The sequence below is a fragment of the Hydrogenophaga intermedia genome, assembly GCF_023715105.1.
GTDB classification, from domain to species: Bacteria; Pseudomonadota; Gammaproteobacteria; order Burkholderiales; family Burkholderiaceae_C; genus Hydrogenophaga; species Hydrogenophaga intermedia_A.
Map to the genome: position 1 here is coordinate 110,919 of NZ_JAMBNO010000009.1, position 54,825 is coordinate 165,743.

The following is a 54,825-nucleotide window of genomic DNA, read 5'->3' on the forward strand; positions in this document are numbered from 1 at the left end:
CGGCATCGGCCATGGGCGGGGATGCCTCGAGCACCCCGACGTGACTGCCAACGCGGTCAGCACCGCGCCGGTGCCGTGCGGCCGCGGACCTGGGTGGCCGTAAGGGCATACCCCCCGTCGGAAATGGGGGCGGTGATAGCATCCCCCATGCTCATGAAGACCGACCCCGATCAGACTCCCGGCGCTGCGCCCCAAGGCGGCGACGAAGGCGTGCCCGTCTCCGTGAAGATCCGCGAGCGGCTCAAGGCCGCCCGGCAGCGCTTTCATTCGAACGACAACATCGCCGAGTTCATCCAGCCTGGTGAGCTCGACAAGTTGCTCGACGAGGTGACCCGCAAGATGCAAGGCGTGCTCGAGTCGATGGTGATCGACACCGAGAGCGACCACAACACCGGCGATACCGCGCGCCGCGTGGCCAAGATGTACCTCAAGGAGGTCTTCGCGGGCCGCTACGTCAAGGGCCCCTCGGTCACCGAGTTCCCCAACGCGGAGCACCTCAACGAGCTCATGATCGTGGGCCCGATCACCGTGCGCAGTGCCTGCAGCCACCACTTCTGCCCCGTCATCGGCAAGCTGTGGATCGGCATCATGCCCAACGAACACACCAACGTGATCGGCCTGTCCAAGTACGCGCGCATGGCCGAATGGATCATGGGCCGTCCGCAGATCCAGGAAGAGGCGGTGATCCAGCTGGCCGACCTGATCCAGGACAAGACACAGCCCGACGGCCTGGCCATCGTGATGGAGGCCAGCCACTATTGCATGGCCTGGCGCGGCGTGAAGGACATGGACAGCAAGATGATCAACTCCGTGATGCGTGGTGTCTTCCTCAAGGACGCCAACCTGCGCCGCGAATTCCTCTCGCTCATCCCCCGCTGAACCCATCTCGCAAGATCACCATGCTCGTTCGCTTGCTCTACGTCAGCCGCGCTGTCGACAAGGACCCCAAGGCCATCGAGGCGATCCTCGACGCGTCGCGCCAGCACAATGTCAGCAACGGCATCACGGGCGTGCTCTGCTATGGCGGCGGCATCTTCCTGCAGGCCATCGAAGGCGGGCGCGCCGCAGTCAACAAGCTGTACAACCACATCGTCGCCGACAAGCGCCATCAGGATGTGGTGCTCCTGCACTACCAGGAAATCAGCGAGCGCCGCTTCGGCGGCTGGACCATGGGGCAGGTCAATCTCGCCAAGCTCAACACGTCCATCGTGCTCAAGTACTCCGAGCGCCCCGAGCTCGACCCGTACGCCGTCTCGGGTGCGGTCTCGCTGGCCCTGCTTGAAGAACTCATGGCCACGGCCAGCATCATCGGCCGGGCCTGACGCCGCTGCGGCGGTGTCGCCATGCCGCTCGATGCCTTCCTGCTCATCCTGCTCGCCGGCCTGATCCACGCCGGCTGGAACATCGCCGCCAAGCACGCGGGGGGCGATGCGCGCTTTGCCTTCTTCTCGTCGGCGCTGGTGGCCATCGTCTGGGCACCGGTGGGCTGGTGGTTTGCTCGCGGTGCACTGGGGCAGTGGGGCGCCGCCGAGTGGGCTTTCGTGCTGGCCAGTGGCGTCATTCACGTCTTCTATTTCGTCACTTTGCTGCGTGGTTACCGCCGGGCCGACCTCACGGTGGTCTACCCGCTGGCGCGCGGCAGCGGCCCGCTGATCACCGCGCTGGTGGCGGTGCTCTTCCTCGGCGAGCAACTCAGCGCGTTGGGCGGCCTTGGCATCGCCGCGGTGGTGGGGGGTGTGTTCCTCATTGCGGGCGGCCCGGGCCTGTGGCGCACCGCGCACGACCCGGCCGCGCGAGAGCGGCTGCACCGCGGACTCGCCTACGGCGCGCTCACCGGTGTGTTCATCGCTGGTTATTCGGTGGTCGATGGTTACGCGGTCAAGGTGCTTCTGATGTCGCCCATCCTGGTGGACTACATGGGCAACCTCGTGCGCCTGGTGCTGTTTGCGCCCACGGTGCTGCGCGACCGCGCGCAAGCGCTGCGCCTGTGGCGCTTGCAGTGGAAACACGCGCTGGGCGTGGCGGTGTTCAGCCCCATCGCCTATGTCCTGGTGTTGTTCGCCATGCAGCGCGCGCCGCTGTCGCATGTGGCGCCGGCGCGAGAGGTTTCCATGCTGTTTGCCGCGCTCATCGGCGGCCACCTGCTGCGCGAGGGCGATCGCGCATTGCGCCTGCTGGGCGCGGTGTTCATTGCGTCGGGCGTGGCCGCGCTCGCCTTGGCATGAGCGCCGCGATGCATCACGCGCCAGTCGACCCATGAACACCGCGGACTTCACCCTGCTCGGTTGCGATTTCACGAGCGCCCCCTCGAAGCGCAAGCCCGTCACGCTGGCTGTGGGCCGCAGCCAGCGCGGCCGCGTTTTGCTCGACGCCATCGAGACCTACGAATCGCTCGACGCCTGGGGCGAGCGCCTGTGCGCCCCAGGCCCCTGGGTGGGCGGCTTCGATCTGCCCTTCGGTCTGCCACGCGAACTGGTGGAAACGCTGGGCTGGCCCACCGACTGGCGAGCCTGCATGGCGCATTACGGTGCCTTGTCGCGCGATGCCATTCGCGACACGTTTGCTGCCTTCTGCGCCGCACGGCCCGTGGGGTCCAAGTTCGCGCACCGCGCCGCCGACGCTCCCGCAGGCTCCAGCCCCAGCATGAAATGGGTCAACCCGCCGGTGGCGTTCATGCTGCACGCGGGCGTGCCGCGCCTGATTGCAGCCGGCGTGCGGTTGCCAGGCCTGAGCGAAGGCGATGCGCAGCGCGTCGCGCTCGAGGCCTACCCGGGCCTGCTCGCGCGCAGCGTGCTCGGCAGCACCTCGTACAAGAGCGACGACAAGGCCAGGCAGACGCCCGAGCGCCTGATTGCGCGCAAGACGTTGATCAACGCGCTGGAGAACGGTCAGGCGCCCGCGCTGCAGGCGGCCGGCTTGCGCCTCAAACTCAGCCACGCGCAGCGCGACGCGTTGGCCGACGATGCCAGCGGCGACCGGCTCGATGCTGTGCTGTGCCTGCTGCAGGCCGCCTGGGCGTTGCAGCAGCACCAGGCGGGTCACCCGCGCTGGGGCCTGCCGGCCTTCGATCCGCTCGAAGGCTGGATCGTGAGCGCCTGATTCCTACAATGCCTTCCATGCCCCAAGAAGCCCCCCAACCCACTGAACTGCCCCAACTGCCGCGCGATCTGCGCTTTGCCTTCGTCGAAGCGTCCTGGCACGCCGACATCGTGCAGCGTTCCCGCGATGCCTTCTTCGCCGAGATGGCCCGCGCCGGCTTTGGCTCCGAGGCCATCGACGTGTTCGATGTCGCGGGGGCGTTCGAGATTCCGCTGCACGTGCAGCGGCTGGCGCAATCGGGTCGCTACGCGGCGGTGGTGGGCAGCGCGCTGGTGGTTGACGGCGGCGTGTACCGCCATGATTTCGTGGCCAGCACCGTGGTGCAGGCGCTCATGGACGTGCAGTTGCAGACGGGCGTGCCCGTGATCTGTGCCGTGCAGGCGCCACACCACTTCCACGAACACGTGGAGCACCGCAAGTTCCTGCAGCAGCATTTCGGTGCCAAGGGCACCGAGGCGGCGCAGGCGGTGCTGCTCACCGTGGCCGGCCTGCGCGCCCTCGACGCACGCGTGTAAGGCCTTGGCCATGGCTGGCGACGCACGGTGACGCCCCTGAACGGAGATCACCATGCGACGTACCGTCATCCTGCTCTTCACCCATGGCCTGTTCCTGGCCATCGGCTTCGCGGCCGGCATCTACACGCTGCCGCTGCTGATCGCTCCGCCCGCGCCCAGCGCGCAGGCCGTGGCTGGCGCCGCCCAGGGCGCCAGCTTCACCGGTACCTTCCGCCGCGACCTGAAAGACAGCGACGCCCTGCACTGGGGCGAAGGCACGGTGAGCGTGGGGCCGCAGCGCATCGTGCTGCAGGGACGCCTGGCCCCGGGGCCGGACTACAAGCTCTACCTCGCGCCTGAATTCGTCGAAACCGAGGCCGACTTCGCGCGCTTGAAACCGCAGATGCAGCGCGTGGGCGATGTGAAGACCTTCGAGAACTTCATCGTCGACCTGCCGCCGGGCGTGGACCTGCAGCGCTACACCACGGTCATCGTGTGGTGCGAGACCTTCAACGAGTTCATCACCGCTGCGCAGTACCGCTGAATACGCTGGTGCATCATCGGGGTTCTTCAACGCGCCAGAGGAACATCGTATGAATTTCGCCAAAGTGGTCGGTGTCGTGCTCATCGCGGCCGGGGCCATCGGCCTCGTGATGGGCAGCTTCAGCTACACCAAGGAGTCCGAGGCCGTGAAGCTGGGCCCGCTGGAGCTCTCGGTCAAGCAGGAAGAGACCGTCAACGTGCCGGTGTGGGCCGGCATCGGCGCCATTGCCGTTGGGGTGGTGCTGCTCATCATGGGTGGCCGCAAGGGCTGATGCGCACCGCGTGAATCCTGGTTTGCGCGCGCTGGCCTGGTTGCTCTGGGCGCTGGCCGCCAGCGCCTGGGCTGACCAGCCCGAACCCTACGACGCGCGCGTGGTGCGTGTGTTCGACGGCGACACGGTCTGGGTGCAGCCCGCCGCGGGCGGGCGTTGGCGCAAGTTGCGCCTGGACGGTATCGACGCCCCCGAGATCTGCCAGACCGGTGGCCTGGCGGCGCGCGATGCACTCGCTGAACGCGTGCTGGGCGAGATGGTTCAGGTGACAGAGCGAGCGAGCGATGACTACGGCCGCGGCATCGTGCGTTTGACGTCGCGTGGCGATGACATCAACCGCTGGCTGGTGCAATCGGGGTACGCCTGGGCCCATCGCTGGCGCGGCCGTGGACCGTACACGGGTGCGGAAGACGCGGCGCGGCGTGATCGGCGCGGGCTGTTCGCCGACGAGACGCCGCAGCCGCCACGCGACTTTCGCCGCCAGCACGGGCCGTGCGCAAACCCGCCGCGGGCGCTCTCAGCCGTGCGTTGAGCCGCAGACCGGGCAGTGCGGCCGGCGCGGCAGCGCGATCTCGTTGAACGAGAGATCGCGGCCTTCGATCATGAGCAGCCGCCCCACCAGCCGCGAACCCATGCCACCGAGCAGTTTGAGCGCCTCGGCCGCCTGCAGCGTACCCACGATGCCCACCAGCGGCGCGAACACGCCCATGGTGGCGCACAGCACCTCCTCCACGCCACTGTCCTCCGGGAAGACGCAGGCGTAGCAGGGCGCTTCGGGCTGGCGCGCGTCGTACACGCTCAGCTGACCGTCCAGACGGATGGCGGCGCCCGAGACCAGCGGCTTGCGGTGCCTCACGCAGGCGCGGTTGAGCAAGTGCCGGGTGGCAAAGTTGTCGCTGCAGTCGATCACCACATCGGCTGTGGGCACCAGCGTGTCGAGCAGTGCTGCATCGGCGCGCTGCACCAGCGGGGTGAGCTGGACGTCGGGGTTGATCGCGGCCACGGCCTCGCGCACCGATTCGGCCTTGGGCCGGCCCACGCGGGCCAGGTTGTGCGCGATCTGGCGCTGCAGGTTGGTTTCGTCGACCGTGTCGTGGTCGACCACGGTGATGCGGCCAACGCCGGCGCTGCCGAGATACAGCGCCACCGGTGAGCCCAGGCCACCGGCGCCGATCACCAGCGCGTGCGAGGCCAGGAGCTTCTCCTGGCCCTCGACACCGATCTCTTCGAGCAGGATGTGGCGCGAATAGCGCAGCAGCTGGGCGTCGTTCACCGCGCCACTCAGTTCTCTTTCTTCTCTTCGGTGCGCACGCTCAGCGACTTGCTCACCAGCACCGGGCGGCCCTTGAGCTGGTTGAGTGCCTGCTGCAGCTGGAAATCCTTCTCGCTGCCGAACTCGGGCACCAAGCGCTGGCCCGGGGCCTTGCGTGCTTCCTCTTCGAGCTTCTTGCGCGCCGCCTCGCGGGCTTCCTCACGCTTTTGCTCGGCGTCGCGCTGAGCATCCGTCATGCCGCCGTGCGGCGCGCCGCCCAGGCTGTTGTTCAGGTCTGCCTCGCGCGTGCGCAGCGCAGCGAACAGGTTGCCGTCCGGGGTTTCGTCCACCAGCACGTCGGGCACGATGCCCTTGCCCTGGATCGAGGTGCCCGACGGTGTGTAGTAGCGCGCCGTGGTGAGCTTGAGGCCGGTGTCGGGCCCGAGCGGGCGCACCGTCTGCACCGAGCCCTTGCCGAAGGTCTGGCTGCCCATGATGGTGGCGCGTTTGTGGTCCTGCAGGGCGCCGGCCACGATCTCGCTGGCCGATGCCGAGCCTTCGTTGACCAGCACCACGAGCGGGATGCGCTTGTAGATGCCGTTGGTGGCTTCGGTCAGTCGGCGCACCGGGTCGCTGCCGCCGCGGCGCAGGTAGTGCTGCGGAATCGCTTTGTAGGTGAACTTGCTGTCGGCCAACTGGCCATTGGTGGACACCACGGTCACGTTCTCGGGCAGGAACACGGCCGAGAGCGCCACGGCCGCGTCGAGCAGGCCGCCCGGGTCGTTGCGAAGGTCGAGCACCAGGCCCTTCATGTTCGGGTCGGCGCGGTAGAGTTCTTCCAGCTTGCGCGCAAAGTCCTCGGTGGTGCGTTCCTGGAACTGCGACACGCGCACCCAGGCGTAGCCGGGTTCGACGGTGCGCGACTTCACGCTCACGGTCTTGATCTCTTCGCGCGTGATGTTGACGGTGAAGCTGCGGTTCTCGTCGCGGCGCAGCACGGTCAGCAAGACCTTGGTGCGCGGCTCGCCGCGCATGAGCTTGACGGCCTCGTTGATGTTCAGGCCCTTGACGGCGGTGTCGTCGATCTTGGTGATCAGGTCGCCGCTCTTGAGGCCGGCACGAAAGGCGGGCGAGTCCTCGATCGGCGAGACGACCTTGACCAGACCGTCCTCCATCGTGATCTCGATGCCCACGCCGACGAAGCGGCCGCTGGTGCCCTCGCGGAATTCCTTGAAGGACTTCTTGTCGAAGTATTGCGAGTGCGGATCGAGACTGGCCACCATGCCCGAGATGGCGTCGGAGATCAGCTTTTTCTCGTCGACCGGTTCGACATAGTCGGTCTTGACCATGCCAAAGACGGCGGCGAGCTGTTGCAGCTCTTCCAGCGGCAGCGGGGCGAGGGTGTTGCGGGCCACGGCCTGCAACTGCACGGTGGTCAGGGCACCGGCCACGGCACCGATGGCCACCCAGCCAGCGATCTTGAGCTTGGAAGCCGCCTGTTTCGTCATGGAAAACACCTTTGGGAGAACGCGCAAGGGCCTGTCAAACCCCTGCTGGGCCAATATACACCTTGGAGGGTGGCATGCCCCGGGGGTTCCCGCCCTTGGGGGCTGGTTTTCCCGACGGGTGTGCGGTTCGTCCGGTGCCCGGTTCTCAGGCCTTGCCCTGTGCGGCCACCGCCGCGGCGGCGCGGGCTGCCGCTTCGGCGTCGCCCAGGTAGTAATGGCGGATCGGCTTGAGGTCGGCATCCAGTTCATAGACGAGCGGGATGCCGTTGGGGATGTTCAGGCCCACGATGTCGGCGTCGGAGATGCCGTCCAGGTACTTCACCAGCGCGCGGATGCTGTTGCCGTGCGCTGCCACCACCACGCGCTTGCCCGACTGGATGGCCGGCGCCAGCGCCTCGCTCCAGAACGGGATGACGCGCGCCACGGTGTCCTTGAGGCACTCGGTCAGCGGCACTTCCTCGGGCTTGAGCCGGGCGTAGCGGCGATCGCCGCGTTCGCAGCGCGGGTCGGTGGGCTCCAGGGCCGGCGGGGGGGTGTCGTAGCTGCGGCGCCAGACCAGCACCTGCTGATCGCCGTATTTCGCGGCCATGTCTGCCTTGTTCAGGCCCTGCAGCGCGCCGTAGTGGCGCTCGTTCAGGCGCCAGTTCTTCACCACCGGCAGCCAGGTGCGGTCCATGGCGTCCAGCACGTACCAGAGCGTGTGGATGGCCCGCTTGAGCACGCTGGTGTAGGCGATGTCGAAGTCGTAGCCCTCGGCCTTGAGCAACTGACCGGCCGACATCGCCTGGCTCACGCCGGTGGGCGTGAGGTCCACGTCGGTCCAGCCGGTGAAGCGGTTCTCGAGGTTCCAGGTGGATTCGCCGTGGCGGATCAGGACGAGCTTGTACATGGCGCGAAGGGCAAGGAGGTTGGGGGAGCGGACCGGCAAAGCCCGTCATTCTAAAATCCCGGGCTTTGCAGATTCGCCAAGGTGCCACCGTGAGCTTTTTCATCGACAACTGGGTCCTCATCGCCGTCGCGTTCGCCTCCGGCGCCATGCTGGTCTGGCCCGCGGTCAAGGCCGGCGGCCGCGCGGGTACCCTCAACGCCAACGACGTGGTGATGCTCATCAACCGCGAGAAGGCGGTGGTGGTCGATGTGTCCGATGCCAAGGAGTTCGAGGCCGGTCACATCATCGGCGCGAAGAACCTGCCGCTGGACGAGCTGGAGGCCAAGCTGCCCGGCGCGGTGAAGAACAAGGGGTTGCCGCTGGTGCTGGTGTGCCCGAACGGCGCGCGTGCCAACCGTGGCGTGGCGGTGGCGAAGAAGCTGGGCTACGAGAAGGCGCAATCCCTGACCGGCGGCATGGGTGCCTGGCGCGCCGCCAGCCTGCCCGTGGAAAAAACCTGATCATCGGGCGTTCGGGTTCCACGGGTTTGCGCATGTCCTCCAGCAAAGTCACCATCTACTCCAGCGACTACTGCCCCTACTGCCACCGTGCCAAGGCGCTGTTGCAGGCGCGCGGCGTGACCGACTACGAAGAGATCGTGGTCGACGGCAGGCCCGAGTTGCGCTCGCGCATGACCGAGCTCACCGGTCGCACCAGCGTGCCGCAGATCTTCATCGGCGACACCCATGTGGGTGGCTGCGATGACCTGCATGCGCTGGACGCGCGTGGCGGCCTGGCACCCCTGCTGCAGGCGGCCTGACGCCCGACATGGCCGCGCCAGCCGCGGCTGACATAATCGAAGGCTGTGCCCGCTGAGGGAACATCCCCGGCGGGCTTTCGCATTCCCGACACCCGAGAGACACCATGGCCGACAACGACACCCCCGTCTTCCAGATCCAGCGCATCTACCTCAAGGAGGCCTCGCTGGAGCAGCCCAACTCGCCGGCCATCCTGCTCGAGCAGGAGCAGCCCACGGTGGACATCCAGCTCGGCGTCGATGCCCAGCCCGTGGCCGATGGTGTGTACGAGGTGCGCGTGGCGGCCACCGTGACGACCAAGATCAAGGACCGCACGGTGTTCCTGGTCGAGTGCAAGCAGGCTGGCATCTTCGAGATCCGCAACCTCCCGCAGGACCAGATGGGCCCGATCATGGGCATCGCCTGCCCGCAGATCGTCTACCCCTACCTGCGCGGCAACGTGGCCGACATCATCCAGCGCGGTGGTTTCCCGCCCGTGCATCTGGCCGAGATCAACTTCCAGGCCATGTACGAGCAGCAGCAGGCGCAGGAAAGCGCTGACGCGCCGCGCATCATCACCTGAGCGAGCCCATGACAGCCGCGCCCCCGCCGCGCACCCTGGTGCTGGGCGCCGGCGCCTGGGGCACCGCGCTGGCCATCGGCGCGGCCCGCCACGGGGCGGCGCGCGTGACGCTCTGGGCCCGCGACGCCGGCCAGGCGCGCGACATCCAGGCGCGTCGCGAGAACACCCGCTACCTCCCCGGTCATGCCCTGCCGGACACGCTGGACGTGGCCGGCGGTGATGCCCGCGCGCTGACGGCCGATGCCGGTCTCGTCATCATCGCCACGCCCATGGCAGCGCTGCGCGAGTGGCTCACCGCATTGGCGGCCCTGCCGGTGCCGGTGGCCTGGCTGTGCAAGGGCTTCGAGCGCGCTCGCGCCGCCGACCAGCCCGGCCTGCTCGGTCATGAGATCGCGGCCGAGGTGGCGCCCACGCTGCACACCGGTGTGCTCAGTGGCCCCAGCTTCGCGCAGGAAGTGGCGCGCGGCCAGCCCACCGCGCTGGTGGCCGCCAGCGCCCATGCGGGCGTGCGCGACGCCCTCGTCGCGGCCTTTCACGGCCCCACGCTGCGGGTGTATGCCAACGACGACGTGGCCGGTGTCGAGGTGGGCGGTGCGGTGAAAAACGTGCTGGCCATTGCCACCGGCCTGTGCGACGGCCTTGGCCTGGGCCTGAACGCGCGCGCCGCGCTCATCACGCGCGGCCTGGCCGAGATCACCCGCCTGGGCGTGGCGCTCGGCGCACGGCCCGAGACCTTCATGGGCCTCTCTGGCCTGGGCGACCTGGTGCTCACCGCCACCGGCGACCTGTCGCGCAACCGCCAGATCGGCCTGTTGCTGGCGCGCGGACAGACGCTGGCACAGGCGGTGGCTTCCCTGGGCCACGTGGCCGAGGGCGTGTACAGCGCACAAACGGTGGCGCAGCGCGCCCGCTTGCTCGGCGTGGACATGCCCATCACCGAGGCGGTGGTGGCGCTGCTGGAAGGCAGGCTGCAACCCGCGCAGGCGGTGGTCGAACTCATGGGGCGCGACCCCAAGCGCGAAAGCGCCTGAACCAGGCACGGCTCGCACGAGCGCGGCCGGCGCTGGCGCCGCAGCGGACGGTCAGATCTCCAGGTTGTCGATGAGGCGGGTCTTGCCCAGCCAGGCGGCGCCCAGCACGACGAGCGCATCGCCGGGCTGTGGCGGCTGCAGGTCTTCGCGGCGGCGCACACACAGGTAGTCGGGCTTCCAGCCGCGCGCAGCCAGGCCCTGCATCGCGCGCGCTTCCAGCGCCGGCAAGTGGCGCTGCAGGTCATCGGCTGCGGCCAGGGCATCGCGCCCGAGCGCGCGCAGCGCCAGCGAGAGTTGCACCGCTTCAGCGCGTTCGGCCTCGCTCAGGTAGCCGTTGCGCGAACTCAGTGCCAGCCCGTCGGGCGCGCGCTCGGTGGGGCCGGCCACGATGTCGATCGGCAGCGCAAACTGCCTGACCATGCGCCGGATCACCATGAGCTGCTGGTAGTCCTTCTGCCCGAACACGGCCGTGCGCCGGCCCTTGGCCTCCGCGAAGGCGATCTGGAACAGCTTCATGACCACCGTGCACACGCCCGTGAAGAAGCCGGGGCGGAAGTGGCCTTCGAGAATGTCGGCCAGGTCGGGCGGGGGCAGCACCTTGAAGCCTTGCGGTTCGGGGTACATGTCGCGCTCGCTCGGCGCAAAGACCACGTCGCAGCCCGCGGCCGCGAGCTTTTCGCAGTCGGCCTGGAGCGTGCGCGGGTAGGTGTCGAAATCCTCGTGCGGCGCGAACTGCAGTCGGTTGACGAAGATGCTCGCCACCGTCACGTCGCCCAGCGGGCGCGCGGCCTTCACCAGGGCCAGGTGTCCGGCGTGCAGGTTGCCCATGGTGGGCACGAGGGCGGGCGCATTGAAGGGCCGCAGCGCCGCCCGCAGGTCGGCGATGGTGTGGACGACTTGCATGGTCACCAGGCGTGCAGGGAATCGTCGGGAAAGCTGCCGTTCTTCACGGCCGCCACGTAAGCGGCCATGGCCTCACGAACCGAGCTCGCGCCGTCCATGAAGTTGCGCACGAACTTCGGGTTCTTGCCGAGGTTGATGCCCAGCATGTCGTGCATCACCAGCACCTGGCCGGCCGTGCCCTTGCCGGCGCCGATGCCGATGGTGTGGCAGCGCGGCAGTTGTTGCGTGATCTCGGTCGCCAGTGCGGCGGGCACCATCTCCAGCACCAGCATGGTGGCGCCGGCGTCCTGCAGTTCGAGCGCGTGGCGCTTGAGCGTGAGGGCGGCCGTGTCGTCGCGGCCCTGCACGCGGTATCCGCCGAGCGCGTGCACCGTCTGGGGCGTGAGACCCAGGTGGGCGCAGACGGGAATGCCGCGTTCGACCAGGAAGCGCACCACCTCGGCCGTCCAGCCACCGCCTTCGAGCTTGATCATGTGCGCGCCCGCGTGCACCAGTTGCGCCGCGCTGCGCATCGCTTGTTCCTTCGACTCGTGGTAGCTGCCAAAGGGCAGGTCGCCCAGCAGCCAGGCCGTGCCCTGCACGCGGCGAAGGCCGCGCGCCACGCTCTCCACGTGGTAGGCCATGGTTTCCAGCGTGACGCCGGCGGTGCTGGCCAGGCCCTGGCACACCATGCCGAGCGAGTCGCCCACCAGAATGCACTCGACGCCCGCCGCGTCGGCCACCGCCGCGAAGGTGGCGTCGTACGCGGTGAGCATGGTGATCTTCTCGCCGCGCTCGCGCAGCTCGGCCAGACGCGGCAGGCTCACGGGTTTGCGCGCGGGCAGCGGCGATGCCGACGGCAGCGTGCCGTAGGGCGTGGCGGGGGTGGGGTTGCTCATGTCGGAGACCGGCAAATGCCGGGCGGTGAACGAGAATGGCGGACTATAGTGCATCGCACCATTCGGGCGCCTCTCAAGCGCCCTGTTCTCCACGATGAAACACCTCTCCGAATTCGACGCCAACGACCTCGCCGCCCTGGCCGCGCAGGAGGTGGCGCGCGCCCTGGCCGAAGACGTGGCCACCGGTGACCTGACGGCCGCGCTGATCGACCCGCAGCGCCCGGCGCGCGCGCGCATCCTCGCGCGCGAAAGCGCCGTGATCTGTGGCACTCCGTGGGTGAACGCTGCCGTGCACGCGCTCGATCCGCAGGCCACGCTCACCTGGCACGTGGCCGAGGGTGCGCGCTGCCAGCCCGGGCAGACCGTGCTCACCATCGAAGGTCGCGCGCAGCCGCTGCTGTCGGCTGAGCGCACGGCGCTCAACTTCCTGCAACTGCTCTCGGCCGTGGCGACGGTGACCGCCACCTACGTCGCCGCCGTGGCGGGCACGCGCGCAGCCATCGTGGACACGCGAAAGACGCTGCCCGGCCTGCGGCTGGCACAGAAGTACGCGGTCAAGACCGGGGGGGGCGTGAACCACCGCATCGGCCTGTTCGACGCCGTGCTGATCAAGGAGAACCACATCGCCGCCGCAGGCGGCGTGGCGCAGGTGCTGCAGCGCGTGCGCGAGACGGCGCCGGCGGCGCGTTTCGTGGAGATCGAGGTCGAAACGCTGGCGCAACTGGACGAAGCCCTGGCCAGCGGCGCCACCATGGTGCTGCTCGACAACATGGACCTGCCCACGCTGCGCGAGGCGGTGCGCCGCAACGCGGGCCGCGCCATCCTGGAGATCTCGGGTGGTGTGAATCTGTCCACCGTGCGGGCCCTTGCAGAAACCGGGGTGGACCGCATCTCCATCGGTGCCCTGACCAAGGACGTCAAGGCAATTGATTTTTCCATGCGCTTCGAAGCGCTGTGAGGTGACACCATGAGCCAGGCCGCAGACATCATCGACGTCGAATACGAACAGCCCGCCTGCCCCACGCAGCACGCCTGGGCACGGGTGCCGGTCGAGCCCGGGCCGAAGCAGCGCGCCGAGCTCATGGAGAAGATCAAGCGGCTGCTCAAGGAGCGCAATGCGGTCATGGTGTCGCACTACTACGTGCACCCGGACCTGCAGGACCTCGCCATCGAGACCGGCGGCATCGTGAGCGATTCGCTGGAGATGGCCCGCTTCGGCCGGGACCACCCGGCCACCACGCTGGTGGTCTCGGGCGTGCGCTTCATGGGCGAGACGGCCAAGATCCTGAGCCCCGAGAAGACCGTGCTCATGCCCGATCTCGATGCGACCTGCTCGCTTGACCTCGGCTGCCCGATCGAGCAGTTCAGCGCCTTCTGCGACGCCAACCCCGACCGCACGGTGGTGGTCTACGCGAACACCAGCGCGGCGGTGAAGGCGCGCAGCGACTGGCTCGTCACGAGCAGCTGTGCGCTGGACATCGTGCGTGCGCTCAAGGACAAGGGTCACAAGATCCTGTGGGCGCCCGACAAGCACCTGGGTGCCTACATCCAGCGCGAGACGGGCGCCGACATGCTGATGTGGAACGGCTCGTGCATCGTGCACGACGAGTTCAAGGCCTTCGAGCTGGCCGAGCTCAAGAAGCAGCACCCGCAGGCCAAGGTGCTGGTGCACCCCGAAAGCCCGGCTGACGTGATCGCGCTGGCCGATGCGGTGGGGTCCACCTCAGGCATCCTCAAGGCCGCGCGCGAGTTCGACGCGCCCGAGTACATCGTGGCCACCGACAAGGGCATGATGCACATGCTGCGCCAGCAGAACCCGGGCAAGCTCTTCATCGAGGCACCCACCGCGGGCAACAGCGCCACCTGCAAGAGCTGCGCGCACTGCCCCTGGATGGCCATGAACGGCCTGGCCGGCGTGGCCGCGGTGCTCGAAACCGGGCGCAACCAGATCCATGTCGACCCCGCGCTGATCCCGCGCGCGCGCCTGCCGATCGACCGCATGCTGGCCTTCACCGCCGCGCACAAGGCAGGGCACGACGCAGGCGCCCTGGTGCCCGACATCGGCGCCGCGTGATCAGCGCCCGGGCGGTACCAGGATGGTCGGCTTGGCTTGCGGCAGCATGTCCGGGTAGTCCAGGCTGAAGTGCAGGCCACGGCTTTCGTGGCGCAGCATGGCCGACATCACGATCAGGTCGGCCACTTGCACCAGGTTGCGAAGCTCCAGCAGGTCGCGCGTGACGTGGAATTGCGCGTAGAACTCCTGGATCTCGCGCTGCAGCAGGGTGATGCGGTGCGCCGCGCGCTCCAGCCGCTTGTTGGTGCGCACGATGCCCACGTAGTCCCACATGAAGCGGCGCAGCTCGTCCCAGTTGTGCGAGATCACCACCATCTCGTCGGCATCGGTCACGCGGCTGTCGTCCCACTCGGGCAGCGCGGGTGGGGCGCCCAGCGGTGCGCTGCGGATGGCACCCACGGCGGCCTGCGCAAACACCATGCATTCCACGAGTGAATTGCTCGCCAGCCGGTTGGCGCCGTGCAGGCCGGTGCAGGTGGTCTCACCCACCGCGTACAGGCCGCCGATCTCGGTGCGGCCATCGAGGTCGGTCACCACGCCGCCGCAGGTGTAGTGCGCGGCCGGCACCACGGGAATCGGCTCCTTCGTGATGTCGATGCCCAGCTCCGCGCAGCGCGCCAGGATGTTGGGGAAGTGCTCGCGCAGGAACTCGGGGCTCTGGTGCGAGATGTCCAGGTGCACGCAGTCCAGGCCGTGCTTCTTCATTTCGTAGTCGATCGCGCGCGCCACCACATCGCGCGGCGCGAGTTCGGCGCGCGGGTCGTGGTCGGGCATGAAGCGGTGGCCGCCCAGGTCACCCAGGTGCGGCGGCAGCTTGAGGATGCCGCCCTCACCGCGCACCGCCTCGGTGATGAGAAAGCTCTTGGCGTGCGGGTGGTAGAGGCAGGTGGGGTGGAACTGGATGAACTCCATGTTCGCCACCTGGCAGCCCGCGCGCCAGGCCGCGGCGATGCCATCGCCGGTGGCGGTGTCGGGGTTGGTGGTATAGAGGTAGACCTTGCCCGCGCCGCCCGTGGCCAGCACGGTGTGTCGCGCGGTGAAGGTGACCACCTCGTCGCGCACGGTGTCGAGCACGTAGGCGCCGAAACAGCGGTGCCCGCTGCCCGAGCCCGGCACACGGCGGTCGGTGATGAGGTCCACCAGCATGTGGTGCTCGAACACCGTGATGCCGGGCGTGTCTTTCACGCGCTGTACCAACGTGGCCTGCACGGCAGCGCCGGTGGCGTCGGCCGCGTGCACGATGCGACGGTGGCTGTGGCCGCCTTCGCGCGTGAGGTGCAGCTCGCCGGCTTCGGTGGAAAAGGGAACGCCCAGCTCTTGCAGCCAGGCGATCGCTGCGGGCGCGTTCTTGACGGTGAACTCGGTCGCCTCACGGTCGCTCAGGCCGGCACCGGCCACCAGCGTGTCCTCTACGTGTGACGCGTAACTGTCGCCTTCGGCCAGCACGGCCGCGATGCCGCCTTGCGCCCAGTTGCTGGAGCCGTCGAGCAGGGCGCGTTTGGTGATCACGGCCACGCGGTGCGTGGCCGACAGGTGCAGCGCGGTGGTCAGTCCGGCCAGGCCGCTGCCGATCACCAGCACGTCGAATTCTTGGGTCATGGGGCGGGTATGGGTTGGCGGCGCGGCCCCGGCGGCTCAGGCGGCCGTGGTGTACGCCAGGCGCACGTAGATCGGTGCGAAGGCCTCGGCCTGGGTCAGCTCGATCAGGGTTTCCTTGGCCAGCTCGAGCATGGCGATGAAGGTGACGACCAGCACCGGCTGGCCCTTGCTCACGTCGAACAGCTCACCGAATTCGACGAACTGGCGACCCTGCAGCTTGCGCAGCACGATACTCATGTGCTCGCGCACCGAGAGTTCCTCGCGGCTGATCTTGTGGTGCTGCACCAGCTTTGCGCGCTTGAGGATGTCGCGCCAGGCGCTTTGCAGGTCCAGTGCATTGACGTCAGGAAAGCGCGGCACCAGGGCCTGCTCCACATAGACCTGCGCGCGCAGGAAGTCGCGTCCATACTGTGGCACTTCAGAGAGGCGCTGCGCGGCGAGCTTCATCTGTTCGTACTCGAGCAGTCGGCGCACCAGCTCGGCGCGCGGGTCTTCGGCTTCTTCGCCCTCGGCCGTCTTCTTGGGCGGCAGCAGCATGCGCGACTTGATCTCGATCAGCATCGCGGCCATCAGCAGGTACTCGGCCGCGAGTTCGAGGTTGCTGGCGCGGATCTCCTCGACATAGGCGAGGTACTGGCGCGTCACGCCGGCCATCGGGATGTCGAGGATGTTGAAGTTCTGCTTGCGGATCAGGTAAAGCAGCAGGTCCAGCGGGCCCTCGAAGGCTTCGAGGAAGACGCGCAGCGCGTCGGGCGGGATGTACAGGTCCTGCGGGAGTTTGAACAGCGGCTCGCCATACAGCCGCGCGAGCGCGACGCCGTCCACCACGTTGGGCAGCACCTCGTCCAGGCCTTGCGGGGCCTCGTCGAGGATCGGCGCCGGCTCGTTGCTCACTTCAAGCCGGGCTCGGTCTGGTAGACGTAGGGCTTCTGCGCCACGCGGGCGGCCTCTGCCTGGGCAGCGAGTTCGCGGTCGATCTGCTTGTCCCACAGCAGCGCGCGGCCCTGGCGCTGCGCCTGCTCCAGCCCGGGGCGGCTGGCCTTGAGCTGGTCGATGAACTCGGTGGCTTCGGAGCGGTAGTCGGGGCGGCGAAAGAACGACATGGCGTGGCTTATCCGGGGCGGGAAACCGGCCATTTTACCGGCCAGCCCCGTTCGCGCCGGCCAGTCGGTCGGCAAAGCCAGAACGCTGCATCAGCGAGGCCGGCTGGGGTTGCAGGCCGGTGATCTGCATCCGCCCGCCGCGGCGCTGCACCGCCTTGTGCAATTGCTCCAGCGCGTCCAGCCCGGTGGTGTCGAGCGAAACCATCATGTGGGCATCCAGCACCAGGTGCACCGGGCCGGGCGCGCCTTGCACGGCGTCGATCATTGGGTCGATCTTCGTGACCGCACCGAAGAACAGCGAGCCGTAGAGGCGCCAGGTTTGCTGACCTTCGGCACTGCCCACCGGCTCGACGCGAAAGATGTCCTGCTGGCGGCGCACGAACAGCACCACCGCCAGCACCAGGCCCAGCTCCACCGCCACCGTGAGGTCGAACACGATGGTGACGGCGAAGGTGCTCAGCAGCATGAGCCGGTAGTGGTTGCTGAAATGCTTCAGGCGCGCGAACTCGCGCCACTCACCCATGTTCCAGGCCACGAACAGCAGCACCCCGGCCAGCACCGCGAGCGGGATGTGAAAGGCCAGCGGCGCCGCCGCCAGCACCACCAGGGCGAGCGTGGCCGAATGCACCAGGCCCGCGATGGGCGAGGTGGCCCCGGCGCGGATGTTGGTGACCGTGCGCGCGATGGTGCCGGTGACCGGCATGCCGCCAAAGAACGGCACCACCGCATTGGCCACGCCTTGCGCCATGAGTTCCTGGTTGGGGTCGTGCTTGGGCGTGTCGGAGAGCTGATCGGCCACCCGCGCGCACAGCAGCGACTCCACCGCGCCCAGCAGCGCGATGGTGAGCGTGGGCGTGACCAGCAGGCGCACGGTTTCCCACGAAAAGTCGGGCAGCACGAAGGCCGGCAGGCCCTGCGGAATGCCGCCGAAACGCGTGCCGATGGTCTCCACCGGCCATTGCATGGCCCAGGCCAGCAGCGAGAGCGTGACCAGGGCGATCACCGGGCCCGGGATACGCGAGGTGGCGCGCAGCGCGCCCGGTACCTCCAGCGCCTCGATGCGCCGGCGAAAGCGCGAATCGGCGGCCCACAACCGCGGCCAGATGAACAGGCCGAGCACACAAAGCAGGCCCAGCAGCAGCGCCCACGGATTCCAGCTCTGTGCGTGCGTGGCCAGGGTGTGCATCTGGCCGAAGAAGCTCGCCGGCATCTTCTCCACCTGCAGGCCCAGCAGATCGCGCAACTGCGACAGACCGATCAGCACCGCGATGCCGTTGGTGAAGCCGATCACCACGCTCACGGGCACGTAGCGCACCAGCGCGCCGAGCTTGAACAGGCCCAGCAAGAACAGCAGCACGCCCGCGCTGGCGGTGGCGATCAGCAGGTTGGCCAGGCCATAGCGCTCGACGATGCCGTAGACGATCACGATGAAGGCGCCCGCGGGGCCGGCGATCTGTACCGAGGTGCCACCCAGCGCGGACACCAGCAGCCCGCCGATGATGGCCGTCCACAGGCCGGCCTGTGGCGGCAGCCCGCTGGCGATGGCGAACGCCATGGCCAGGGGCAGCGCCACGATGCCCACCGTGAGGCCGGCCCCCACGTCGCGCCCCAGGCGGGCGCGGTCGTAGTCGCGCAGGTCCGCCATCAAACGGGGGCGGAACGACGCCAGCGGGGGCAGATTGGCCATGGAGCGATGTTACCGATGGCTACGCAAGCCGCCGCGTCACGGCCTACACTGCGCGGCCCGAGCCTGATGGAGAGCGTCGCATGACCCGACCCGACACGACCAGCGCCTGGTGGCGCCTGGGCCGCCTGATCACCGCCGCCCTGGCCGCGGTGGGGTTCGTCGGCGCCTGTGACCTGCAGAACATCGCCGAGCTGGAGCCTGGCGTTTCCACCGACGCCGATGTGCGCGAGAAGTTCGGCCCGCCCGAGGCGGTGTGGGAGGGTGCCGACGGCGCCCAGATCTACGAGTACAACCGCCAGCCCGAGGGTGTGGTGAACTACATGATCACCGTCGGTGCCGACGGCGTGCTGGTGAAGGTGTCGCAGGTGCTCACCGAAGAGAACTTCGCCCAGGTGCAGCCCGGCATGGCGATGGAGCAGGTGCGCCGCCTGCTCGGCAAGCCGCGCAGGGTGCAGACCTTTGCCCTCAACGGTGAAACCAGCCAGGACTGGCGCTTCCAGCCCAAGGGCCAGACCGAGCCGATGATCTTCAGCGTCGCCTACGACCGCGACTTGCGCGTCATTCGCTCGGGCATCATGCCCGACCCGGACCTGCAGCGACGCTGATCAGCGCACCCGCATGCCCGGCTTCGCGCCGACCGTCGGTTCGAGCACGTAGATGCCCGGCTCGGCTTTCTCGTCGGCGTGGCTCGCCGCCAGCACCATGCCTTCGCTCACGCCGAACTTCATCTTGCGCGGCGCCAGGTTGGCCACCAGCACCGTGAGCTTGCCCTTGAGCTGTTCGGGCTGGTAGGCGCTGGCGATGCCGCTGAAGACGTTGCGCGTTTTCCCCTCGCCCACGTCGAGCGTCAGGCGCAGCAGCTTGGTGGAGCCCTCCACGCGCTCGCATTCCACGATCTGCGCGATGCGCAGGTCGATCTTCGCGAAGTCGTCGATGGTGATGGTCTCGGCGATGGCCTCGCCACCGGGCAGCGGTGCGGCTTCCACCGGCGCCGGCGGCGGCTCGAACAGGGCGTCGAGCTGCTTCACGTCCACGCGCTGCATGAGGTGCTGGTAGGGGTTGATGGCGTGGCCCGGGCCGAGCAGGCCGGCGGCATCGGCCCAGCGCAGCGGCTTGACCTGAAGGAAGGCCTCGACCTGCGTTGCCAGTGCGGGCAGCACCGGCTTGAGGTAGAGCGTGAGCAGGCGGAAGGCTTCGATGCAGGTGCTGCACACGTCGTGCAGGCGCGCGTCCTGACCTTCCTGCTTCGCGAGCTCCCAAGGCTTGTTCTGGTCCACGTAGGCGTTCACCTGGTCGGCCAGCGCCATGATCTCGCGCAACGCCTTGCCGTACTCGCGGCTGTCGAACAGGGCAGCCACCCCATCGGCGCGTGCCTGCAACGCCTGCAGCAGCGTGGCGCCGTCGGCCGATGCCGTGCCCAGTCGGCCGCCAAAGCGCTTGGCAATGAAGCCGGCGGCTCGGCTGGCGATGTTGATGAACTTGCCCACGAGGTCGCTGTTGACCCGCAGCATGAAATCCTCGCGGTTGAAGTCGATGTCTTCGTTGCGCGGCGAGAGCTTGGCGGCCAGGTAGTAGCGCAGCCACTCCGGGTTCATGCCCAGGCTGAGGTACTTCAGCGGGTCCAGCCCGGTGCCGCGGCTCTTGCTCATCTTCTCGCCGTTGTTGACGGTGAGAAAGCCGTGCACGAACACGGCGTTGGGTGTCTTGCGGCCACTGAAGTGCAGCATGGCCGGCCAGAACAGCGTGTGGAAGGTGATGATGTCCTTGCCGATGAAGTGGATCTGCTCGGTGTGCGGGTCGGCCATGAAGGCGTCGTAGTCGATGCCTTGCTTGCCCAGCCAGTTCTTGAGCGAGGCCAGGTAGCCCACCGGCGCGTCCAGCCACACGTAGAAGTACTTGCCCGGTGCGTCGGGGATCTCAATGCCGAAGTAGGGCGCGTCGCGCGAGATGTCCCAGTCGCCGAGCTTGGTGTTGCCGTGTTCGTCGGGCGCGATCCACTCGCTGATCTTGTTGAGCACCTCGGGCTGCACCGCGCCACTGTGGGTCCAGTCCTTCAGGAAATCCAGGCAGCGCGGATCGGAGAGCTTGAAGAAGAAGTGCTCGGAGTTTTTCAGCACCGGCTTGGCGCCCGAGAGCGCCGAGTAGGGGTTGATCAGGTCGGTGGGGCTGTAGACCTTGCCGCAAACCTCGCAGTTGTCGCCGTACTGGTCCTTGGCGTGGCAGTTGGGGCACTCGCCCTTGATGAAGCGGTCGGGCAGGAACATGTTCTTCTCAGGGTCGAAGAACTGTTCGATGGTGCGGGTCTCGATCAGGCCGTTGGCCTTGAGGTCTTTGTAGATCTGCTGCGCGAGCTCGTGGTTCTCGGGCGCGTCGGTGCTGTGCCAGTTGTCAAAGCCGATGTGAAAGCCGTCAAGGTAGGGCTTGCGGCCGGCGGCGATGTCGGCCACGAACTGCTGCGGCGTCTTGCCCGCCTTGTCGGCCGCGATCATGATCGGCGCGCCGTGGGCGTCGTCGGCACAGACGAAGTGCACCTCGTGCCCCTGCATGCGCTGGAACCGCACCCAGATGTCGGCCTGGATGTATTCCATGATGTGGCCGATGTGGAAGTGGCCGTTGGCGTAGGGCAGGGCGGTGGTGACGAACAGGCGGCGCGGGCTCATGGCGGGGCTTTCTTCTGGGGAATCGGGGATTTTAGGGACTCGGCGGTTTGCTCTGGCGTTCTCCGGCCGCGCCGGGCCTTGGCGACCGGGGTGTCCGATTCCGCTCATGTCCCCCGGATCGGGCTTGTAGCCCGATCCTCCTCCTTTACTTCGCTCCATCGGACACCCCGATCACCAAGGCCCTCGTGGACGCTCGTTGCTGGCGTGCCCGGCTGCCGCTTCAGCGCGCGGGTGTGGGGTGCTTCACGCAGCGGCATAAAGGAGGAGGACCGCGCAGCGGTCCGGGGGACAGCCGCGGAGTGAAGTACCCCGCGACCGCGAGCAGGCGAGGTCTTCGAGTGAAATACGGCGCGGGCCAGCCAACAAGTCCGTACTCCCCCTGTGTGAATCACGTCCCGGGAGCCCGGACGGTAGACTTGCCGCCGCCGCAGAGCAACGCCCGGCCCCCGCTGGCCGCGCGCAGACCCCACTTTCCCCTGGAGCCATTTCCCCATGTCCGTCGATCAACAGGCGCTGATGCAGGCGCTGCAAGCCGTGCAGGACCCGAACACCGGGCGCGATTTCGTCACCACCAAGGCGCTCAGGAACCTGCAGGTGCACGACGGCGACGTGTCGTTCGACGTCGAGCTCGGCTACCCCGCCAAGAGCCAGATGCCCGCGCTGCGCAAGGCGCTGATCGCGGCCGCCCGCTCCGTGCCGGGCGTGGAAAACGTGTCGGTGAACCTCGCCACCAAGGTCATCCCGCACGCCGTGCAGCGCGGCGTGCAACTCATGCCCAACGTCAAGAACATCATCGCCGTGGCCTCGGGCAAGGGCGGCGTGGGCAAAAGCACCACCGCCGTCAACCTGGCCCTGGCCCTGGCCGCCGAGGGCGCCAAGGTGGGCGTGCTCGACGCCGACATCTATGGCCCGAGCCAGCCCATGATGCTCGGCATCGAAGGCAGGCCCGAGAGCGCCGACGGCCAGACCATGGAGCCGCTGGAAAACTACGGCATCCAGTGCATCTCGATCGGTTTCCTGATCGACCGCGACGAGGCCATGATCTGGCGCGGCCCGATGGCCACGCAGGCGCTGGAGCAGCTGCTGCGCCAGACCAACTGGAAGGATCTCGACTACCTCATCGTCGACATGCCTCCCGGCACCGGCGACATCCAGCTCACGCTGTCGCAGCGCGTGCCGCTCACCGGTGCGGTGATCGTCACCACGCCGCAGGACATTGCATTGCTCGACGCGCGCAAGGGCATCAAGATGTTCGAGAAGGTGGGCGTGCCCATTCTGGGCATCGTGGAAAACATGGCCGTGCACGTGTGTGAGAAATGCGGTCACGTCGAGCACATCTTCGGCGCCGATGGCGGCAAGAACATGGCCGCCGAGTACGGCATGGACTACCTGGGCGCACTGCCGCTGAACATGAGCATCCGCGTGCAGGCCGACAGCGGCATGCCCACCGTGGTGGCCGACCCCGACGGCGAGATCGCTGGCCTGTACAAGGGCGTGGCGCGTCAGGTGGCGATCAAGATCGCGGCCAAGGCCAAGGACTTCTCGTCCAAGTTCCCGAGCATCAAGATCTCGAAAGAGACCTGACGCACGCCCTGCGGGTTGGTGTTTCCCCCGGGGTGGGAATACCGCCGCGGGGGTATGGGCCGCGGCGGCGGATTGCGGTGTCATCGGTGCTTCACCGAAGGAGCGCACCGCGATGCAGCACCGGAACCACCACATCCAGCGCATGTCGCGCGCCGACCTGGGCCTGGCCCTGCAATGGGCCGACCAGGAGGGCTGGAACCCCGGCCGGCAGGACACCGACATCTTCCACCCCATCGATGTCCGCGGCCATTTCATGGCGCGTGTGGACGACGAGCCCGTGGCCTCGGTGAGCGGGTTGCGCTACAGCGTGAGCTACGGCTTCCTCGGCCTGTACATCGTGCGCCCGCCCTGGCGCGGGCGCGGCCTGGGTCTGGCGGTGTGGAATGCGGCGCTCGACCACCTCAAGGGCTGCGTCGTGGGGCTCGATGGTGTGGTCGAGCAGCAATCCAACTACCGGCGCAGCGGGTTCGACCTCGCGTGGCACAACCGACGCTACCAGGCCACCGGGCGTTCGCCGCGTCCGCGCGATCCGCACATCGTCAAGCTCACCGGTTTGCCGTTTTCAACCCTGGCGACCTACGACCGCGCCTTTCATCCCGAGCCGCGCCCGGTGTTCCTGCAGGCCTGGATCCAGCAACGCCATGGCATGGCCCTGGGCTGGCTGCAGGACGGCCGTCTGCGCGGCTATGGCGTGGTGCGCGCCTGCACCCACGGACACAAGATCGGCCCGCTGTGCGCCGACACACCCGAGATCGCCGACGCGCTGCTCGATGCCTTGCTGGGCTGCGTGGTGCTGCGCGAACCGGTCTGGCTGGACGTTCCCGAGCCCAACCGCGAGGCCATTGCCCTGGCCGAGCGCCATGGCATGGTGGCGGGGTTTCCCACCGCCCGCATGTACCGCGGCCCGGCGCCGCACATCGACCTCGCGCGCCAGTACGCGCTCACGGCGCTCGAGATCGGCTAGCAGCGCCTGCCGTGCCTCAGCCGGCCGCCTTCTCGCGTTCGCGCAGCCGAAAGCGCTGGATCTTGCCGGTCGCGGTCTTGGGCAACTCGTCCAGGAACTCGATGAAGCGTGGGTACTTGTAGGGCGCCAGGCGCTCTTTCACGAAGGCCTGCAGGTCGGCCGCGCTGGCCTGCTGGCCAGGCTTGAGCACCACGTACGCCTTCGTCTTGGTCAGGCCGTCGTTGTCTTCCTTGCCGATGACCGCGGCCTCCAGCACCGCGGGGTGCTGCACCAGCGTGGCCTCCACCTCGAACGGGCTCACATAGATGCCGCTGACCTTGAGCATGTCGTCGTTGCGACCGGCGTAGGTGTAGGTGCCGTCGGCGTTGCGCAGGTACTTGTCACCGCTCTTGGTCCAGCCGCCCTGGAACGTGTCACGGCTCTTGGCGCGGTTGTTCCAGTACAGCAGCGCCGCGCTCGGGCCCTGGATGTAGAGGTCGCCGATCTCGCCGTCCGGTACCGGCTGCCCGTCCTCGCCACGCAGTTCCACCGCGTAGCCGGGCACCGGAAAACCGGTGGTGCCGTAGCGCACTTTGCCCGGCACGTTGGACAGGAAGATGTGCAGCATCTCGGTGGAGCCGATGCCGTCGATGATCTCGACGCCGAAATGACGCGTCCAGCGCTCGCCGATGTCTTGCGGTAGGGCTTCGCCGGCCGAGGAGCACAGGCGCAGCGCGACCGCTTTGCGGGGCGGCAGTTCGGGGCTGGCGAGCATGCCGCCGTAGCCGGTGGGTGCGCCGCAGAAGATGGTGGGCTGGTGCTCGGTCAGGCGCTTGAACACCGCCTGCGGCGTCGGCCGCTCGGCCATCAGCACCACGCTGGCGCCCACGCTGAGCGGAAAGCTCAGCGCGTTGCCCAGTCCGTAAGCAAAGAACAGCTTGGCGGCCGAGAACACGGTGTCGCTCTCGCGCATCCGCAGCACGCCGCGGCCGTAGAGCTCGGCCGTCCAGTACAGGTTGCCCTGCGTGTGCACCGTGCCCTTGGGTGCGCCGGTGGAGCCGCTGGAGTAGAGCCAGAACGCGGGCTCGTCGGCGTGGGTGTCCGCCGCTTCTGCGGGTGAAGCACCCTGAAGAAGCGCGTCGAACGCCTGGGCCCCGGCCGGCAGGGCGCTGCCGCGCGAGACGATCAGGTGCTTCACCTCATGGCCGCCCAGCGCCATGGCCTCCTGCAGCGTGGGCAGCAAGGCGCCCGAGGCGATGACGGCCTGCGCGCGGCTGTCGCCCAGCATGTAGGCGACGTCCTTGGCCGGCAGCAGGGTGTTGATGGCGACCGGCACCACGCCCGCGTGCAGCGCGCCGAGGAAGGCCACCACCCAGTCGCTGCTGTCGTGCGCGAACAGCAGCACGCGTTCTTCGCGACGCAGGCCCAGGCTTCGAAGCGCGCCGCTGAAGCGCGCCACCGCATCGGCGAGTTCGCCGTAGCTCAGGCGGCCCTGATCGTCGATCAGGGCCGCCTTGCCTGCCCGCGCGGCGTTGCGTTCGATCAGGTGACGTGCGAAGTTGAAGCGTGCCGGCGGTGCGGCCACATCGGGCTGGCTCATGGGGTGTCTCCTCTTTGGGGGCGTGTTGTGTCAGAGGCTCAGGGTTGTCGCCTGATTGGCCAGCGCGTCCAGCGCGCCAGTGTGTGCCTGCACCGCACTGCGGCGGTGGTAGAAGTTGAGCGCGCGCAAGCCGCCGAGCTCCTCGCCGCCGCCCGCGCGGCCGGGGCCGCCGTGTTGCGAGTGCGGCATCACGTTGCCGTGGCCGGTCTGGGATTGCGCCACCTCGGGCGAGATGGCGTGCACGCGGCCGTGGCTGTCGGCCAGTTCCAGCGCGGCTCGGGCGGTGAAGGCCGCGTCGGCGCTGTAGACCGACGCCACGAGCGAGCCTTGGCCGCGGCGGATCAGCTCGAAGGCCTGGGCCTCGTTGTCGTAGGGCATGAGCGTGGCCACCGGGCCGAACACCTCGACCTCGTGCAGCACGCGCGCAGCCACCGGGTCGGTGGTGCCCAGCAACACCGGCTGCGCGCAGGCGGCCACCGCAGCGTCCGCGTCCACCAGCGCCTGGGTGCGACCGTCGTACAGGGGCGTGGCTTCGCTCAGCAGTTGCGCCAGGCCCTCGCGCACGCTGTTGAACTGCGCGCGGCTCACCAGCGCGCCCATGCGCACCGCTTCGTTGCGCGGGTTGCCCACGGTCGTTTTCGCCAGCTTGGCGCCGATGGCTTCGGCCGCAGCGTCGTACAGCGCGCGCGGCACGAAGGCGCGGCGGATCGCGGTGCATTTCTGCCCGCTCTTGACCGTCATCTCACGCACCACCTCGGCCACGAAGAGCTTGAACGCTTCGCTGTCGGCGGTGGCCGACGGGTCGAGCAGGGCGCTGTTGAGACTGTCGGCCTCGATGTTCACGCGCACCGAGCGTTGCGCCACCGCCGCATGGCTGCGGATCACGGCCGCGGTTTCGGCCGAGCCGGTGAAAGACAGCACGTCGAACGGCGTGAGCGCGTCGAGCAGGCCGGCGGAGGAGCCGCAGATCACCGACAGGGCGCCCGCGGGCAGCACGCCGGCTTCGACCACGTCCTGCACCATGCGCTGCGTGAGCCAGGCGGTCGGCGTGCCGGGCTTGACCACGACCGGCACGCCTGACAGCAACGCGGGCGCGGCCTTTTCCCACAGACCCCAGCTCGGGAAGTTGAAGGCGTTGATGAACAATGCTAGGCCGCGCGTGGGCGTGAGGATGTGCTGGCTCTGGAAGCCCTCGTCCTTGCCCAGTCGGATGCGACCGCCGTCAAGCAGCACAAGGGCGTCTCCTAGCTTTTCGCCCCATTTCGCGTACTGGCCTAGCGTGAAGATGCCGCCGTCGATGTCGACCGCCGAATCGCGCGTGACGGTGCCCGAGTTGGCGGTGGCGATCGCGTAGTAGTCGTCGCGCTTGGCCTGCAGCACCTGCACCACCGCAGCCAGGAGGCGGGCGCGTTCACGGTAGCTGAGCGCACGCAGCGCGGCGCCACCTTGTTCGCGCGCAAAGCGGAAGGCGCTCGCCACATCAAGCCCCTCGCGGCTCACACGCACGAGTTCGGTGCCCAGCACCGGATCGAACAACGGGGTGCCGGCGCCCTGGCCGGTTTGGGCCTTTCCGGCAACGATGTTGGGCAATAGAGGGGTCTGTGTCATGTCTGGGGCTGGTGTGTGGGCCGGCTTGGCGATAAAGTGCACTATCTTGCGTGCGGCAGAACCTGCATTAAAGTGCATGTTGCGCCGTTTGGCAAGCCCGACAACCCAAGTCCCGCCCACCATGGACGCCGACGTCAGTACCGCCATCTCCTCACACCCCGCTCCCCACGAGGACGAGGCCCGCCATCCCTTCCTGCTGGCGCTCGGCGAGCGCGTGCGCACCCTGCGCTCGCGCCGTGGCATGACGCGCAAGGCGGTGGCGCTGGCGGCCGACGTGTCCGAACGCCATCTCGCCAACCTCGAATACGGCACCGGCAACGCGTCCATCCTGGTGCTGCTGCAGGTGGCCGATGCCCTGCATTGCCCGTTGGCCGAACTGATCGGTGATGTGAGCACAAGCTCACCGGAATGGCTGCTGATTCGCGAGATGCTGGCCGGGCGCTCCGAGGCCGAATTGCGCCGCGTGCGCGTGGCCATCGGCGGTGCGCTGGGGCAGGGCCAGGCCGACACCGACGCCGCGCGCCGCACCCGCATCGCGCTCATCGGCCTGCGCGGCGCGGGCAAGTCGACGCTGGGCCAGCGGCTCGCCGACGACCTGGGCTACGCCTTCATCGAACTCAGCCGCGAGATCGAGAAGTTCGCCGGCTGCAGCATCGACGAAATCCACAACCTCTACGGCACGCCGGCCTACCGCCGCTACGAGCGCCGCGCGCTGGAAGAAACGATCCAGATCTACCCCGAGGTGGTGATCGCCACGCCCGGTGGGCTGGTGTCGGATGCCGCCAATTTCAACCTGCTGCTCGCGCACTGCACCACCGTGTGGCTGCAGGCCGACCCGGCCGACCACATGGGCCGTGTCGCGGCGCAGGGCGACATGCGGCCCATGGCCGCCAGCCGCGAGGCCATGGAAGACTTGAAGCGCATCCTCGCGGGCCGTTCGGCCTTCTATTCCAAGGCTGAACTGCACTTCAACACCAGCGCCTACGACGGCGTCGACGAGGCCTTCGCCGCCTTGCGTCAGCAGGTGCGGTCCTTGGTCGACACCTGATCTTCATCCGACCGGCGGTGAAAACATGCACAAAAGTGCATTGACGCCGCCTCATGGCATGCAATATTATTCCGGTCACGCTGACGACATCGGCATTTCTCTGCCGCTGTCGCCCCCGCCCCCTGAGGAGACCGTCATGAGCCAGCCCGCATCCGTCGACTACCGCACCGACCCCAGCCAATACCGTCACTGGAAACTCAGCGTCGATGGCCCCATCGCCACGCTCGCCGTGAACATCGACGAGGACGGCGGCATCCGCCCCGGCTACAAGCTCAAGCTCAACAGCTACGACCTGGGCGTGGACATCGAGCTGCACGACGCGCTCAACCGCATCCGCTTCGAGCACCCGCAGGTGCGCACCGTGGTCGTCACCAGCCTGAAGGACCGCGTGTTCTGCTCGGGCGCCAACATCTTCATGCTCGGCCTCTCCAGCCACGCCTGGAAGGTGAACTTCTGCAAATTCACCAACGAGACGCGCAACGGCATCGAGGATTCCTCGAAGCACAGCGGCCTGAAGTTCATCGCCGCGCTGAATGGCGCGTGCGCCGGCGGCGGCTACGAACTGGCCCTGGCCTGCGACGAAATCGTGCTGGTGGACGACCGCAGCAGCGCCGTGAGCCTGCCCGAGGTGCCGCTGCTGGGTGTGCTGCCCGGCACGGGTGGCCTCACCCGCGTGACCGACAAGCGCCACGTGCGCCATGACCTGGCCGACATCTTCTGCACCACCAGCGAAGGCGTGCGCGGCAAGAAGGCGGTGGAGTGGCGCCTGGTGGACTCGATCGCCAAGCCGCAGCAGTTCGCGGCCCACGTGCAGGAGCGCGCTGCCGCGCTGGCTGCCCAGAGCGACCGCCCGGCCGACGCGAAGGGCGTGGCGCTGCCGCGCGTGGCACGCACCGACAGCGCCGACGGCATCGAGTACGCCTTCGTCAACGTCGCCATTGACCGTAGCAAGCGCACCGCCACCCTGACGGTGAAGGCCCCCACCGGCGCGCAGCCTACCGACATCGCCGGCATTGAGGCCGCGGGCGCCGCGTGGTGGCCGCTGCAGATGGCGCGCGAACTCGACGACGCCATCCTGAACCTGCGCACCAATCAACTCGACATCGGCACCTGGTTGCTCAAGACCGAAGGCGACGCCGCCGCCGTGCTGGCCAGCGACGCTGCGCTGCTGCGCCATCAGGATCACTGGTTCGTGCGCGAGACCATCGGCCTGCTGCGTCGCACCTTCGCGCGCCTGGACGTTTCCTCGCGCAGCCTGTTCGCCCTCGTCGAGCCGGGCTCGTGCTTCGCCGGTTCGCTGGCTGAACTGGCCTTCTGTGCCGACCGCACCTACATGCTGGCGCTGCCCGACGACGCAGACAAGGCTCCGCGCATCACGCTCGGCGAGTTCAACCTCGGCCTTCTGCCGATGGTGAACGGCCAGTCGCGCCTGCAGCGCCGCTTCTATGAAGAAGCCGCGCCGATGGAAGCGGTGCGCGCCGCGGTGGGCAAGGCGCTCGACGCCGACGCCGCGCTCGCGCTCGGTCTCGTGACCTCCGCGCCCGACGACATCGACTGGGCCGACGAGGTGCGCATTGCGATTGAAGAGCGTGCTGCCATGTCCCCCGACGCGCTGACCGGCCTGGAGGCCAACCTGCGCTTCGCCCAGAAGGAAAACATGCTCACGCGCATCTTCGGCCGCCTCACCGCCTGGCAGAACTGGATCTTCATCCGCCCCAACGCCGTCGGCGACAAGGGCGCGCTCAAGGTCTACGGCAAGGGCGACAAGGCGATGTTCGACTTCAACCGCGTCTGATTCGAAACCGTTGTGCGGTGGGTTCTCCGGTGGAGCCAGCCGCAACCGCAGGACAGTCCACCGACAGGAAACCCGCAGGAGCACCGCGATGTCCACGATCAACTACAGCGAAAAGATCCCCAACAACGTCAACCTCTCCGAAGACCGCACGCTGCAGCGCGCGCTGGAGCACTGGCAGCCCAACTACCTGCAGTGGTGGCAGGACATGGGCCCCGAGGGTTCGCAGAACTTCGACGTCTACCTGCGCACTGCCGTCAGCGTGGACCCGCAGGGCTGGGCGCAGTTCGGCCACGTGAAGATGCCCGACTACCGCTGGGGCATCTTCCTCAACCCCGGTGATGCCGACCGCAAGATCCACTTCGGTGACCACATGGGCGAAGCCGCCTGGCAAGACGTGCCCGGCGAGCACCGTGCCAACCTGCGCCGCATCATCGTGACGCAAGGCGACACCGAGCCCGCGTCGGTGGAGCAGCAGCGTCACCTGGGCCTGACCGCGCCCAGCCAGTACGACCTGCGCAACCTGTTCCAGGTGAACGTGGAGGAGGGCCGCCACCTCTGGGCCATGGTGTACCTGCTGCACAAGTACTTTGGCCGCGACGGCCGCGAAGAGGCCGAGGCCCTGCTCGAGCGCAACAGCGGTGACGCCGACAACCCACGCATCCTGGAAGCCTTCAACGAGAAGACGCCGGATTGGCTGAGCTTCTTCATGTTCACCTACTTCACCGACCGCGACGGCAAGTTCCAGCTCTGCGCACTGGCCGAGTCCGCCTTCGATCCGCTGGCCCGCACGACGAAGTTCATGCTGACCGAAGAAGCGCACCACATGTTCGTGGGCGAGTCCGGCGTGGGCCGTGTCATCACGCGCACCTGCCAGATGATGAACGAGCTCAAGACCGACGACCCGGGCAAGCTGCGCGCGGCCGGCGTGATCGATCTGCCCACCATCCAGCGCTACCTGAACTTCCACTACTCGGTCACCATCGACCTGTTCGGTGCCGACCAATCGAGCAACGCCGCCACCTTCTACAGCTCTGGCCTCAAGGGCCGTTACGAAGAAGGCAAGCGCAGCGACGACCACGTGCTCAAGGGCCAGACCTACAAGATCCTGGACGTGCAGGGCGGGCAACTGACCGAGAAGGAAGTGCCCATGCTCAACGCGCTCAACGAGGTGCTGCGCGATGACTACATCAAGGACTCGATGGCCGGCGTGGAGCGCTGGAACAAGCTGATCGAGAAGGCCGGCCTGCCGCACCGCCTGAAGGTGCCGCACAAGGCCTTCCACCGCAACATCGGCACCCTGGCGGGCGTGAAGGTGTCCCCCGATGGCCGCGTGGTCAGCGAGGCGGAATGGAACGCCAAGGTGGACGAATGGCTGCCGACCGCGGAAGATCGTGCCTTCGTGGCCTCCCTCATGGGCCGTGTGGTCGAGCCCGGCAAATTCGCCAACTGGATCGCGCCGCCGGTGATGGGGATCAATCGCCAACCCGTGGATTTCGAGTACGTCCGTTTCGGCTGATCTTTCTCATGAATGCGCCCGTTGAACTCGCTGTCATCCAGCAACACCTGATCGACCCGGAGATATGCATCCGGTGCAACACCTGCGAGGCGACCTGCCCCGTGGGGGCGATCACGCACGACGCGAACAACTACGTCGTCGATGCGGACAAGTGCAACCTGTGCATGGCCTGCGTGCCCCCGTGCCCCACGGGGTCGATCGACAACTGGCGCACGATGCCCAAGGTGCGCGCCTACTCCATCGAGGAACAGTTCGGCTGGGAATCGCTGCCGGCCGAGTTGCCCCCCGAGGAGCTGGCCGCCGCCGGGGCCGATGTGGCCGAGACCGGTCCGGCCGCAGCGCCCGCACCCGTCAGCGCGTCGCCCGCGGCCACGGAAGACAAGTTCGTTGCCACGCGCTATGGCGCCACGCTGCCGCCCTGGTCGGCCGCGCACGCCTACACCAACCTCTACGGCCCCAAGGCCGCGCAGAAGACCGTGACCGCCACCGTGGTGGGCAACCTGCGCGTCACCGAGGTCGGCACCGAGTACGACACGCACCACATCGTGCTCGACTTTGGCGCCATGCCTTTTCCCGTGCTGGAAGGCCAGAGCATTGGCGTGATCCCGCCAGGCACCGACGAGAAAGGGCGCGCCCACCATGCGCGTCAGTACAGCATCGCAAGCCCGCGCAACGGCGAGCGTCCTGGCCACAACAACCTCTCGCTCACCATCAAGCGCGTGCTGCAGGACCACCAGGGCCGCCCGGTGCGTGGTGTGGCGAGCAACTACATGTGCGACCTCAAGGTGGGCGACAAGGTCGAGGTGATCGGCCCGTTCGGCGCGAGCTTCCTCATGCCCAACCACCCGAAGAGCCACATCGTGATGATCTGCACCGGCACCGGCTCGGCGCCGATGCGGGCAATGACCGAGTGGCGCCGGCGCCTGCGCGCCTCCGGCAAGTTCGAGGGCGGCAAGCTGATGCTGTTCTTCGGTGCCCGCACGCAGCAGGAGTTGCCGTACTTCGGCCCGCTGCAAAGCCTGCCGAAGGACTTCATCGACAGCAACTTCGCTTTCAGCCGCACCCCGGGCCAACCGAAGAAATACGTGCAGGACGCCATGCGCGAGCGCGCTGCCGATCTTGCCGCGCTGCTGAAGGACCCGAACGCGTACTTCTATGTGTGCGGCCTCAAGAGCATGGAAGAGGGCGTGGTGCTGGCGCTGCGCGACATTGCCAGCGGCGCCGGGCTCGACTGGGAGGCCGTGGGTGCTGCACTGCAGCGAGAAGGCCGCCTGCACCTCGAGACGTACTGAGCCGGCGGGGCAAGCACGCGTTCGGCAGCGTGCGCCGGGGCGATGACGTACAGTCTCGCCTTGATATGCATGCTCACCATACGTCTGCCCCCGCGCGACAGCGGCCCGTGATCGAGGTCGATGTCGTGATGCGCCGCGAGCCGGTCAGCGGGCCCATGGCGCGCTGGCAGCCCTGGCGCTGGGTGCTGGCCGACGTGATGCTTCATGCGGCGCCCGAAGAGGCCGCGCTGCTCGATCCGGACGAAGCTCACGAACCCCAGGCGGTCGAGCCGATCGACGCTGCCCAAGCGCCTGCCGGTAGCAGCCACTGGCTCCACCCGCGCTTTCGCGTCGAACTGTTCCGCGACGATGCCGAAGGCTACTTCCTGAATCTCAACAGCCCGCAGCCTTGCTTCTGGGTCATGTGGCGGCTCGATGAATCGCGCCTGCTCGACGGTGAACCCGTGGCCGTGCCGCTGATCACGACGCTGAGTTACCACGACGCTGGCCGCTGGCTCGATGCCCAGGAGCGTGTGGATCAGGTGCCCGCGCCCGCCGAGGTGGTGGACTGGATGCGCGCTTTCGTCGACGCGACCTATGTGCCCGAGCCCAAGCGGCGCAAGCGTCCCGAGAGCTTCCGGCCGCTGACGGACCGTTTCGGCCAGCCGGTGCGCATCAGCACGGAGAAGCGATGAGCACCGACGAAGGCAATTTCTTCTCGCGCTGGTCGCGTCGCAAGGAGGCGGTGCGCAGCGGCCAGGCGCTGCCGCCTGAACCCGCTGTGGTACCTGCACCTGCGCCGGCCGCAGTGGCCCCTGCCAGCTTGCCCGCAACGTCCGCGCCCCGTGCCGAACCCGAAGAGGCCAAGGCTCCCGCGCCCACGCTGGACGACGTCGCACAGCTCACGCCCGAGTCCGATTTCCGCCGCTTCGTGGCGAAGGACGTGCCCGGTGACGTGCGCAACGCCGCGGTGAAGAAGCTGTTCGCCGACCCGCACTTCAACGTGATGGACGGTCTGGACGTCTACATCGACGACTACAGCAAGCCCAGCCCGCTGTCCAAGGCCGAGCTGGCCATGATGGTGGGCGCAAAATTCCTCAAGCTCGTCGACGACCCGGACGAGAAGAAAACCACCGAGGCCACCGCGCCTTCGGCCCCCACAGACGGCGGACCCACCGCCGCCACCCCCGGCCCCGAGACGGCCGAACCGACCCCGCCCCACGATGACCACGTTGATCTGCAACTGCAACCAGACCATGACCCTGGACGCGAAAGCCCTGGGCCAGGCGCTGGATGAGGACCTGACCACTCACACCACGCTGTGCCGGCGCGACGCGCCGGCCTTCCAGCGAGCCACCCGCAGCAGCGACGAACTGGTGGTGGCCTGCACCCAGGAAAGCCGCTTGTTCAACGAACTGAGCGAGCAGACCGAAGGCGCTGTCGCAATCGACGTTCGCCCCATCAAGTTCGTCAACCTGCGCGAGACCGGCGGCTGGGGCCGCGAGGGCCGTGCCGCCACGCCCAAGATGGCCGCGCTGCTGGCCGCGGCGCGCCTGCCCGAGCCCGAGCCGGTGCCCACCGTCACCTACAAGAGCGCCGGTCGCACCCTCATCGTCGGCCCGCTCGACGCGGCCGAGCGCCTGGCTGCCCGTGTGGCCGACGTGCTCGACGTGACCGTGCTGGCCCAGGGCGGACGCGGCCAGCAGGCGCGCACCTGGCCGGTGGTGAGCGGGCAGGCCGTGGCGGTCACTGGCTGGCTCGGTGCCTTCGACGTCAGCTGGGACAGCGCCAACCCGATCGACCTGGACCTGTGCACCCGCTGCAATGCCTGTGTGGCCGCGTGCCCCGAAGGTGCCATCGGCCTCGACTACCAGATCGACCTGGACAAGTGCAAGAGCCACCGCGACTGCGTGAAGGCTTGCGAGGCGGTGGGTGCGATCAACTTCCAGCGCGACCCCCAGTCGCACCGCGAACGCTTCGACATCGTGGTCGACCTGCGGGCACAGCCCGCGTTCACGCAGCACGCCCACCCGCAAGGCTACTTCCACCTGCCCGAGGGCGTGAACAGCGATGCCGGCATCGACGCGGTGACGCGCCTGCGCGAGCTCGTGGGCGAGTTCGAGAAGCCGAAGTTCTTCGTCTACAAGCAAAAGCTCTGCGCGCACGGCCGCAACGAGACCGTGGGTTGCGATGCCTGCGTGCAGGTGTGTTCGGCGCTGGCCATCCGCAGCGAGGTCGAGCGCCAGCAGATCGCGGTGAACCCCAATCTGTGCGTGGGCTGCGGCGCCTGCACCACGGTGTGCCCGACCGGCGCGCTGAGCTACGCTTACCCGCGCGCCAGCGAGCAGGGCGTGAAACTGCGCACCGTGCTGGCCACCTACGCCAAGGCCGGCGGGCAGGACGCCGCCCTGCTGCTGCACAGCCAGGGGGCGGGCAGCGAGCTGATCAACGCGCTCGGTCGCGAAGCCATGCTGCGGCCCAAGGCCGTCAAGGGCGTGCCGGCGCGGGTGATTCCGCTGCCGCTGTGGCACACCGCCTCGCTCGGGCTCGATGTGTGGCTCAGCGCATTTGCGTACGGTGCGTCTCAGGTGTGGGTGCTGATGACCGACGAGGAGGCACCGCAGTACGAGGCCGCGCTGCGCGAGCAAATGGCGGTGGCGCAGGCCATCGTCAACGGCCTGGGCTACAGCGGCACGCATTTCCGCTTGATCCGCACCACCGACGTCGCGACACTGGACACCCAGCTCGCGTCGCCGCCGGCGCAGGGCGTCAAGCGCCGCGCCAGTTTTGCGCTGCAAGCCGAAAAGCGCGCCACGCTCGAGCTGGCCATCGACCACCTGCTGCAGGACAGCGCCACGCTCAACCGCACCGCGCAGGCCGTTGCCTTGCCCGCGCCGGCCCTGTTCGGCGCCGTCAACGTCAACAAGGACAGCTGCACGCTGTGTCTGAGCTGCGTGAGCGCCTGCCCGGCCAATGCGCTCCTCGACAACGCTGAACGCCCGCAACTGCGCTTTGTCGAGAAGAACTGCGTGCAATGCGGCCTGTGCGCCACCACCTGCCCGGAAGACGCTATCACGCTGGAGCCGCGCCTGTTGCTCACCGAGCAACGCAAGCAGCCGCGCGTGCTCAACGAGGCCCAGCCCTACGCCTGCATTCGCTGCGGCAAACCCTTCGGCACGCTCAAAGGCGTGGAAGTGATGCTCGCCAAGCTCTCGGGCCACGCCATGTTCCAGGGCGAGGCGCTGGAGCGCCTCAAGATGTGCGGCGACTGCCGTGTCGTGGACATCTACTCCAATCCGGGCGAGGCCCGCATCACCGACGTTTGAAGGCTGTTGTCATGATGGAACGCATCCCTGTCTCGTCGACACTGGACGAGGAAACCGCGCGAGCCGAGGTCTATGGCCTGCTCGCGGCCCTGTACTACGCACCGCCTGCGCCCGAACTGCTGAGCCAGTTGCGCGTGGCCGCCACCGAAGCGCCCGCCGCCGGCGCCTTCCTGGAAGAACCCTGGCGCGCCGTGGTGGCTGCAGCGCGCGAGCGCAGCGACGCGCAGATCGCCGACGAATACGACGCGCTGTTCGGCGGTGTCGGCAAGCCCGAGATCTTCCTGTTCGGTTCGCACTACCTCAGCGGCTTCCTCAACGAAAAACCCCTGGCCCGCCTTCGCAGCGACCTGGCCGAGCTTGGCCTCGCGCGCGATGAAGCCATGCCCGAGACCGAGGACCACGTGGCCTACGTGTGCGAGGTCATGCGCTATCTCATCGCCGGCGACGACGTGGAGATCGCCAACCTCACGCGCCAGCGTGCGTTCTTCAGTGCCCATGTGCAGCCGTGGGTACCGCAGCTGTGCGAAACCATTGCTGGCCACCCCAAGGCCGGTTTCTACGCCGCGCTGGCGGCTTTCACCAACGCCTTCATCGGCGTCGAGGCCCAGGGCTTCGACATGCTGGTGTGAACCGGGGCGGGGATATGGCCAAGGGTTACTGGGTTGCGCACGTCGATGTGGACGACGTCGAACGCTACAAGGACTACATCGCCGCCAACGCGGAGCCATTTCGCGCCCATGGCGCACGGTTCGTGGTGCGCGGCGGGCGCTTCACCTGCGTGGAGGGCAACAGCCGCAGCCGCCACGTGGTGATCGAGTTCCCTTCCTACGAGCAGGCCCTGGCCTGCTACCACTCGCCGGCCTATCAGGCCGCGGTGGCACTGCGCGCGCCGGTGTCGGTGGCCGACATCGTGGTCATCGAAGGCTACGACGGCCCGCAACCCTGAATCACTGCGCGCCGGGGCGGCCGTTGCCGGTGGCTGCCGCTTGCGGTGCCTGGGGTTCGGTATACAGATTGACCGTCAGCACCGCGCCGTGCGCCCCGTCGCTGCGATTGGCGGCGCTGATGTGCCCGCCGTAGCGCTCCACCAGGCCCTGGCTGATCCAAAGGCCCAGGCCGTTGCCGTCGTTCTTGGTGGTGAAGAAAGGGCGAAATAGTCGCTCCAGTGCCGCCGGGGGAAAGCCCGAGCCGCTGTCGATCACCTGCAATTCGGCGCCGGCCTCGTTGTCGCGCGTGCCCAGGCGCAGCGTGCCGCCTTCGGGCATGGCCTGAATGGCGTTGATGAGCAGGTTGATGATGACCTGCTGCAACTCCTGGCGGTTGATGCCGACGCGGTGCGTCGCGCGCAGATCGCGCTCGATGGTGATGCCGGTCTTGGCGAGCAGGTGGCTCACCAGCACCAGACAGTCTTCCACCGTGCGGTTGAGGTCCAGTGCATCGACGTAGCCCGCGTATTCCGTGGGCCGCGCGTACTGCAGCAACTGCGTCACGATGATGCGCATGCGCTCGATCTGTTGATCCAGCAGCGCCAGTTCGCCGCGGACCGCGTCGGCGCGCGGGCCCAGCGTGTCGCGCATCAGGTCCAGGTTGCCCTGCATCACCGCAATGGGGTTGTTGATTTCGTGCGCGATGCTGGCCGTGAGCTGGCCGATGGCGGCGAGTTTCTCGCTCTTGACGAGCTGCTCTTGCGCCAGCTTGAGCGAGGCGTTGCTGGCCTGCAGTTCCTGGGTGCGCTCGGCCACCTTGCGGTCGAGCTCGTCGGCCCATCGTTGCAGCGCCGCGGTCTTGTCGTCGATCACGTCGAGCAACTGATCCAGGTGGCCCGCCAGCGCCCCGAGTTCGTCACGGGCCTGCAGCTCGCCAACGCGCGCGGTGCTGTCGCCCAGCTCGACGCACTGCATCGTCAGGTTCATTTGCTGCACCGGCTCGAAGATGCTGCGTGCCCAGCGCAGCGAGAACCAGGCCGATGCGGCCATCACGCCACCGAAGATCAGTCCGATGAGCGCGAGCATGGCGTAGCGCATCAGGCGAAACGGCGCCTCGGTGAAACCGACGTAGAGCATGCCGATGCGTTGCCCGTGCACATCGGTGAGTGGCTCGTAGGCCGAGACGTACCAGTCGTTGACGACGAAGGCCAGGTCGAGCCAGGTGCGGCCCTCGCCCAGGACCGTGTTGCGCACCGCCTGCGACACCCGTGTGCCGATGGCGCGACGGTCCTGGAACAGGCGCACGTTGGTGGTGATGCGAACGTCCTCGAGGAACAGTGTGGCCGTGCCCTGGCTGTCGAACGGCAGCGATCCTGCGGGATAAACGATGCGGTTGATGTGGTCGATGAAGTCCAGGTTCTGGTTGAGCAGCAGGCCACCACTGAGCACGCCCAGACGACGGCCCTGGGCGTCGATCACCGGCAGCGTTGCTTGCGCCACCATGGCGCGATCTTCCGTTTCACGCTTGGTTGGGGCGGCGTTGCGTGTGGGCACCAGGGCGATGCTGGTGCGCGATGCCAGGTGCGGGACGACGGCGCGCAAGGCCTCGTTGTCGAGCAGCAGCAGCCGTGCCTTGGCCCGCTCGCGCTGCGTCTGCACCGACTCGGCCAGCACCGGGGGCAGGCGCTGTTGTCCGGCACGCTGGTCCTCCACGCTCAAGCCGGGCGGGGCGCCGCGCGCCATGGGCCGGCCCGCCGTGTCGTACAGCACCAGGAAGTCCAGGCCCAGGCGTTCGCGCTCGGCCGCGAGATGTGCCGAGAGTTGCGCTCGCGCCTCGGGCGTGCCGGGGCGCAATGCATCGGCCAGCGCGCGCGAATCGGCCACACCCAGCGTGCCCGAGCCGACCTCGATCAGCACCTGATCGAAGTAGCCCTGTGCCACCGCCAGATCACTGCGCACCTTGGTGATCAGCAACCGGTCGTAGGCCTGGTTGCTCCAGATGGCCAGCGCCAGCACCAGCAGCGGGAACGCCACCAGCAGCGGCAGCAACGCCATCGCCAGCAGCTTGTTGCGCACCGAGGTGGCCAGCCACCGTGGGGTGCGCCAGCCGATCAAGCCTGGCCCCACTCGGCCACGCGCCGTTCCAGCGTGCGACGCGACACCCCGAGCAGTTGTGCTGCACGCGTCTTGTCGCCATGCACCGAGTCGAGCACCGAGAGGATGTGCATCTTCTCCAGCGAATGCAGGTCGATCGGGCGGCCTTCGGGCAGGGCCTGGGGCGTACCGGGGTAGAGCGCCGACACGTTGAGGCTGCCGAGGATGAGCGAGCGCTCGATCAGGTTGCGAAGTTCACGCACGTTGCCCGGCCAGCCGTACTGCTGCAGGAATGCCATCTCCTCGCCGCTGATGCTCAAAGGGTCGGCACCGAGCGCGGGCGCAAGTTGCGCCATGAAGTGAGCCACCAGCGCGGGGATGTCTTCCTTGTGTTCGCGCAGCGGCGGCAGCGTGAGCTCCACCACCTGCAAACGGAAATACAGGTCCTTGCGGAAGCGCCCGGCGGCAACCTCGGCGCTGAGTTCCCGGTTGGTGGCGGCCACGATGCGCAGGTTCACCGGCACCAGCTGTTCGCTGCCCACCGGGCGGATCTTCAGGTCCTCGAGAGCGCGCAGCAGGGTGGCCTGGATCGGCAGCGGAAGTTCGGCCACCTCGTCCAGGAAGAGCGTGCCGCCCTGCGCGTAGTGAAACAGGCCGTCGCGCGCGCGCGTGGCGCCGGCGAAGGCACCTTTGGCGTGGCCGAACAGTTCGCTCTCGATGAACTCGGGAGACATGGCCGCGCAGTTGACCGGCACGAACGGCCCGCCGGCGCGTGCACTGCGCGCGTGCAGTTCGCGCGCCACGAGCTCCTTGCCGGTGCCCGACTCACCCTGCAACAGGACCGTGCTGTCCACGGCGGCCACGCGTTCCAGCGACGCGCGCAACGCGCGCAGGGCCGGCGATTCGCCGACCAGCGCCGCGCGGTTCATCGGTGCGTGTGCCACGGTGCGACGCAGCACGAAGTTCTCGCGTCGAAGCCGCGCGCGCTCGTGGCACTGCTTGATCGCATTGAGGATCTGCGGCACGCGAAACGGCTTGAGGATGAAATCCGAGGCGCCCGCGCGCAGGGCCTCGATCGCCGTGTCCAGGTCGGCAAAGGCGGTGATCAGGATCACTTCGCCGCTGTAGCCCTGTTCACGCAGTTCCTTGAGCCATTCGACCCCGCTCTTGCCCGGCAGGGAGATGTCCAGCACCACCAGGTCGACCCGGTGGCCGCGCAGCCACTCGGCACCGTCCTCGGCGCTGGTGGCACTCATCACGAAGCGGCAGCGCGGCGCCAGCGTCTTGACCAGGAAGTTGAGCATGCCCTGCTCGTCATCCACCACCAGGATGGACCAGTCGGGCCAGCCCTCGAGCGTGCGTTCGGGGCCGGAAGGGGTCGGTGCGTTGTTGTCCACCGACGGCATTCTAGGAAGGAGGCTGATCGATTCACTCGGGCATTGGCGCAATCCCGACGCTGCGTGTGGGTCGACACAGACCGCAAGGGCGCGACAAGTTGTCGCAGAAGCGTCCGACAGACTGGCGCGGCAAAGCGATTTCGTAGACCAAAGTTCTGCGGGTTAGCCCGCGGTTTCGATGTCCACCGCCAGTTGCTTGAGAGCGGTTCTCATCGTCATGGTTGGCATGGTTCTGGCTATCAAAAGCGGAGCGCGGGCCCATTGGTCGGGGGTGGCCTGCATGGTCATGGCATGCTGCTCCGCAGCGAAGTTCACTGAGGGCGACGAGCGGTTGCACGTGTACCGCGCGCGCAGTAGATTCGGTCTTATGCAAAGAGCCCACACGTGGTGTGTGCGGGTCTTGTGCAGCCTTGGAGACACGAATGAAAGACGCCCCCCGATCCGGCGACCAGCCCACCCGCCTGAGCCGCCGCACCGTGTTCGCCGGCGCCACCACGGTGGGCGCGCTGGCCGCGGCGGCCGCCGTGCTGCCGCGCGTCGAATCGCAGGACACCGCCGCGACCCAGACCAAGCCAGCGCCCAAGCGCGGCGGCGGTTATGCCTTGAGCGACCACATCAAGCATTACTACAGCACGGCCCGCATCTGATACATGCCGGCCTGACCGAAAAGAAGCGCCCCTCGAACCGTCCCGCCGGCCCGCGGGCACGCCCCTCAAGGCAAGCCTGAAGGCCTCCCAGGAGACACACCATGTTGCTGACCAAAAAATCCTCCCACGCCGGTGGCGGCGCCTCGCGCGCGCACACCGGGCTTGTTCATCACCTGCAGCGCGGGCTCTCTGCCGCACTGCCCACCATGGACCGCCGCGGCTTCCTGCGCCGCTCGGGCCTGGGCCTGGGTGTCGGCCTCGCCGCCACGCAACTCACGCTGGTGAAGAAGGCCAAGGCAGCCGAAGGCAAGTCGATCGACGGCACCGGCAAGATCGAGGTGCGCCGCACCGTCTGCACCCACTGCTCGGTGGGTTGCGCAACCGATGCCATCGTCGAGAACGGCGTGTGGGTGCGTCAGGAGCCGGTGTTCGATTCGCCGATCAACCTGGGTGCGCACTGCGCGAAGGGTGCCGCGCTGCGCGAGCACGGCCACGGCGAGTACCGCCTGCGCTACCCGATGAAGCTGGTCAACGGCAAGTACCAGCGCATCAGCTGGGACGAGGCCTACGACGGCATCGTCAAGAAGATGAAGGCACTGCGCGAGGCCAGCGGTCCCGACTCGGTGTACTTCGTCGGCTCGTCCAAGCACAACAACGAACAGGCGTACCTGATGCGCAAGTTCGTGAGCTTCTGGGGCACCAACAACTGCGACCACCAGGCACGCATCTGTCACTCCACCACGGTGGCCGGCGTGGCCAACACCTGGGGTTACGGCGCGATGACCAACTCGTACAACGACATGCAGAACAGCAAGTGCGCGTTGTACATCGGCTCCAACGCCGCCGAGGCGCATCCGGTCTCGATGCTGCACATGCTGCATGCGAAGGAGAACGGCTGCAAGATGATCGTGGTCGATCCGCGCTTCACCCGCACCGCGGCCAAGGCCGACGAGTTCGTGCGCATCCGCTCCGGCACCGACGTGCCTTTCCTGTTCGGCCTGCTGTACCACATCTTCAAGAACGGCTGGGAAGACAAGCGCTACATCAACGACCGTGTCTTCGGCATGGAGGCCGTCAAGGCCGACGTGATGGCCAAGTGGACACCGGACAAGGTGGAAGAGGCCTGCGGCGTCAAGGAAGAGCAGATGGCCCGCGTGGCCGAGATGATGGCCAAGAACCGGCCTTCCACGCTGGTGTGGTGCATGGGCCAGACGCAGCACTCCATCGGCAACGCCATGGTGCGTGCCTCGTGCATCGTGCAACTGGCGCTGGGCAACGTCGGCGTGAGCGGCGGTGGCGCGAACATCTTCCGTGGTCACGACAACGTGCAGGGCGCCACCGACGTGGGGCCGAACCCCGACTCGCTGCCCGGTTACTACGGCGTGGCCGCCGGCTCGTGGAGGCACTTCGCGGCCGCCTGGGGCGTTGACTACGACTGGATCAAGTCGCAGTACGCCGAAGGCATGATGGAGAAACCCGGCATCACGGTGTCGCGCTGGATCGACGGTGTGCTGGAGAAGAACGAGCTCATCGATCAGGGCCCGAACATCCGCGGCATGTTCTTCTGGGGCCATGCCCCGAACTCGCAGACGCGCGGTCTGGAGATGAAGAAGGCCATGGACGCGCTGGACCTGCTGGTGGTGATTGACCCGTACCCGTCGGCCACCGCGTCGATGGCGGCCATGCCGAGCGACAAGATCAATCCCGAGCGCGAGGTGTATCTGCTGCCCGCGGCCACCCAGTTCGAGACCAGCGGTTCATGCACCGCGTCCAACCGCTCGATCCAGTGGCGCGAGAAGGTGATCGACCCGCTGTGGGAGAGCCGCAGCGACCACATGATCATGCACGAGCTGGCCACCAAGCTCGGCTTCGGCGAGCAGCTCAGCAAGAACTACAAGATGCAGAAGATCAAGGGCCGCGACGAGCCGATGCCCGAGGACATCCTGCGCGAAATCAACCGCTCGGTCTGGACCATCGGATACACCGGTCAGAGCCCAGAGCGCCTGAAGGCCCACATGCGCCACATGGGAGCGTTCGATATCAAGACGCTCAAGGCCAAGGGCAAGATCGTCGACCAGGAGACTGGCTACGACATCAGCGGCGACTACTTCGGCCTGCCCTGGCCCTGCTTCGGCACGCCTGAGGTCAAGCACCCCGGCTCGCCCAACCTGTACGACACGTCCAAGCACGTGATGGACGGCGGCGGCAACTTCCGCGCCAACTTCGGCGTGGAGCGTGACGGCGTGAGCCTGCTGGCCGAGGACGGCTCGCACTCCGTGGGTGCCGAAATCACCACCGGCTACCCCGAGTTCGACCACCTGCTGCTGAAGAAACTGGGCTGGTGGGAAGACCTCAGCGCCGAGGAGCAGCAAAAGGCAGAGGGCAAGAACTGGAAGACCGACCCGACCGGGGCGATCATCCGCGTGGCCATGAAGCACGGCTGCCACCCCTTCGGCAACGCCAAGGCCCGCGCCGTGGTGTGGAACTTCCCCGACGCGATTCCGCAGCACCGCGAGCCGATCTATGGCACCCGCCCGGACCTGATCGCCAAGTACCCCAGCCACGACGACCAGAAGAACCGCTGGCGTCTGCCCATCCTCTACAAGTCGCTGCAGGCGAAAAACGTGGAGGACAAGATGCACGAGAAATTCCCGCTCATCCTGTCCTCCGGCCGCCTGGTCGAGTACGAGGGTGGTGGCGAGGAGACGCGCTCCAACCCCTGGCTGGCCGAACTGCAGCAGAACATGTTCGTCGAGATCAACCCGAAGTCGGCGGCCGAGCGCGGCATCCGCCAGGGCGAGCAGGTCTGGGTGACGACGCCGACCGGTGCGCGCATGAAGGTGATGGCCCTGGTGACCGAGCGTGTGGACGCCGAGCACGCCTGGATGCCGTTCCACTTCTCGGGGCACTGGCAGGGCACCGACATGAAGCCCTACTACCCGGACGGTGCGTTCCCCGTCGTTCGCGGCGAAGCCGTCAACACCGGCACCACCTACGGTTACGACATCGTGACGATGATGCAGGAAACCAAGACCACGATCTGCAACATCGAGAAGGCGTGAGGAGAAAACCATGGCACGAATGAAATTCATCTGTGACGCCGAGCGCTGCATCGAGTGCAACGGCTGCGTCACCGCCTGCAAGAACGAGCACGAGGTCCCCTGGGGCGTGAACCGCCGCCGCGTGATCACCCTCAACGACGGCGTCCCCGGCGAGAAATCGATCTCGGTGGCCTGCATGCACTGCAGCGATGCACCCTGCATGGCCGTCTGCCCGGTGAACTGCTTCTACCGCACCGACGAGGGTGTGGTGCTGCACGACAAGGACGTCTGCATCGGCTGCGGCTACTGCTCCTACGCCTGCCCCTTCGGCGCGCCCCAGTTCCCTTCGCAGGGCACCTTCGGTGTGCGCGGCAAGATGGACAAGTGCACCTTCTGCGCCGGCGGCCCCGAGGCCCACGGCAGCCAGAGCGAGTTCGAGAAGTACGGCCGCAACCGCTTGGCCGAAGGCAAGCTGCCCGCCTGCGCCGAGATGTGCTCGACCAAGGCGCTGCTCGCCGGTGACGGCGACGTGGTTGCCGACATCTTCCGCAACCGGGTCCTCACCCGCGGCAAGGGTGCCGAGGTGTGGGGTTGGGGCACCGCCTACGGCACCGCACAAGGACAGAAACCGTGATCAAGCGCCTGACCTACACCTCCCTCGCCGTGGCGGCGTTGCTGGGCCTGGCGGCCTGCGGCGACCAGCCCCAGGAAATGAACGCCAATGGCGTCAAGCAGGACAACGCGTCCTACCAGGGCGTGGCGCACGAGAGCCAGTACGTGCAGGCCGGCTGGAAGGCCGGCGACAAGACGAGCTGGGAACAGCAACTCAAGGCGCGTGCCCAGTACGGCCAGAACGATTACCAGCGCGTCGGCGCTCAGCCGAAGTAAAGGTCTGTCTATGCACATCAATACCTCGACGCGCTGGCGGGCCTTGCTGGCGGCCGCGGTGTTCGGTCTGAGTGCGACCTGGGCGCAAGCCCAGACGCTCAAGGTCGACCCCGCGGACGATCCGGCGCCGGCCCAAGGCCAGCAGGCGGCACCAGCCGCCCAGGGCGGCATCAAGAGCCAGAACATCTTCGAGATCCGGCCCGACGCCGACACGGCCCCGAACTACGCCGAGCAGAACAATGCCCAGCGTGGTCAGGTGCAACCGGGCAACAACGCGCCCATGTGGCGCGATGTGAGCAAGGGTGTGACCGGCCAGACGATGCTGCCGTATCCCGAGTACGGCAACCTGATCCAGGGCTTCGTGCAGTACCCCGGCTCCAGCCTGACCACCGCGGGTGAAGCCTGGCGCCAGGTGCGCAACAACTGGATCATCCCCTACGGTGGTTCGCTGCTGCTGATCGCGCTGGTTGCGCTGGCGCTGTTCTATTTCACCAAGGGAACCATCGAACTGCACGGCAAGGAGACGGGCCGCAAGATCGAGCGCTTCACCTACTTCGAGCGCGCCGCGCACTGGACGAACGCAATCGCCTTCGTCGCGCTGGCGATCTCGGGCATCGTGATGGCCTTCGGCAAGTTCTTCCTGCTGCCTGTCATGGGCAGCACGCTGTTCGGCTGGCTCTCGTACGCGCTGAAGAATCTGCACAACTTCGTCGGCCCGCTGTTCGTGGTGTCGCTCGTGGTGGTGTTCCTCGTCTTCGTGCGCGACAACATGCCGAGCAAGGAAGACGTGCAGTGGCTGCTCAAGGGCGGCGGTCTGTTCGGTGGCCAGGAGGTTCCTTCGCACCGCTTCAACGCGGGCGAGAAGGTGCTGTTCTGGGCGGGCGTGTTCCTGCTGGGCGCCCTGGTGGCCGGCTCCGGCGTGTTCCTCGACAAGATCGTGCCGGCGGTGGAGTACACCCGCGCCAACATGCAGGTCGCCCACATGATCCACGCCAGCGCTGCGGTGCTGATGATGGCCATGTTCATGGGTCACATCTACATGGGCACGCTGGGCATGCGCGGCGCCTACAGCGCCATGAAGACCGGCTACGTGGACGAGACCTGGGCCAAGGAACACCACGAGCTTTGGTATGACGACATCAAGGCGGGCAAGATTCCGGCGCAGCGTTCGGTGACCAAACCCGACGCCGCGGGCGCACCCGCCAAGGCCTGAGCCCGACAACGGAGACCACCGAATGAAAAAGCAACTGTTCCTTGCCGTTCTGACCGGGCTGGCGATCACCACCGCGCACGCCAAGCTGCCCGCGCCGGCACCCCTCACCCCCGAGGCTGCGGCCAAGGCCGAGGAAGCCAAGGCCAAGGCTGCACACGGTGCCAAGGTCGAGAACTTCAAGCTGTGCAAGTCCATGGAGAAGGCTGCTGCCAGCCACTTCAAGACCACGGCGGGTGCCGGCAAGCAGCCGTCGCCCAAGGCGGTGGCCTGCGCCGACCCCGGCCCGTTCGTCTACACGCCCGCTGCGCCCAAGTCCTGAGCCCACGCTGCGTACCCGTGAAGAGGCCCCACCCGGGGCCTCTTTTCTTGTGGCCTTGCCAGCAGGGCCTTCGCCCGCACCGCATACTTCGTCCATGAGCGCCGATTCCGCCACCCTCGCTGCACCCCCCGCCGTGCGCCGCCCACAGCTCACGCAGGCCAGCGCACCGCTCACGCAACGGGTGACGGTGATCGATGAGTTCGGTGCCGCCAGCGAGGTGCACATCCCCGCCGAGCGCGATCTCACCGTCTATGTCGACAAGCGGGAACTCGTCACGCTCATGACCCTGGGCGCGCACCCCGAGTGGTTGACCCTGGGCTACCTGCTCAACCAGCGTCTCATTGCCTCTGTCGATGAGGTCGAATCCGTCACGGTGGACTGGGACGTCAACGCCGTGAGCGTGAAGACCCGCGAGGGCATCCAGCGCATCGAGGAGCGCACGGCGCGCCGTGTCGTCACCACGGGTTGCGGCCAGGGCAGCGTGTTCGGCGGGTTGATGGACGAGATCGATGCCATCCGCCTGCCCGAGGGCGTGTTGCGCCAATCGCAGCTCTACGCCATCGTCAACGCCATCCGGCTCAAGGAGAGCACCTACAAATCCGCGGGTTCGGTGCACGCCTGCGCCCTGTTTCGCGGTACCGAGCTGGCGCTCTTCGTCGAGGACGTGGGCCGCCACAACGCGGTCGACACGATTGCTGGCTGGCTCAGCCTTCAGGACGATGCTGTGCGCGACAGCGGCGACATGCTCGACAAGGTCTTCTACACCACCGGGCGCCTCACCAGCGAGATGGTGATCAAGAGCGCACAGATGGGCGTGGCCGCGGTGATCTCGCGCAGCGGCATCACGCAGATGGGCCTGCAGGTGGCCGAGCGCGTGGGCCTTTGCGCGGTGGGGCGGGCCACCAACAAGCACTTCCTGTGCTACGCCAACCCGCAGCGGCTGGTGCTCGACGCGGTGCCGCCGCCATCGCCGCAACGGCCCTAAACTTGCGGCACGCGGGCGCCCGGTCGGCGCCCGTTCTGTTTTCTGCACCGAACATGAGCCGAGAAGTCCACGTCATCGCCCACCCCCTGGTCCAGCACAAGCTCACGCTGATGCGCCGCAAGGACACCAGCACCAAGAGCTTTCGCGAGCTGGTGCACGAACTCAGCGCGCTGCTGGCCTACGAACTCACGCGCGACATGCCCATGCAGGAGATCGACATCGAGACCCCGCTGGAGCCGATGAAATCGCGCGTGATCGACGGCAAGAAGATCGTGCTGGCCTCCATCCTGCGCGCCGGCAACGGCTTTCTCGACGGCATGCTGCAGGTGATTCCGGGCGCGCGCGTCGGTCACATCGGCCTGTACCGAGACCCGGCCACGCTCAAGGCGGTGGAGTACTACTTCAAGATGCCGCAGGACATGCACGAGCGCGACGTGATCGTGCTCGACCCGATGCTGGCCACCGGCAATTCGGCCGTGGCCGCGGTGGACCGGCTCAAGAAAACGAACCCGCGCTCGATCCGCTTCGTCTGCCTCGTCACCTGCCCCGAAGGCCTCAAGACCTTCCACGACGCCCATCCGGACGTGCCGGTGTACACCCCGGCGATCGACCGCGGCCTGAACGAGCACGGCTACATCGTGCCCGGCCTGGGCGACGCCGGCGACCGCATCTTCGGCACCAAATGAACGCGCCGCGCGCGGCGCGCTCCAAGCCCACCATGGCCGAACCTCCCACCGCAATGCCCATCCGTTTCTGGTCCCTGGGCTGGACCTCGCTCTGGCGCGACTGGCGTGCAGGCGAGCTGCGCCTGTTGGTGATCGCGGTCACGCTGGCGGTGGCCGCGCTCACGGCGGTGGGCTTCTTTGCCGATCGGCTGCAGGGCAGTCTGGCGCGCGACGCGCGTGCGCTCATCGGAGGCGACGCGGTGGTGGTGGCGGACAAGCCTCCCGCGGCTGCGTTCGGCGAGCGCGCCGACGAGCTGGGCCTGGCGCGCACGCTCTCGCTGAACTTTCCCACCATGGGCCGCGCATCCGAGGCCCAGGGCGGCAGCGCGCGTCTGGTGGCGCTCAAGGCCGTGGGCGACGGCTACCCCCTGCGCGGCAGTCTGCGCGTGGCCGACGGCCCCGACGCACCCGATGCCCCCACGCGCGAGGTGCCGGCGCGCGGCACCGCCTGGGTCGATGCGGCGCTGCTCGCGCAACTGGGGCTGCGCATGGGCCAGCCGCTGTTGCTGGGCGATTCGAGCTTCACCATCGCGCGCGTGCTCTCGTTCGAACCCGACCGCGGTGCCGGCTTCCTGGCCTTCGCGCCGCGCGTGATGATCCACAGCGATGACCTGCCTGCCACGGGCCTGGTGCAACCCGCCAGCCGCATCGTCTACCGCCTCGCCGTGGCCGGGCCCGACGCCCGCGTGGCCGAGTTCAGCCGCTGGGCGCAGCAGGTGGTCGATCGCCCCGACACCCGCGGCGTGCGGCTCGAATCGCTGCAGGGTGGGCAGCCGCAGATGGAGCAAACGCTCGCACGGGCCGAGAAATTCCTCAACCTCGTGGCCTTGCTGGCCGCGCTGCTGTGTGCGGTGGCGGTGGCCATTGCCGCGCGCGGCTTCGCGCAGCGCCACCTCGACGACTGCGCCATGCTGCGCGTGCTGGGCCTTTCCCAGGGCACCATGGCGCGTGCCTACACGCTGGAGTTCGCGCTTACCGGCCTGTTTGCCAGCGTGCTGGGTGTGGTCATGGGCTGGGCGGTGCACCACGTGTTCGTGCTCCTGCTGGCCGGCCTGGTGGAATCGAGCCTGCCCGCACCCACCATGGCGCCCGTGCTGCTGGGCCTGGGCATGGGCCTCACGCTCATGCTTGCCTTCGGCCTGCCGCCGGTGCTGCAGCTGGCCAAGGTGCCGCCGCTGCGGGTGATCCGTCGCGACGTCGGTCAGGTCAAGCCCGCCACGCTGGCAGTGCTGGGCCTGGGCATGACGGGCTTTGCCGCGCTGCTGCTCGCGGCCAGCCACGACCTCGTGCTCGGTGGCATTGCGGTCGGGGGCTTCGCGGCCGCGGTGGCGGTGTTTGCGCTTATCAGCTACGGTGCGGTGCGCCTGCTGCGCGCCAGCGTGAACGAGGCCACCGCACCGCGCGCGTTGGTCATGGCCACCCGCCAGGTGTCGGCGCGCCCGGCGTTTGCGGTGGTGCAGATCAGCGCCTTGTCGGTGGGCCTGCTGGCGCTGGTGCTGCTGGTGCTGCTGCGCACCGACCTCATCCAGAGCTGGCGCGCTGCCACGCCTCCCGACGCACCCAACCGATTCGTGATCAACGTGCAGCCCGAGCAGGCCGAGCCCTTCCAGGCCGCGCTGCGCGAGGCGGGCGTGCAGCGCTTCGACTGGTTTCCCATGATCCGCGGCCGCCTGGTCGCCATCAACGGGCGCGAGGTCTCACCGCAGCAGTTCGAGGCCGATCGGGCGCAGCGCCTGGTGGAGCGCGAGTTCAACCTCTCGCACGCCGCGCAGCCGCCCGCGAACAACCCCATCGTGGCCGGCCGCTGGACGCCCGACGAGGCCGATGGCCTGAGCGTGGAGGAGGGCCTCGCTCAGGAACTGGGTCTGACGCTTGGCGACACGCTCACTTTCGACATCGCGGGCCAGCCCGTCGAGCGGCGCATCACCAGCCTGCGCAAGGTGGACTGGGCGTCGATGCGCGTCAACTTCTTCGTCATCTTCCCGCTCGCGCAGATGCCCGACGTGCCGCTGACCTACATCAGCGCATACCACGCCCCTGAACAGCCCGGTTTCGACAACGCGCTGGTGCGCGAATTTCCCAACATCACCAACGTCGACATGACGCAGACCATCGCCCAGGTGCAGCGCGTGCTGGGCCAGGTGATTGCAGCGGTGGAGTTCCTGTTTGCCTTCACGCTGGCGGCCGGCCTGGTGGTGCTGCTGGCCGCGGTCACCGCCACACGCGCCGAGCGCGAGCGCGAGTTCGCCATCCTGCGCGCGGTGGGTGCGGGTTCGGCGCTGCTGCGCCAGGTGCAGCGCGTCGAACTGCTCGGCGTGGGCCTGCTCGCGGGCTTCCTTGCCTCGGCGGTGGCGGTGGCGGTGGGCTGGGCACTGGCGCGCTACGCGTTCCAGTTCGCCTGGACCGCCTCGCCATGGGTGCCGCTGGCCGGTGCCGTGGCGGGCGCACTGCTTGCGCTGGCCGCCGGCTGGTGGGGTCTGCGCAGCGTGCTGCGCACGCCGGTGGTCGAAACCCTGCGCAAAGCCGCCGTCTGAGAACGCCATGGCCGAATCCGTTCAACCCATTGAAGAAAAACCGCCTTTTGACACCCCGTTCGAATGGATCGGTGGCGAGGCGCGCGTGCAGGCGCTGGTCGATCGCTTCTACGACCTGATGGACATCGAGCCTGGCTACCGCGAGTTGCGCGCCGCGCACGGCAACACGCTGGAGGACGCGCGGCAGAAGCTGTTCTGGTTCCTGTGCGGCTGGCTCGGCGGGCCCGAGCACTACACCTCGCGCTTCGGCCACCCGCGCCTGCGCATGCGGCACATGCCGTTTGCCATCGGCATCGTCGAGCGTGACCAGTGGCTCGCGTGCATGGACCAGGCCATGGGGGAAACCGGCGTCGACCCGGTGCTGCGCGAGCGGCTCAAGCGCAGCTTCTTCCAGACCGCCGACTGGATGCGCAACAGCCCGGGCTGACCCCGGTGCTGCTCAGACCGCCACCGCCCGCTTGCGCAGGGCGAGCGGCCCGTACCAGGCCTGTGTGGTCACGCCGGTGTTGTTGCTGTCGGTCATGAGGCCCAGGCCGGTGAGGGCACCCGGTGCCTGACCGAAGGCGGCCTCGTAATCGGCCCGCACGTCGCGATCGTGCTCGACCCACCGGCCCAGGCCCTCGGGCCCCCGCTGCACCACCAGCTTGCGGATGCGTTGCGTGTGCGGGTTGGGGATCACGCTGCCCACGGGGTAGCGGTCGTCCCAGACGTACATCAGCGTGGCATAGGGCATGGGTTCGCCGGTGACCAGTTGCGCCAGCTCCGAGAGCATGTGATCGCGGCGCGACCAGCTTGCCCGATCGCCATCGAACGAGAGGATCACGCGCGCCACCGCGTCGTCGGCGTCGGCGGTCTTGAGGTCGGCGTGGGGCAGCAGCGCCGGCACCCACCAGGAAAAGTACAGCCGTGCCCCGGGAGGCAGGGGGCGCGGTTGCAGTGGCAGGCGCAGGGTGCTGTTGCCCGATTCGCTCAACGCGTGCAGCGCCGGCCGGCCATCGCGCTCGGCAGCGCGGTACAGGGTGGGGCGGCGGTTGCCGTAGCGCCGGTGCACCCAGGGGCCGCTGGCCGACATGCCGTCCAGCGTGGTGGCGCGTGCCCAGGGCGATTGCGACAGACGCTGTGGCTCGTCGGCGTCGGGCGGTGTGCTGGCGCAACCCCCCAGGGCCAGCGCGCCCACGCCCAGCAGCCAGCGGCGGCGCTGGGCATCGTGCGGGGCGCTGGGTGCGTGCATGGCACGATGATGCGCCGCCGGCGTGACAACGGCGTGAGTGGCGTGTGCCGGTTGCGACATGACAACGTGCGGCGTGTCACGCCGGGCGCAACAGCACGACGAGCGCCCCCGCGCCGCCCTCGGCCGGGCGCGCCTGAACGAAGGCGAGCACTTCCTTCTTCTGCACCAGCCAGCGCAGCACACGGCCCTTGAGCACCGGCGTGCGCCCCGGCGAGCCCAGGCCCTTGCCATGCACCACGCGCAGGCAGCGCAGGCCGTGCTGGTGGCTTTCGCGGATGAATCGGCCCAGGGCCTCGCGCGCTTCGTCGGTGCGCAGGCCGTGCAGGTCGATCGCCCCCTGGATCGCCCAGCGGCCCTCGCGCAGCTTGCGCACCACGTCGGGCCCCAGGCCGGGGCGGCGGTAGCTCAGCAGCTCGTCGGTGTGCAGCAGCGTCTCGACGTCGAACTCGTCGGACAGGGCTTCACGCATCACCGCGGCCTCATCGCGCTCACGCTGCAAGGGGCGAGGTTCGGGGCGCGGGCGGGCGGGCTGCACACGTCCGTGCGCGGGCAGCCGCTGCACCGGCCCGACGGCGATTTCGAACAGCCGGCGTTCGCGTTCACGCCGTACCGCGGCCAGGCGCTCGGCTTCGCGCTCGGCCGCTTCGCGCGCGCGGCGTTCGGCCAGCGCATTGCGGATGGCTTTGAGCTCGCCGAGCGTGTTCACCTTCATGGCGCGATTGTCGGGCCCCGCACCCCGCAGGGCCGTCGCGTGTCAGAGAAGCCCGAGCTGCGCCAGGGATGCCGTGCGCGCGCGCGTGACCACGATGTGGTCCAGCACCCGCACGCCCACCAGGGCCAGCGCATCGATCAGGTTGCGCGTGAGCGCCACGTCGGCCGCCGACGGTTCGGCCAGGCCGCTGGGGTGGTTGTGGGCCAGCACCACGGCCGCGGCCTGGTGGTGCAGGGCGCGCAGCACCACCTCGCGCGGGTAGACGCTGGCCTGGTTCACGGTGCCGCGAAACAGCTCCTCGAAGGCGATGAGCCGGTGCTGGCTGTCCAGCAGCAGCAGCGCGAACACCTCGTGCGGGCGGTCGCCCAGCTGCAGGCGCAGGAAATCGGTCGCGTCCTGCGGGTCGTTGAGCAACGCGCGTTGTTGCAGCGGTTGTGCCAGCGCGCGGCGCGCGATCTCCATCACCGCGGCGATCTCGGCCTGCTTGGCGGGCCCCAGGCCCTTGATGGCCTTGAGGGCCGCCACGTCGGTGGCGAGCAGGCCGGCGATGCCGCCGAAGGTGTCGAGCAGTTCCTGGGCAAGCTGCAGCACGTGTTTGCCGGCCATGCCGGTGCGCAGCAGCAGGGCCAGCAGTTCGGCATCGCCCAGGGCGGCCGGGCCGCGCGCGAGCAGTTTTTCGCGCGGGCGCGCGTCGCTGGGCAGGCCCTTCAGACCCGCCCGCTGGTGGCTTTGCATGCGATTCCTCCCTGGGCAATCGCCCTTGTCGGGGCGCTTTCTACAATAGGCGGTTCGCGCATCCTCCCCGGGTGCATCGCCCGCACCATGCCCCACGTCCAGCCCGGCTCCTTTCTCACCCTGCACTACCGCATGAGCGATGCGCAGGGCCAGGTCATCATCGACACCTTCAACGGCCAGCCCGCCACGCTCAGCCTGGGCACCGGCGAGCTCTCACCCGCCATCGAGCAGCGCCTGATCGGCCTGGAAGAGGGCACGCGAACGGTGATCGACCTTGCCCCTGGCGAGGCCTTTGGCGAGCGCCAGCCCGAGATGCAGCAGTGGGTGGCGCGCAAGCTCCTGAACGAGCTGGGCGACCCGGCCGAGCAGTACGCGGTGGGCGACGTGGTGCAGTTCCCCACGCCCGATGGCGCGGGCAGCTATGCTGGCGCCGTGCGCGAGGTGCGTGCCGACGGCGCCGTTCTGTTCGATTTCAACCACCCGCTCGCCGGCCAGCCCGTGCGCTTCGAGGTGCAACTCATCGGAGTGCTCTGACATGGCGCTGGATCAAGTCATCCTGGCCGAGCCGCGCGGCTTCTGTGCCGGCGTCGATCGCGCCATCGACATCGTGGAGCACGCGCTTGCCAAGTTCGGTGCACCGATCTACGTGCGCCACGAGATCGTGCACAACACCTACGTGGTGAATGATCTCAAGGCCAAGGGCGCGATCTTCATCGAGGAACTGGCCGATGTGCCGCCCGGCGCCACGCTGGTTTTCTCGGCCCACGGCGTGAGCAAGGCGGTGCAGCAAGAGGCCGAACAGCGCGGGTTCCAGATCTTCGACGCCACCTGTCCGCTGGTGAGCAAGGTGCACGTGGAGGTGGCCAAGCTGCACCGCGAAGGCTACGAGTTCATCATGATCGGCCACAAGGGCCATCCCGAGGTGGAAGGCACCATGGGCCAGCTCGACAGCGGCATCCACCTGGTGGAAGACGTGGCCGACGTGTCGCGCGTGCAACCGTCGCAGAGCGACAAGCTCGCCGTGGTCACGCAGACCACGCTGTCGGTGGACGATGCGGCCGAGATCCTGGCCGCCGTGAAGGCGCGCTTTCCCAAGGTGCGCGAGCCCAAGCAGCAGGACATCTGCTACGCCACCCAGAACCGCCAGGACGCGATCAAGCTGCTGAGCCCGCAGGTGGACGTGGTCATCGTCGTCGGCAGCCCGACCAGCTCCAACAGCAACCGGCTGCGCGAACTCGCCGTCAAGCTCGGCACGCCGGGCTACATGATCGACAGTGCCGACGAGCTGCGCGCCGAGTGGTTCGAGGGCAAGGCGCGTGTGGGCCTCACGGCCGGC

General features: G+C 68.0%; 57 protein-coding genes (2 of these 57 running past the window's edge). 39 read left to right on the top strand and 18 right to left on the bottom strand.

Going from position 1 to position 54,825, the window contains the following annotated elements; translation table 11 throughout:
- The 9 genes from M3149_RS10245 to M3149_RS10285 all read left to right on the top strand — a co-directional run.
- A protein-coding gene (locus tag M3149_RS10245; RefSeq protein ID WP_251709206.1) for a hypothetical protein crosses the window boundary here: on the top strand, positions 1 to 44 show its end. It extends 841 nt beyond the left edge of the window; 44 of the gene's 885 nt are visible here — the last part of the coding sequence; its start codon lies off the left edge, out of view; the stop codon is at positions 42 to 44.
- A gap of 103 nt (positions 45 to 147) precedes the next feature.
- Complete coding sequence (gene folE, locus M3149_RS10250) at positions 148 to 879, top strand: GTP cyclohydrolase I (RefSeq protein WP_251709207.1); 732 nt, start codon at positions 148 to 150, stop codon at positions 877 to 879.
- Between the two features lie 20 nt (positions 880 to 899).
- On the top strand, positions 900 to 1,322 hold the full coding sequence (locus M3149_RS10255) for a BLUF domain-containing protein (protein WP_251709208.1): 423 nt from the start codon (positions 900 to 902) through the stop codon (positions 1,320 to 1,322).
- A gap of 21 nt (positions 1,323 to 1,343) precedes the next feature.
- Entirely contained in the window at positions 1,344 to 2,225 is an 882-nt protein-coding gene (locus M3149_RS10260; RefSeq protein ID WP_251709209.1) for an EamA family transporter, read from the top strand.
- A gap of 31 nt (positions 2,226 to 2,256) precedes the next feature.
- Positions 2,257 to 3,099, top strand: a complete 843-nt coding sequence (locus tag M3149_RS10265; protein WP_251709210.1) for a DUF429 domain-containing protein — start codon at positions 2,257 to 2,259, stop codon at positions 3,097 to 3,099.
- 17 nt (positions 3,100 to 3,116) lie between these two features.
- A complete protein-coding gene (locus M3149_RS10270; RefSeq protein WP_251709211.1) occupies positions 3,117 to 3,614 on the top strand; it encodes a 6,7-dimethyl-8-ribityllumazine synthase in 498 nt (165 codons plus the stop codon).
- A 52-nt stretch (positions 3,615 to 3,666) separates the two neighbouring features.
- Complete coding sequence (locus M3149_RS10275) at positions 3,667 to 4,137, top strand: DM13 domain-containing protein (protein WP_251709212.1); 471 nt, start codon at positions 3,667 to 3,669, stop codon at positions 4,135 to 4,137.
- Positions 4,138 to 4,186: 49 nt separating this feature from the next.
- Entirely contained in the window at positions 4,187 to 4,408 is a 222-nt protein-coding gene (locus tag M3149_RS10280) for a hypothetical protein (protein ID WP_251709213.1), read from the top strand.
- A 10-nt stretch (positions 4,409 to 4,418) separates the two neighbouring features.
- Entirely contained in the window at positions 4,419 to 4,940 is a 522-nt protein-coding gene (locus tag M3149_RS10285) for a thermonuclease family protein (RefSeq protein ID WP_251709214.1), read from the top strand.
- Here M3149_RS10285 and M3149_RS10290 read toward each other — a convergent pair.
- The 3 genes from M3149_RS10290 to gpmA all read right to left on the bottom strand — a co-directional run bounded on the left by M3149_RS10290 (position 4,926) and on the right by gpmA (position 8,057).
- The gene (locus tag M3149_RS10290; protein ID WP_251709215.1) at positions 4,926 to 5,681 is read right to left on the bottom strand and encodes a HesA/MoeB/ThiF family protein; all 756 of its coding nucleotides are present in this window, start codon (positions 5,679 to 5,681) and stop codon (positions 4,926 to 4,928) included. The two genes, M3149_RS10285 and M3149_RS10290, sit on opposite strands and share 15 nt — an antisense overlap.
- An 8-nt stretch (positions 5,682 to 5,689) precedes the next feature.
- Entirely contained in the window at positions 5,690 to 7,168 is a 1,479-nt protein-coding gene (locus M3149_RS10295; RefSeq protein ID WP_251709216.1) for a S41 family peptidase, read from the bottom strand.
- Positions 7,169 to 7,313: 145 nt separating this feature from the next.
- Positions 7,314 to 8,057 carry a 2,3-diphosphoglycerate-dependent phosphoglycerate mutase gene (gene gpmA / locus M3149_RS10300; protein ID WP_251709217.1) on the bottom strand — a complete coding sequence of 248 codons (744 nt, stop codon included), beginning with the start codon at positions 8,055 to 8,057 and terminating at the stop codon, positions 7,314 to 7,316.
- An 89-nt stretch (positions 8,058 to 8,146) separates the two neighbouring features.
- On the opposite strand from gpmA, the gene M3149_RS10305 reads away from it, so the two are divergent.
- The 4 genes from M3149_RS10305 (at position 8,147) to M3149_RS10320 (ending at position 10,447) form a co-directional block, all read left to right on the top strand.
- Entirely contained in the window at positions 8,147 to 8,557 is a 411-nt protein-coding gene (locus M3149_RS10305; RefSeq protein ID WP_251709218.1) for a rhodanese-like domain-containing protein, read from the top strand.
- A gap of 32 nt (positions 8,558 to 8,589) precedes the next feature.
- Positions 8,590 to 8,856, top strand: a complete 267-nt coding sequence (grxC, locus tag M3149_RS10310; protein WP_251709219.1) for a glutaredoxin 3 — start codon at positions 8,590 to 8,592, stop codon at positions 8,854 to 8,856.
- Positions 8,857 to 8,960: 104 nt separating this feature from the next.
- A complete protein-coding gene (gene secB, locus M3149_RS10315) occupies positions 8,961 to 9,416 on the top strand; it encodes a protein-export chaperone SecB (protein WP_251709220.1) in 456 nt (151 codons plus the stop codon).
- Positions 9,417 to 9,424: 8 nt separating this feature from the next.
- Positions 9,425 to 10,447, top strand: a complete 1,023-nt coding sequence (locus M3149_RS10320; protein ID WP_251709221.1) for an NAD(P)H-dependent glycerol-3-phosphate dehydrogenase — start codon at positions 9,425 to 9,427, stop codon at positions 10,445 to 10,447.
- Between the two features lie 51 nt (positions 10,448 to 10,498).
- Here M3149_RS10320 and panC read toward each other — a convergent pair whose 3' ends face one another.
- Positions 10,499 to 11,350, bottom strand: coding sequence for a pantoate--beta-alanine ligase (gene panC / locus M3149_RS10325; RefSeq protein WP_251709222.1), 852 nt, complete (start codon positions 11,348 to 11,350; stop codon positions 10,499 to 10,501).
- Positions 11,351 to 11,352: 2 nt separating this feature from the next.
- Positions 11,353 to 12,228 carry a 3-methyl-2-oxobutanoate hydroxymethyltransferase gene (panB, locus tag M3149_RS10330; protein WP_251709223.1) on the bottom strand — a complete coding sequence of 292 codons (876 nt, stop codon included), beginning with the start codon at positions 12,226 to 12,228 and terminating at the stop codon, positions 11,353 to 11,355.
- A gap of 94 nt (positions 12,229 to 12,322) precedes the next feature.
- Here panB and nadC point away from each other — a divergent pair, with 94 nt between their 5' ends.
- Both nadC and nadA read left to right on the top strand, forming a co-directional pair.
- Complete coding sequence (gene nadC / locus M3149_RS10335; protein WP_251709224.1) at positions 12,323 to 13,186, top strand: carboxylating nicotinate-nucleotide diphosphorylase; 864 nt, start codon at positions 12,323 to 12,325, stop codon at positions 13,184 to 13,186.
- A 9-nt stretch (positions 13,187 to 13,195) separates the two neighbouring features.
- Positions 13,196 to 14,302, top strand: a complete 1,107-nt coding sequence (gene nadA, locus M3149_RS10340) for a quinolinate synthase NadA (protein WP_251709225.1) — start codon at positions 13,196 to 13,198, stop codon at positions 14,300 to 14,302.
- On the opposite strand, the gene nadB is transcribed toward nadA, so the two are convergent.
- Genes nadB through M3149_RS10360 form a run of 4 tightly spaced genes read right to left on the bottom strand, consistent with a single transcriptional unit; the run spans position 14,303 to position 18,691 of the window.
- On the bottom strand, positions 14,303 to 15,901 hold the full coding sequence (gene nadB, locus M3149_RS10345) for an L-aspartate oxidase (RefSeq protein ID WP_251709226.1): 1,599 nt from the start codon (positions 15,899 to 15,901) through the stop codon (positions 14,303 to 14,305).
- A gap of 36 nt (positions 15,902 to 15,937) precedes the next feature.
- Positions 15,938 to 16,795, bottom strand: a complete 858-nt coding sequence (locus M3149_RS10350; RefSeq protein WP_251709227.1) for a segregation and condensation protein A — start codon at positions 16,793 to 16,795, stop codon at positions 15,938 to 15,940.
- Positions 16,792 to 17,004 (bottom strand): DUF3460 family protein, encoded by a 213-nt coding sequence (locus M3149_RS10355; protein WP_251709228.1) that lies wholly within the window; start codon positions 17,002 to 17,004, stop codon positions 16,792 to 16,794. The genes M3149_RS10350 and M3149_RS10355 overlap by 4 nt, the downstream gene beginning before the upstream one ends.
- Before the next feature lie 34 nt (positions 17,005 to 17,038).
- Positions 17,039 to 18,691, bottom strand: a complete 1,653-nt coding sequence (locus M3149_RS10360; RefSeq protein WP_251709229.1) for a SulP family inorganic anion transporter — start codon at positions 18,689 to 18,691, stop codon at positions 17,039 to 17,041.
- An 80-nt stretch (positions 18,692 to 18,771) separates the two neighbouring features.
- Between M3149_RS10360 and bamE the strand changes: the two genes are divergently transcribed.
- The gene (gene bamE, locus M3149_RS10365; RefSeq protein WP_251709230.1) at positions 18,772 to 19,296 is read left to right on the top strand and encodes an outer membrane protein assembly factor BamE domain-containing protein; all 525 of its coding nucleotides are present in this window, start codon (positions 18,772 to 18,774) and stop codon (positions 19,294 to 19,296) included.
- Here the strand turns inward: bamE and metG are convergent, their stop codons facing one another.
- The gene (gene metG / locus M3149_RS10370; protein ID WP_251709231.1) at positions 19,297 to 21,351 is read right to left on the bottom strand and encodes a methionine--tRNA ligase; all 2,055 of its coding nucleotides are present in this window, start codon (positions 21,349 to 21,351) and stop codon (positions 19,297 to 19,299) included.
- A 492-nt stretch (positions 21,352 to 21,843) separates the two neighbouring features.
- Between metG and apbC the strand changes: the two genes are divergently transcribed.
- Together apbC and M3149_RS10380 are read left to right on the top strand one after the other, a co-directional pair.
- Positions 21,844 to 22,935 (top strand): iron-sulfur cluster carrier protein ApbC, encoded by a 1,092-nt coding sequence (apbC, locus tag M3149_RS10375; RefSeq protein ID WP_251709232.1) that lies wholly within the window; start codon positions 21,844 to 21,846, stop codon positions 22,933 to 22,935.
- Between the two features lie 112 nt (positions 22,936 to 23,047).
- Complete coding sequence (locus M3149_RS10380) at positions 23,048 to 23,899, top strand: GNAT family N-acetyltransferase (protein WP_251709233.1); 852 nt, start codon at positions 23,048 to 23,050, stop codon at positions 23,897 to 23,899.
- 16 nt (positions 23,900 to 23,915) lie between these two features.
- On the opposite strand, the gene M3149_RS10385 is transcribed toward M3149_RS10380, so the two are convergent.
- Complete coding sequence (locus M3149_RS10385) at positions 23,916 to 25,478, bottom strand: benzoate-CoA ligase family protein (RefSeq protein WP_251709234.1); 1,563 nt, start codon at positions 25,476 to 25,478, stop codon at positions 23,916 to 23,918.
- A gap of 30 nt (positions 25,479 to 25,508) precedes the next feature.
- On the bottom strand, positions 25,509 to 27,086 hold the full coding sequence (locus M3149_RS10390) for a 3,4-dehydroadipyl-CoA semialdehyde dehydrogenase (RefSeq protein ID WP_251709235.1): 1,578 nt from the start codon (positions 27,084 to 27,086) through the stop codon (positions 25,509 to 25,511).
- Between the two features lie 121 nt (positions 27,087 to 27,207).
- Between M3149_RS10390 and M3149_RS10395 the strand changes: the two genes are divergently transcribed.
- The 9 genes from M3149_RS10395 to M3149_RS10435 all read left to right on the top strand — a co-directional run bounded on the left by M3149_RS10395 (position 27,208) and on the right by M3149_RS10435 (position 36,988).
- Positions 27,208 to 28,134, top strand: coding sequence for a helix-turn-helix transcriptional regulator (locus M3149_RS10395; protein WP_251709236.1), 927 nt, complete (start codon positions 27,208 to 27,210; stop codon positions 28,132 to 28,134).
- Positions 28,135 to 28,270: 136 nt separating this feature from the next.
- Entirely contained in the window at positions 28,271 to 29,929 is a 1,659-nt protein-coding gene (boxC, locus tag M3149_RS10400) for a 2,3-epoxybenzoyl-CoA dihydrolase (protein ID WP_251709237.1), read from the top strand.
- Positions 29,930 to 30,017: 88 nt separating this feature from the next.
- Positions 30,018 to 31,445, top strand: coding sequence for a benzoyl-CoA 2,3-epoxidase subunit BoxB (gene boxB, locus M3149_RS10405; protein ID WP_251709238.1), 1,428 nt, complete (start codon positions 30,018 to 30,020; stop codon positions 31,443 to 31,445).
- An 8-nt stretch (positions 31,446 to 31,453) separates the two neighbouring features.
- A complete protein-coding gene (gene boxA / locus M3149_RS10410; protein ID WP_251709239.1) occupies positions 31,454 to 32,737 on the top strand; it encodes a benzoyl-CoA 2,3-epoxidase subunit BoxA in 1,284 nt (427 codons plus the stop codon).
- A 65-nt stretch (positions 32,738 to 32,802) separates the two neighbouring features.
- Positions 32,803 to 33,411: a DUF3305 domain-containing protein gene (locus M3149_RS10415; RefSeq protein WP_251709240.1), complete on the top strand. Its 609-nt coding sequence runs from the start codon at positions 32,803 to 32,805 to the stop codon at positions 33,409 to 33,411.
- A complete protein-coding gene (locus M3149_RS10420; RefSeq protein ID WP_251709241.1) occupies positions 33,408 to 34,013 on the top strand; it encodes a DUF3306 domain-containing protein in 606 nt (201 codons plus the stop codon). Before M3149_RS10415 ends, M3149_RS10420 begins: the two co-directional genes overlap by 4 nt.
- Positions 33,973 to 36,042 (top strand): 4Fe-4S binding protein, encoded by a 2,070-nt coding sequence (locus M3149_RS10425; protein ID WP_251709292.1) that lies wholly within the window; start codon positions 33,973 to 33,975, stop codon positions 36,040 to 36,042. Before M3149_RS10420 ends, M3149_RS10425 begins: the two co-directional genes overlap by 41 nt.
- An 11-nt stretch (positions 36,043 to 36,053) precedes the next feature.
- Positions 36,054 to 36,671, top strand: coding sequence for a TorD/DmsD family molecular chaperone (locus tag M3149_RS10430; RefSeq protein ID WP_251709242.1), 618 nt, complete (start codon positions 36,054 to 36,056; stop codon positions 36,669 to 36,671).
- A gap of 14 nt (positions 36,672 to 36,685) precedes the next feature.
- Positions 36,686 to 36,988, top strand: coding sequence for a DUF1330 domain-containing protein (locus tag M3149_RS10435; RefSeq protein WP_251709244.1), 303 nt, complete (start codon positions 36,686 to 36,688; stop codon positions 36,986 to 36,988).
- 1 nt (position 36,989) lies between these two features.
- On the opposite strand, the gene M3149_RS10440 is transcribed toward M3149_RS10435, so the two are convergent.
- The 3 genes from M3149_RS10440 to M3149_RS23025 form a co-directional block, all read right to left on the bottom strand.
- Positions 36,990 to 39,083, bottom strand: a complete 2,094-nt coding sequence (locus M3149_RS10440; protein WP_353056811.1) for a sensor histidine kinase — start codon at positions 39,081 to 39,083, stop codon at positions 36,990 to 36,992.
- Positions 39,080 to 40,468, bottom strand: a complete 1,389-nt coding sequence (locus tag M3149_RS10445; protein ID WP_251709245.1) for a sigma-54-dependent transcriptional regulator — start codon at positions 40,466 to 40,468, stop codon at positions 39,080 to 39,082. The genes M3149_RS10440 and M3149_RS10445 overlap by 4 nt, the downstream gene beginning before the upstream one ends.
- A gap of 153 nt (positions 40,469 to 40,621) precedes the next feature.
- Positions 40,622 to 40,747, bottom strand: coding sequence for a hypothetical protein (locus M3149_RS23025; RefSeq protein ID WP_285886889.1), 126 nt, complete (start codon positions 40,745 to 40,747; stop codon positions 40,622 to 40,624).
- A 134-nt stretch (positions 40,748 to 40,881) separates the two neighbouring features.
- On the opposite strand from M3149_RS23025, the gene M3149_RS10450 reads away from it, so the two are divergent.
- The 10 genes from M3149_RS10450 to M3149_RS10495 all read left to right on the top strand — a co-directional run bounded on the left by M3149_RS10450 (position 40,882) and on the right by M3149_RS10495 (position 51,238).
- Positions 40,882 to 41,106: a formate dehydrogenase gene (locus M3149_RS10450; RefSeq protein ID WP_251709246.1), complete on the top strand. Its 225-nt coding sequence runs from the start codon at positions 40,882 to 40,884 to the stop codon at positions 41,104 to 41,106.
- A 101-nt stretch (positions 41,107 to 41,207) separates the two neighbouring features.
- Positions 41,208 to 44,168, top strand: a complete 2,961-nt coding sequence (locus M3149_RS10455) for a formate dehydrogenase subunit alpha (RefSeq protein WP_251709247.1) — start codon at positions 41,208 to 41,210, stop codon at positions 44,166 to 44,168.
- A gap of 10 nt (positions 44,169 to 44,178) precedes the next feature.
- The gene (fdh3B, locus tag M3149_RS10460) at positions 44,179 to 44,781 is read left to right on the top strand and encodes a formate dehydrogenase FDH3 subunit beta (protein WP_251709248.1); all 603 of its coding nucleotides are present in this window, start codon (positions 44,179 to 44,181) and stop codon (positions 44,779 to 44,781) included.
- Entirely contained in the window at positions 44,778 to 45,035 is a 258-nt protein-coding gene (locus M3149_RS10465) for a hypothetical protein (RefSeq protein WP_251709249.1), read from the top strand. Before fdh3B ends, M3149_RS10465 begins: the two co-directional genes overlap by 4 nt.
- A 10-nt stretch (positions 45,036 to 45,045) precedes the next feature.
- Positions 45,046 to 46,248: a formate dehydrogenase subunit gamma gene (locus M3149_RS10470; RefSeq protein ID WP_251709250.1), complete on the top strand. Its 1,203-nt coding sequence runs from the start codon at positions 45,046 to 45,048 to the stop codon at positions 46,246 to 46,248.
- A gap of 22 nt (positions 46,249 to 46,270) precedes the next feature.
- Complete coding sequence (locus M3149_RS10475) at positions 46,271 to 46,567, top strand: hypothetical protein (RefSeq protein WP_251709251.1); 297 nt, start codon at positions 46,271 to 46,273, stop codon at positions 46,565 to 46,567.
- 94 nt (positions 46,568 to 46,661) lie between these two features.
- Positions 46,662 to 47,552, top strand: a complete 891-nt coding sequence (locus M3149_RS10480; protein WP_251709252.1) for a formate dehydrogenase accessory sulfurtransferase FdhD — start codon at positions 46,662 to 46,664, stop codon at positions 47,550 to 47,552.
- A 53-nt stretch (positions 47,553 to 47,605) separates the two neighbouring features.
- Complete coding sequence (gene upp / locus M3149_RS10485; protein ID WP_251709253.1) at positions 47,606 to 48,238, top strand: uracil phosphoribosyltransferase; 633 nt, start codon at positions 47,606 to 47,608, stop codon at positions 48,236 to 48,238.
- Between the two features lie 53 nt (positions 48,239 to 48,291).
- Positions 48,292 to 50,811: an ABC transporter permease gene (locus tag M3149_RS10490; RefSeq protein WP_251709294.1), complete on the top strand. Its 2,520-nt coding sequence runs from the start codon at positions 48,292 to 48,294 to the stop codon at positions 50,809 to 50,811.
- Positions 50,812 to 50,818: 7 nt separating this feature from the next.
- Positions 50,819 to 51,238: a group II truncated hemoglobin gene (locus tag M3149_RS10495; protein ID WP_251709254.1), complete on the top strand. Its 420-nt coding sequence runs from the start codon at positions 50,819 to 50,821 to the stop codon at positions 51,236 to 51,238.
- Positions 51,239 to 51,250: 12 nt separating this feature from the next.
- Here the strand turns inward: M3149_RS10495 and M3149_RS10500 are convergent, their stop codons facing one another.
- The 3 genes from M3149_RS10500 to radC form a co-directional block, all read right to left on the bottom strand.
- Positions 51,251 to 52,042: a DUF3047 domain-containing protein gene (locus M3149_RS10500; protein ID WP_251709256.1), complete on the bottom strand. Its 792-nt coding sequence runs from the start codon at positions 52,040 to 52,042 to the stop codon at positions 51,251 to 51,253.
- 76 nt (positions 52,043 to 52,118) lie between these two features.
- On the bottom strand, positions 52,119 to 52,754 hold the full coding sequence (locus tag M3149_RS10505; protein ID WP_251709257.1) for a Smr/MutS family protein: 636 nt from the start codon (positions 52,752 to 52,754) through the stop codon (positions 52,119 to 52,121).
- A 42-nt stretch (positions 52,755 to 52,796) separates the two neighbouring features.
- Positions 52,797 to 53,489, bottom strand: a complete 693-nt coding sequence (gene radC / locus M3149_RS10510; protein ID WP_251709258.1) for a RadC family protein — start codon at positions 53,487 to 53,489, stop codon at positions 52,797 to 52,799.
- Positions 53,490 to 53,576: 87 nt separating this feature from the next.
- On the opposite strand from radC, the gene M3149_RS10515 reads away from it, so the two are divergent.
- Together M3149_RS10515 and ispH are read left to right on the top strand one after the other, a co-directional pair.
- Positions 53,577 to 54,023, top strand: a complete 447-nt coding sequence (locus tag M3149_RS10515; RefSeq protein ID WP_251709259.1) for an FKBP-type peptidyl-prolyl cis-trans isomerase — start codon at positions 53,577 to 53,579, stop codon at positions 54,021 to 54,023.
- Between the two features lies 1 nt (position 54,024).
- On the top strand, positions 54,025 to 54,825 hold the 5' portion of the coding sequence (ispH, locus tag M3149_RS10520; RefSeq protein ID WP_251709260.1) for a 4-hydroxy-3-methylbut-2-enyl diphosphate reductase. The gene runs 135 nt beyond the window's last position; the window shows 801 of its 936 coding nt (coding positions 1–801); its start codon is at positions 54,025 to 54,027; the stop codon falls past the right edge of the window.

What these genes read in the sequence shown, in the direction of transcription:
- folE (WP_251709207.1), top strand. Translation starts at nt 148, where the DNA reads ATGCTCATGAAGACCGACCCCGATCAGACTCCCGGCGCTGCGCCCCAA.
- M3149_RS10255 (WP_251709208.1), top strand. Translation starts at nt 900, where the DNA reads ATGCTCGTTCGCTTGCTCTACGTCAGCCGCGCTGTCGACAAGGACCCC.
- M3149_RS10260 (WP_251709209.1), top strand. Translation starts at nt 1,344, where the DNA reads ATGCCGCTCGATGCCTTCCTGCTCATCCTGCTCGCCGGCCTGATCCAC.
- M3149_RS10265 (WP_251709210.1), top strand. Translation starts at nt 2,257, where the DNA reads ATGAACACCGCGGACTTCACCCTGCTCGGTTGCGATTTCACGAGCGCC.
- M3149_RS10270 (WP_251709211.1), top strand. Translation starts at nt 3,117, where the DNA reads ATGCCCCAAGAAGCCCCCCAACCCACTGAACTGCCCCAACTGCCGCGC.
- M3149_RS10275 (WP_251709212.1), top strand. Translation starts at nt 3,667, where the DNA reads ATGCGACGTACCGTCATCCTGCTCTTCACCCATGGCCTGTTCCTGGCC.
- M3149_RS10280 (WP_251709213.1), top strand. Translation starts at nt 4,187, where the DNA reads ATGAATTTCGCCAAAGTGGTCGGTGTCGTGCTCATCGCGGCCGGGGCC.
- M3149_RS10295 (WP_251709216.1), bottom strand. Translation starts at nt 7,168, where the DNA reads ATGACGAAACAGGCGGCTTCCAAGCTCAAGATCGCTGGCTGGGTGGCC.
- gpmA (WP_251709217.1), bottom strand. Translation starts at nt 8,057, where the DNA reads ATGTACAAGCTCGTCCTGATCCGCCACGGCGAATCCACCTGGAACCTC.
- grxC (WP_251709219.1), top strand. Translation starts at nt 8,590, where the DNA reads ATGTCCTCCAGCAAAGTCACCATCTACTCCAGCGACTACTGCCCCTAC.
- secB (WP_251709220.1), top strand. Translation starts at nt 8,961, where the DNA reads ATGGCCGACAACGACACCCCCGTCTTCCAGATCCAGCGCATCTACCTC.
- M3149_RS10320 (WP_251709221.1), top strand. Translation starts at nt 9,425, where the DNA reads ATGACAGCCGCGCCCCCGCCGCGCACCCTGGTGCTGGGCGCCGGCGCC.
- panC (WP_251709222.1), bottom strand. Translation starts at nt 11,350, where the DNA reads ATGCAAGTCGTCCACACCATCGCCGACCTGCGGGCGGCGCTGCGGCCC.
- panB (WP_251709223.1), bottom strand. Translation starts at nt 12,228, where the DNA reads ATGAGCAACCCCACCCCCGCCACGCCCTACGGCACGCTGCCGTCGGCA.
- nadC (WP_251709224.1), top strand. Translation starts at nt 12,323, where the DNA reads ATGAAACACCTCTCCGAATTCGACGCCAACGACCTCGCCGCCCTGGCC.
- nadA (WP_251709225.1), top strand. Translation starts at nt 13,196, where the DNA reads ATGAGCCAGGCCGCAGACATCATCGACGTCGAATACGAACAGCCCGCC.
- nadB (WP_251709226.1), bottom strand. Translation starts at nt 15,901, where the DNA reads ATGACCCAAGAATTCGACGTGCTGGTGATCGGCAGCGGCCTGGCCGGA.
- M3149_RS10355 (WP_251709228.1), bottom strand. Translation starts at nt 17,004, where the DNA reads ATGTCGTTCTTTCGCCGCCCCGACTACCGCTCCGAAGCCACCGAGTTC.
- M3149_RS10360 (WP_251709229.1), bottom strand. Translation starts at nt 18,691, where the DNA reads ATGGCCAATCTGCCCCCGCTGGCGTCGTTCCGCCCCCGTTTGATGGCG.
- bamE (WP_251709230.1), top strand. Translation starts at nt 18,772, where the DNA reads ATGACCCGACCCGACACGACCAGCGCCTGGTGGCGCCTGGGCCGCCTG.
- metG (WP_251709231.1), bottom strand. Translation starts at nt 21,351, where the DNA reads ATGAGCCCGCGCCGCCTGTTCGTCACCACCGCCCTGCCCTACGCCAAC.
- apbC (WP_251709232.1), top strand. Translation starts at nt 21,844, where the DNA reads ATGTCCGTCGATCAACAGGCGCTGATGCAGGCGCTGCAAGCCGTGCAG.
- M3149_RS10380 (WP_251709233.1), top strand. Translation starts at nt 23,048, where the DNA reads ATGCAGCACCGGAACCACCACATCCAGCGCATGTCGCGCGCCGACCTG.
- M3149_RS10385 (WP_251709234.1), bottom strand. Translation starts at nt 25,478, where the DNA reads ATGAGCCAGCCCGATGTGGCCGCACCGCCGGCACGCTTCAACTTCGCA.
- M3149_RS10390 (WP_251709235.1), bottom strand. Translation starts at nt 27,086, where the DNA reads ATGACACAGACCCCTCTATTGCCCAACATCGTTGCCGGAAAGGCCCAA.
- M3149_RS10395 (WP_251709236.1), top strand. Translation starts at nt 27,208, where the DNA reads ATGGACGCCGACGTCAGTACCGCCATCTCCTCACACCCCGCTCCCCAC.
- boxC (WP_251709237.1), top strand. Translation starts at nt 28,271, where the DNA reads ATGAGCCAGCCCGCATCCGTCGACTACCGCACCGACCCCAGCCAATAC.
- boxB (WP_251709238.1), top strand. Translation starts at nt 30,018, where the DNA reads ATGTCCACGATCAACTACAGCGAAAAGATCCCCAACAACGTCAACCTC.
- boxA (WP_251709239.1), top strand. Translation starts at nt 31,454, where the DNA reads ATGAATGCGCCCGTTGAACTCGCTGTCATCCAGCAACACCTGATCGAC.
- M3149_RS10415 (WP_251709240.1), top strand. Translation starts at nt 32,803, where the DNA reads ATGCATGCTCACCATACGTCTGCCCCCGCGCGACAGCGGCCCGTGATC.
- M3149_RS10420 (WP_251709241.1), top strand. Translation starts at nt 33,408, where the DNA reads ATGAGCACCGACGAAGGCAATTTCTTCTCGCGCTGGTCGCGTCGCAAG.
- M3149_RS10425 (WP_251709292.1), top strand. Translation starts at nt 33,973, where the DNA reads ATGACCCTGGACGCGAAAGCCCTGGGCCAGGCGCTGGATGAGGACCTG.
- M3149_RS10430 (WP_251709242.1), top strand. Translation starts at nt 36,054, where the DNA reads ATGATGGAACGCATCCCTGTCTCGTCGACACTGGACGAGGAAACCGCG.
- M3149_RS10435 (WP_251709244.1), top strand. Translation starts at nt 36,686, where the DNA reads ATGGCCAAGGGTTACTGGGTTGCGCACGTCGATGTGGACGACGTCGAA.
- M3149_RS10445 (WP_251709245.1), bottom strand. Translation starts at nt 40,468, where the DNA reads ATGCCGTCGGTGGACAACAACGCACCGACCCCTTCCGGCCCCGAACGC.
- M3149_RS23025 (WP_285886889.1), bottom strand. Translation starts at nt 40,747, where the DNA reads ATGACCATGCAGGCCACCCCCGACCAATGGGCCCGCGCTCCGCTTTTG.
- M3149_RS10450 (WP_251709246.1), top strand. Translation starts at nt 40,882, where the DNA reads ATGAAAGACGCCCCCCGATCCGGCGACCAGCCCACCCGCCTGAGCCGC.
- M3149_RS10455 (WP_251709247.1), top strand. Translation starts at nt 41,208, where the DNA reads ATGTTGCTGACCAAAAAATCCTCCCACGCCGGTGGCGGCGCCTCGCGC.
- fdh3B (WP_251709248.1), top strand. Translation starts at nt 44,179, where the DNA reads ATGGCACGAATGAAATTCATCTGTGACGCCGAGCGCTGCATCGAGTGC.
- M3149_RS10470 (WP_251709250.1), top strand. Translation starts at nt 45,046, where the DNA reads ATGCACATCAATACCTCGACGCGCTGGCGGGCCTTGCTGGCGGCCGCG.
- M3149_RS10475 (WP_251709251.1), top strand. Translation starts at nt 46,271, where the DNA reads ATGAAAAAGCAACTGTTCCTTGCCGTTCTGACCGGGCTGGCGATCACC.
- M3149_RS10480 (WP_251709252.1), top strand. Translation starts at nt 46,662, where the DNA reads ATGAGCGCCGATTCCGCCACCCTCGCTGCACCCCCCGCCGTGCGCCGC.
- upp (WP_251709253.1), top strand. Translation starts at nt 47,606, where the DNA reads ATGAGCCGAGAAGTCCACGTCATCGCCCACCCCCTGGTCCAGCACAAG.
- M3149_RS10490 (WP_251709294.1), top strand. Translation starts at nt 48,292, where the DNA reads ATGCCCATCCGTTTCTGGTCCCTGGGCTGGACCTCGCTCTGGCGCGAC.
- M3149_RS10495 (WP_251709254.1), top strand. Translation starts at nt 50,819, where the DNA reads ATGGCCGAATCCGTTCAACCCATTGAAGAAAAACCGCCTTTTGACACC.
- M3149_RS10500 (WP_251709256.1), bottom strand. Translation starts at nt 52,042, where the DNA reads ATGCACGCACCCAGCGCCCCGCACGATGCCCAGCGCCGCCGCTGGCTG.
- M3149_RS10505 (WP_251709257.1), bottom strand. Translation starts at nt 52,754, where the DNA reads ATGAAGGTGAACACGCTCGGCGAGCTCAAAGCCATCCGCAATGCGCTG.
- radC (WP_251709258.1), bottom strand. Translation starts at nt 53,489, where the DNA reads ATGCAAAGCCACCAGCGGGCGGGTCTGAAGGGCCTGCCCAGCGACGCG.
- M3149_RS10515 (WP_251709259.1), top strand. Translation starts at nt 53,577, where the DNA reads ATGCCCCACGTCCAGCCCGGCTCCTTTCTCACCCTGCACTACCGCATG.